Source organism: Streptosporangium longisporum, from assembly GCF_039534895.1.
Taxonomy (GTDB): Bacteria; Actinomycetota; Actinomycetes; order Streptosporangiales; family Streptosporangiaceae; genus Streptosporangium; species Streptosporangium longisporum.
This window is the reverse complement of sequence record NZ_BAAAWD010000015.1, coordinates 801,959-858,703: the sequence shown is the minus strand read 5'-3', so window position 1 is coordinate 858,703 and position 56,745 is coordinate 801,959. Positions and strand designations below refer to the sequence as shown.

Here is a 56,745-nt window from a genome sequence, read left to right as displayed (position 1 = left end):
GACGGCCCGCTCGACGTGGACGCGCTGCTCGCCGCCTGCGCGGCCGTCGTCGGGCGCCACCCCGTGCTCGCCGCGGTCCTGGCGGAGCGGGACGGCGAGATCCGGCTGCTCACCGGTGAGGCGCCGCCGCAGATCCGGTTCACCGACCTGTCCGGGCCCTCCGGCGAGGCCGCTCCGGAGGCCGCGATCGACCAGGCCCTCGAGGCCGAGGTGGCCCGCCCCTTCGACCTGGAGACCGGCCCGCCGTCCAGGTTCACCCTGTTCAGGCTCGCCCCCGGCCGTCACCTGCTGCAGGTCGTCGCCCACCACGCCGTCTTCGACGGCATGTCGAAGGAGGTCCTGCTCCGCGACCTCGCCGCCGCCTACGCGGGGTCCGCGCCGGCCCCCCTGCCGATCTCGTACGGGGAGGCGGTCCGTACCGAACAGGAGCGGGTGGCCGCCGCGCTGGAGGAGGCCGCGGAGTTCTGGCGCCCGCGCTGGCACGACGAGCAGGAGGTGGCGCTGCCCGGCCCGGCCCGTCCCTCGCTGCGCGCCGCCCCCGGCGACACCCTGGACCTGCACCTCGGCGACGAGGTCGCCGCGATCGCCGGGCCGCTGGGCCTGACCCGCTTCGAGACGGTGCTGGCCGTCCTGCACACGCTGCTGTACGGGTACGGCAACACCACGGTCGCGGTGGCCGTGGACCTGTCCACCAGGACCGAGGAGACGCGCGAGCACGTGGGGGCGTTCGTCAACGAGCTGCCCGTGGTGTCCCGCCCGGCGGGGACGTTCGCCGAGTTCGCCCGGTCGGTGCGGGAGGAGGTGCGGGCGATCTACCGCTTCCGGGAGGTCCCGCTGGCCAGGGCCCTGGGCGGGATCAGCCCGCGCGCCGCGCTCACCCCGGTCTCGCTCAGCTACCGGGGACGCTCGGGCGCCGACCCCTCCTTCGACGGCCTGGAGACCTCGGTCGACTGGTCGGCCTCCAACGGCGCGGTCCGCAACACCCTGCACCTGCAGATCGTCGACGGCCCGGACGGGATGCGGGCCCACCTGCGGTTCAACCCCGAGGCCATCGGCCGCGCCGCCTGCGAGCGGGTCGCCGAGGACCTGCGGGTCCTGCTGGAGGGCGTCGCCGCCCGTCCCGGCACTTCGATCGACGAGCTCCCCCTGCCCGCCCGGGTCGTCCGCGCCGTCCCCGCGGAAGCCGCTGGAGCCGCTGGAGCGGCGGAAGCGGCGGGCTCCGTCGCGGTCGCGTCCCCGGCGGTCGCGCCCGCCACGCAGGGGGCGGACGCGGAACTCGTGCGGGTGGTGACGGAGATCTGGTGCGAGGCGCTCGGGACGGACGAGGTCGGCCCGGAGGACGACCTGTTCGACCTCGGCGGGCACTCGCTGACCATCACCCAGATCATCGCCCGGGTCCGGGACCGGCTCGGCGTCGAGCTCTCCTTCGAGGTGTTCATCGACACCCCGACCGTCGCGGGCGTCGTCGAGGAGATCGGCAGGTCCCGATGACGGCGACGGCGGACGGTCTGGTTCCGCTGTCCTCCGAGACGGTGGAGTTCACGGGCGCGCGAGGCGGCGACTCGCCGTTCACCTGGGGTCAGCTGGCCTTCTGGCGGCTCACCCGGTGGCTGGACGACGACGACCCGTTCTACAACATGTCCTGGGTGCTGCCGGTCTACGGCAGGCGCGACCTCGACGCCGTCCTGTCCGCCCTGCGCGCGCTCGTCGAGCGGCACGAGGCGCTGAGGACGACGTTCGAGCAGACGCCCGAGGGGCCGGTGCAGCACGTGGCCGACCGGGGCCGGTTCACCGTCGAGGTGTTCGACACGAACGTCAAGCCGCTCGCCGCCGCCAGGGAACTGGCCGCCGGAATGGCCGCCAGGGCGTTCGAGTACGCCGCCGATCTGCCGTTCCGCTGCGCGGTGGTGACGGTCGACGGACGTCCCAGGATGGTCGCGTTCGCGCTGTGCCACCTGGCCGTGGACGGTGGCGCGCTGGACGTGCTGGCGCGCGACTGGCGGAGCCTGCTGGCCGGGGCCGAGCCGCCGGGGCCGGTGTGGCAGCCGATGGACCAGGCCGCCTTCGAGCAGGAGGGGGCGGGTGCGGCCCGTGGCGAGCGGGCGCTGCGGCACTGGCGCGCGCAGCTGGAGCGGGTGCCCATGACCATGTTCGACTTCCCCCCTGTGACGCCGGAGGAACCGCGGTTCATCCGGCTCGGCATGGAGTCGGTCGCCGCGGCGGCCGCGACCGAGACGCTGGCGGCGCGCTGGTCGGTCAGCGCGTCCACGGTGCTGACCACGGCGAGCGCGGTGCTGCTGAGCGCGCTCACCGGGCACCGCCAGGTGGTCATGCAGCTCATCGTGGCCAACCGGCACGACCCCCGGGTCGCGAGCATGGCGGGCACCGCAGCGCAGGACGGGCTCTTCGTCCTCGACCTGCCCGGCGGGACGTTCGCCGACGCCACCCGCGCCGGGCACCGGCAGGCGCTGACCGCCTACCGGAACGCCCAGTACGACGCGTACCGGATGATGGCGCTGCGCGAGGAGGTCGGCCGCGAGCGCGGCGGGCCGATCAACCTGTCGGCCTACTTCAACGACGCCAGGACCATCACCGACTGGCCGCACCTGCCCGCGGTGGACCCGCCGGGCGATCCGGCCGCGATCGCCGCCCTCACCGGGCGGACCAGGGTCTTCCACGTCGCCTCCTGGGCGCAGGTGGACGCCACGGCCATGTTCTCCACCGGCCCCGCCACCGACGTCTGCCAGCTCTACCTGATGGTCGACACAGCCTACGTGCCGCGCTCCACGACCCAGGCGCTGCTGCTCGGCATGGAGACGCTGCTCGTCGCCGCGGTGGCCGGGGACGTCCCGCTGGACGGGGTCGCGGAGCTGTGCGGCATCACGCCGGTGGAGCGCCCCGCCGCGACGCGGGAGCACCCGGAACCGGTGGACGCCGTTCCGATGGGCGCGAGCCCGATGGACGCCGCTCCGATCGACGCCGTTCCGATGGGCGTCGGTCCGGTGGACACAGGTCCGATGGAGGCCGGGCGGCTCGCCGGGCAGGGGATCGCCGTGCCCGCGACACCGGGAGGTGGCCGGTGACCGCGGAGGAGCAGGCGCCGCAGGGCTCGCGCGCGGCGCTGCTCGACCGGCTGCTGCGGCTGCCTCCCGAACGGCGCGAGGCGCTGCTGCGGGAGATCCGCGAGCGGGGCGGGAACGGCTCCGCGGGGACGACGGACCGGGACACGTCGGGGGGCACGTCCGGGGACACGGCCGGGAACACGCACGGGAGCGCGGCCGAGACCCCCGGGAACACGACCGGCCGGGACACGGGCGACGCGGGCGGCGCGGGCGACGTGGGCACGGACGACGGCCCGGCCGGGGAGGGCGAGGTCTGGCCGCTGTCGTTCGGGCAGGAACGCCTGTGGTTCCTCGGCAGGTTCGATCCCGAAGACACCACGTACCACACCCCCTGGTGCGTGCGGCTGCGCGGGCCGGTCGACGCCGGCGCGATCGCCGCGGCATTCACCCGCGTCGTCGAGCGGCACCACGTGCTGCGCACCCGCTACCGGCTGGACGGGGACCGTCCCGTCCAGATCGTCGTGCCCGCCGCGCCGGTGCCGGTGGAGTCGGTGGACGTCACCGGCGACCCCGACCCCGCCGTGGTGGAGTTCGTCGACCGGCCGTTCGACCTGGAGCACGGCCCGCCGCTGCGGGTCGCGCTGCTGCGGCTGGGCGAGGACGACGTCCTGCTCTGCATCGTCCTGCACCACATCGTCGTGGACGGCTGGTCGCTGGACGTGCTGATGCGGGAGGTGACCGAGTGCTACGCCGCCCACCGGGAGGGCAGGCCGCCGCGGCTGGAGGAGCTTCCCACCCAGTACCCGCGGATCGCCGAGGAGGACAGGCGCCGCGCCGAGAGCGACGAGGACGCCTCGCACCTGGAGTACTGGACCAGGACGCTCGCCGGGGCGCCCGCCCTCGACCTCCCCCCGGACCGTCCCCGCCCGGCCCGCTGGAGCGGACGCGGCGGGCAGGAGAGCCTGCTCGTGCCCGACGAGACGATCACCCGGCTGGAGGAGGTCGCCAGGGCGGCTCGCTGCACGCTCTTCACCGCGCTGCTCGCCGCCTACCAGGTCACCCTGGGCGGGGCCTCGGGGCAGGACGACTTCTGCGTCGGCGTGCCGGTCGCGGGCCGGGACCGCACCGAGATCGAGCCGCTCATCGGCTACTTCGCGACCACCATGGTGATGCGCGCGGACCTGTCCGGCGACCCCACCTTCCGCGAGCTGCTCAAGCGCACCCGGCTGACGCTCTTCCGGGGGCTGCAGCACGCCGGCACGCCGTTCGAGCGGATCCTGGGCGGGCTGCGCCTGCCCCGCGACCTGGGCAGGCCGCCGCTCTACCAGGCCATGTTCAACCTGCACAACCTTCCCAAGGGCCACCTGCTGAACACCACGATGGGCGACCTGTCGGCCGAGTTCCGTCCCGTCCCCACGGCCGGCCGTACCAAGGCCGAGGTGTCCGTGGACGCCTGGCGGGGGCCCGAGGGCCTCGGCGGCGTCCTCGACTACAGCAGTGACCTGTTCTCCGCCGAGACCGCGCGGCGCCTGACCCGGGCCTTCACCGGCGTGGTGGAGCGCGCCGGGGCCGACCCGGATCTCCGGCTGTCCGACCTGAGAGGTGCAACACCGTGGTGACGACCGTGCCGATGACGCCGAACCCGTCCCTGGACCCGTCCCCGGACCCGGCGTCCGAGCCGATGCCGGGATCCGGCGGAGGCGCCGGATCCGTGCGGGAGCCGGGAACGGGACGATCCCGGGCCGGATCCGCGCACCGCTCACCCGCCCCGGCACCGGACGCGGTCGCCGTCAGCGGCCCCGGGGGCGAGCTGACCTACCGGGAGCTGTCCCGGCGGGTCGGGGACCTCGCCGCCGTGCTGCGCGAGCGGGGGGTGGGCCCGGAGACGCCCGTCGGGCTGTGCATGGAACGGACCACGGGGATGGTCGTCGCGCTCCTGGCGGTCTGGGCCGCGGGCGGCGCCTACGTCCCCCTCGACCCGGCCTTCCCCGAGGACAGGCTGGCCCTGATGCGCGAGGACGCCGGGATCGGCCTGGTGCTGACCCAGCCCGGCGTGGACCGGCGGCTGCTGGCCGGCGTCCCCGACGTGCTCTCCCTCACGGCCGGTGGCGAGGTCCCGCCGGCGCCGGGCGGCACGTCCGCGTCCGGTGCCGCCCTTCCCTCCTCGGGCCTTCCCGTTTCCGATCTTTCCGCGCCGGGTCTTCCCGTTCCCGGGCTCTCCGGCCCGGCCGGGAGCGGGCTGGCGTACGTGCTCTACACCTCGGGTTCCACCGGGCGGCCCAAGGGCGTCGAGGTGCCCGGCCGGGCGGTGGCGAACCTGCTCGCGTCGTTCGCCGACCGGCTGGGGCTCCTGCCCGAGGACCGCTGGCTGGCCGTCACGACCCTGTCGTTCGACATCTCCGTGCTGGAACTGCTGCTGCCGCTGGCGTGCGGGGCTCGGGTCGTGGTGGCCTCCGCCGAGCAGGCCGCCGACGGCCCGGCACTGCGGGCGCTGGCCGTCGCCGAGCGGATCACGGTCATGCAGGCCACCCCGGCGACGTGGCGGATCCTGCTGGAGGCCGGGGGCGTACCGGAGACGGTCCGCCTGCGGCTCTGCGGGGGAGAGGCGCTGCCCCGCGACCTCGCCGACGCGCTCCTCGCGCCCGGCGCGGACCTGTGGAACGTCTACGGGCCGACCGAGACGACCGTGTGGTCCACGGCCGGGACCGTCGAGCCGTCCCCGGCCGGGATCGACCTGGGCGGGCCGATCGCCGAGACGTTCCTGTACGTCCTCGACGAGCGCGGCCTTCCGGTGCCGGACGGCGAGGCGGGAGAGCTGCACATCGGCGGCGACGGGCTGGCCCGCGGCTACCGGGGCATGCCCGGCCCGACCGCGGCCCGGTTCCTGCCCGACCCCTTCGCCGGCCGTCCCGGGGCCCGCATGTACGCCACAGGCGACCTGGTCCGGAACGCCCCTGACGGGCGCCTGGAGTACCTCGGCCGGGCGGACCGGCAGGTCAAGATCAGAGGATTCCGCGTCGAGCTCGGAGAGATCGAGACCGTGATGCACTCGGTGGAGCGGGTACGCCGGGCCGCCGCGGGCGTCTGCGACGGGCCGGACGGCCTGCCCAGACTGGTGGCGTACGTGGTCCCCGCGTGGCCACCGGCGCCGGAGGGTCTGTGGGAGACGCTGCGCGACCGGCTGCGGGCGAGCCTGCCCGAGTACATGGTCCCGGCGCACCTCGTCACGCTCGACGCCCTGCCGCTCACCCCCAACGGCAAGCTCGACCGCGCGGCGCTCCCCGCGCCCGACTGGACGGCGTCGCCGGCGACCCCCTACCGGGCACCCTCGACCCCCGCCGAGGACGAGCTCGCCACGATGTGGGCCGAGGTGCTGGGCGTGGACCGGCCGATCGGGGTCGACGACGACTTCTTCGAGCTCGGCGGGCACTCCCTGACCGCGGCCCAGATCATCGCCAGGGTCCAGTCGCGCTTCGGGGCCGCCGTGCCGATCGTGGCCCTCTTCGAGAACCCGACCGTCGCGGGGCTCGCCCGATGCCTGGACGACCTGGACGACGACGACCTGGACCTGTCCGAGATCGCCGCGCTGCGCGACCAGCTCGACGGGCTCGACGCCGACGAACTGGCCGCCATCTTCGACGAACTGGCGCCGGGCTCGTGAAGGCGCCCCTGTCCCCGGCGCAGGAGCGGCTCTGGCTCCTGCAGCGTCTCGACCCGGGCAACGCCTCCTACAACGTGTACCTGGTCCGCAGGCTCGAAGGCCCGCTGGACAGGTCCGCGCTGCTGCTCGCGCTCACCGACGTCCTGTCCCGGCACGAGAGCCCGCGCACCCGGTTCGCCGAGGAGGAGGGCGTGCCCTGGGCCGTGGTGGAGAACGATCCGCCCGCGGTCGAATGGCTGGACGCGGGCGATCGCGGTGACGCCGGACACCTGGTGGCCGAGCGGGTCAACGCCCCGTTCGACCTGGAGGCCGGGCCGCCGCTGCGCGTCGCGGTGATCCGGGTCGACGCGGGCGAGCACGTGCTCTGCCTCACGATGCACCACATCGTCGCGGACGGCTGGTCGCTCAACGTCCTCCTCGACGACCTGGCCGACTGCTACACCGCCCGGCTGTCCGGGACCGAGCCCCGGCTGCGCCCGCTGCCCGTGCAGGCGAGCGACTACGCCCGGTGGCAGCGCCGCAGGGCCGGGCGGGCCGTGCCGTACTGGCGCGAGAAGCTCGCCTCCCCGCCCGCGTCGGAGCTGCCGTTCCGGCGCGCGGGACAGGGGAGCGGACGCGGCGAGACGCAGCGCGTCCGGTTGCCCGCGGCCACGGCGCGCAGGCTGGAGTCGCTGGCCGCCGAGCACCGCACCACCCTGTTCACGGTGCTGGTCGCGGCCTACCAGACGCTGCTGCTGCGGCACACCGGGCAGGACGACGTCCTGGTCGGCACCGTCGTGGCGGGCCGTGACCGGGTCGAGCTGGAGCCGATGGTCGGGTACGTCTCCCAGACGCTGATCCTCCGCGGCGACCTGGCGGGCGACCCGCCGTTCACCGCGCTGATCGGCCGTACCCGCGGCGAGGTCCTGGGGGCGCTGGGCAATCCCGCGGTCCCCTTCGAGCAGCTCAGCCACCCGGCCGAGTCGCTGCTGCCCTCCATGCTCATCCTGCACACCCAGGACGCCGGTCCGCGACGGCCCTTCGGCGACCTGACCGTGACCGACGCCGACGCCGGTTTCCGGCAGGCCAAGGTGGACCTCCTGGTGGAGGCGTGGTCCGACCAGAACGGCCTGGAGCTGTCCTTCTGCCACGACACGGGCCTGTTCGAGACGGAGGAGGTCGGCCGCCTGGCCGCCAGGTTCGCCCTCCTGCTCGGATCCGTCGCGGCCCGCCCGGACACCCCGCTGTCGGCGCTGCCGGTCTGGACCGACGCCGACCACTCCGACATCCGCGCGCTGCCGGCCGGGCCGGTCCCGCCCGCCGGGCACGCGGCGCTGTCCGCCTCGGACGCCGCCTCGGACGCCGTCGCGGACACCGCCTCGGACGCCGTCGCGGACACCGCCTCGGACACCTTCACGGACACCTTCACGGACACCTTCACGGACACCGTCGCGGGTGCCGTCGCCGGCGACGGCGCGACCGGGGTCCCGGGCGTCGTCACGGTCCCCGGGATGATCGCCGAGGCGGCGCGGCGGGCGCCCGGGGCGGTCGCCGTGGTCTGCGGCCGGGAGAGCGTCACCTACGGTGAGCTGCTGGCCCGCACGCAGGCGCTCGCCGGGGTCCTGCGCGAGCGCGGCGTGCGGCGCGGCGACGTGGTCGGCGTCTGCCTGCCCCGCTCGGTGGAGGCGATCGTCGCGCTGCTCGCCATCTGGCAGGCCGGGGCCGCCTACCTGCCGTTCGATCCCGAGGTGCCGGACGAGCGGCTGGCCTTCTCGATGGCGGACGCCTCGGCCACCTGCCTGATCACCCTGCGCGAGCCGCCCCCGGGCCGTGTCGCCGTCGCCCCCTCCGCCGGGAACGGGACCTCCCCCGGAAGCGGTGCTGTCACCGGGAACGGTGCTTTCACCGGGAACGGGACGGCACGTGTCACTGCGGACGGTGACCCGGGCCGGATCGCGGTCGGACCGCTGGACGCCGCGTACGTCATCACCACCTCGGGCTCCACCGGCGTTCCCAAGGGGGTGCTGGTCGAGCACGGCGCGGTGGCGGCGCGGGTGCGCTGGATGCGCGCGGACTACGGCCTGACCCCGGCCGACGAGGTCGTGCAGTTCGCCTCGCTGGGCTTCGACACCCACGTCGAGGAGATCTTCCCCACGCTGGCCGCGGGGGCCAGGCTCGTCCTGCTCCCCGACGGTGCGACGTCCCTGCCCGCCCTGCTGTCCTCACCCGCGGGCGGGACGGTCACCGTGCTCGACCTGCCGACCGCGTACTGGCACTCGCTGACCGAGGAACCGGAGGAGACGGCCTGGCCGCCCGCCCTGCGCCTGGTCATCCTCGGCGGCGAGCAGGTCGCGGCACCGGCGGTGGAACGCTGGCGGGGCCTGCTCGGCGACCGCGTCCGGCTGGTCAACACCTACGGCCCCACCGAGGGGACGGTGATCGCCACCGCCGCCGACCTCGGGGCCGGGGACGTGACCGGCCGCCCGCCGATCGGGACACCGATCGGCCAGACCACCGTCCGCGTGCTCGACGGCCGGGGAGAGCCCCTGCCGCCCGGTGCGGCCGGGGAGCTGGTCATCGGCGGGGCCGGGGTGGCCCGCGGCTACCTCGGCAGGCCCGCGCTGACGGCTGGCGCGTTCGTCCCCGACCCGTACGGGGCACCGGGAGCGCGCCGCTACCGCACCGGCGACCGGGCGCGGTGGCGTCTCGACGGGCGGCTGGAGTTCCTGGGACGGTTCGACGCGCAGCTGAAGATCAGGGGGTTCCGGATCGAACCGGGGGAGGTGGAGAGCCGCCTGCTCGCCCACCCGGAGGTGCGGCAGGCCTTCGTGACCGGCCGGGGGGAGGAGCTCGTCGCCTACGTCACCGGCACCGCGGACCCGGCCGCGCTCAGGGTTCACCTGGAGCGGTCGCTGCCGCACCAGCTCGTCCCCACCTCCTGGGTGACGCTGGACGCGCTGCCGCTCACCACGAGCGGCAAGGTCGACCGGGCCGCGCTCCCCGAACCGGCCGCACCGGTCCCGTCCGCGGGACGCGTGGAGCCGCGGACGGACGCCGAGAGGCTGGTGGCCGGGATCTGGGACGAGCTGCTCGGCGCGGGTCCGGTCGGCGTCTTCGACGACTTCTTCGCGCTGGGCGGGCACTCCCTGCTGGCGACCCGGGTGGCGGCCCGGATCAGGCGGGCCACCGGGATCGAGGTGCCGATCCGCACGGTCTTCGCCCGGAGCACGGTGGCCGGCCTCGCCGAGGCGCTGGAGGAGCTGCTGATCGAGGAACTGGAGGCGCTGTCCGACGAGGAGGCCATGGAACTGCTCGCCGACTCCTGAACCATCGCCGGGTCGTCGGTGTGGACGTCTCTGACGACCCGGCCGGGGATGCGGGACGCCCTGATCATCCCCTCGTCGTCGCCGCACTCCCATCCGATTTTTCGTCCTAATTGTACGAAGAGTCCAATAAGACGCAAAGGTCGCCGAGGGTATGAGGTCCCGCGTGCCGGTGTGGCGTCCTTCACTCAGCGTTGTATTCGGGCCACTCCCGATCCGGTGAGTGACGGGGTCGTCGCGTTGGGTGATGTCACCCTTCCGGTATGGCAGTGGTAGCTCCCCGGCCCGTCGCGGGAATCATGCTCCTGATCTTCGTCAGCGCCGCCTGGGGATCGGCCTTCCCGCTGATGAAGGACCTCATCGTCCGCGTGCCCGTCGCGGACCTGCTCGCCGAGCGGTACGGCATCGCCGCGCTCGCGCTGGCCGCGCTCCGGCCCGGGCACCTGCGAGGGCTGCCGGAGGGCACCTGGCCGACCGGCATCCTGCTCGGCCTGCTGTTCGGCCTGGGCCAGACGGTCCAGGCGGTCGCGCTGCACGACCTGCCCTCGTCGGTCTCCGGGTTCACGGTCGGCTCGTACGTGGTGATCACCCCGGTCCTCGGGCTGGTCCTGCTGGGGGCCAGGACGTCGGCGCGGGTCTGGGCCGCGGCGGCGCTGGCGATGGCCGCGATGGCCGTCTTCACCGTGCTGCGCGGCACCGAGGGCGGCCACGTCTCGCCGCCCGCGCTGTTCGTCACCCTGCTGTCCGCGGTGCTGTACGCGGGCCACACGCTGGCGCTCGGCAACTCCCCGGCCGCCCGGCAGAACGCCTACGCGGTCACGGTGATCCAGCTCGGCACCATCGCGGTGATGACGGGCCTCCTCGCCGCGCCGGACGGCCTGACCCTGCCCGCGGCCCCGGGCGACTGGGCCGCCCTCGGCCACCTGTCGATCGTGGCGTGCGCGCTGGGCTTCCTGGCCCGTTCGTGGGGCCAGGTGCACGTCCCGCCGGTGTCCGCGGCGGTGATCCTGTCGTCCCAGCCGCTCTGGGTGACCGCCCTGGCCGTCGCGCTGTACGGCGAGCCGCTCACCGTGGGCGTCTTCCTCGGGGGAGGACTGATCGCCCTCGCCATGCTGCTGATCGTGCTGCCCGGCGGGCCGCTCAGCCCAGCTCGTCGGGTGACAGACCCAGCTCCGCCGCCGCGGCCGTCCGGATGAACCCGGTCAGCCGGGCCCGCGGCAGCACCCGGCGATGCACCGTCAACTGCGTGGACAGGCCGTCGATCAGCGAGATGATCCGCCAGGTCGCCCCCTCGGGATCGGGGCAGGTGAACACCCCCGCCCTGACGCCGTCCTCGATGATCGCGCGCAGGGACTGCCTCCAGCGCAGGTCGATCCTGCGGGACATCTCCTCCAGGTCGGGGTTGCGCATCGACTCGGCCCAGGCGTCGATCCACAGGGCCCACGACTTGGACTTGCCGATGGGGGAGTACAGCCTCAGCAGGGCCCGCAGCCGGTCGAGGGGGGAGCCGCCCGCCTCCTCCACCGCGGCGAGCGCGTCCAGGTCGAGCTGGGCGGCGTAGGAGAACGTCTGGGCGAACAGCTTCTCCTTGGTCTCGAAATGGTAGAAGAGCAGCGCCTGGCTCACCCCGGCCGCCTGGGCTATGTCAGCGGTTCGGGTGTGAGCGAACCCCTGGGTCGCGATGACATCACAGGCGGTCCGGAGCAGATCTTCACGACGTAATCGCCCAAATCCCCTTGCCACAAGGGAACACTAGCGGGTCAAGTCCGGCTGTCCGGGGCAGGGGTGAAGGTCAGGGGGGTGTGACCCCAGGTGAGGGGCACCCCTGGTACGGGCCCTGTGCGCACGGGACGCGGCTCCCGTGGCCCGGCCGGAGCCCCCGTGAGCCGTGACATGTCCGGCTCAGGGGGGATCGTCCTCCTGCTCGCGGGCGAGCGGGAGACGCAGCACGAAGCGCGCTCCCGCGGAGTCGTCCTCCAGCCTCAGGGTGCCGCCGTGCGCGAGGGCGATCTCCCGGGCGATGGGCAGTCCCAGCCCGGTGCCCCCGGCGTCCTTGTTACGGGAGGCGTCCAGCCGGGTGAACCGCTGGAAGACCAGTTCCCGCTGCTCGGGCGCGATCCCGGCGCCGTCGTCGAGCACCTCCACGACGGCGGTGCCCTTGTCGTCCCTCTCGTCCCGACCGCTCTCGGTGTTCCCGGTGTCCCCGGCCCGGGACACTCTCACCGAGACCCGGTGGGCGGCGTGCCGTTCGGCGTTGTCCACCAGGTTCGTCAGCAACCGGGCCAGCCGGAGCCGGTCGCCGACGACCGTCACCCCCGGTGACAGGTCCCTGTCGATCCGGATGCGTGCCCTGCGCCGGTCCAGCTCGTCACCGGTCAGCGCGCCCAGGTCGATCCGCTCACGGCGCGCGGAGATCCCGGAGTCGAGCCTGGCCAGCGTGAGCAGGTCCGAGACGATCGCCTGGAGCCGGTCCAGGCTGCAGAGCATCGCCCTGGCCTTGGAGTTCCAGTCCACGTCGTCGGGGTAGAGCAGCGCCTCCTCCACCTGGGCGCGCATGGCCGTGAGCGGGCTGCGCAGGTCGTGCGAGGCGTCCGAGGCGAACCTGCGCTGCTGCTCGGCCGCGGCCTCCAGCCGGTCCAGCGTCTGGTTGATCGTCTCGGCCAGCTGCCTGATCTCGTCCCGCACGGCCGGGACCGTCACCCGGCGGCCGATGTCGGTCGCGGTGATCTCCTCCAGTTCCCTCCTGATCTCCTTGACCGGTTCGAGCGCCTCGCCCACCGTCCGGTAGGCGCCCAGCCCCGACAGCAGCACGGTCAGCAGCGAGGCGCCGAGGATGACGGCGAACAACCCGGGATGGACGTACCAGGGGACCGGTTCGGCGACGGAGTAGACGACCAGGTCGCCGCCCTCGCGATGGACCCGGAAGGCCACCACCCGCACGCACTCCCCGGGGAAGGCGGGCAGGTCGCAGACCCTGCTCTCGTGCGTGGCCCCCGACCCCGGGGGGACGAAGTCCGTCACCGGAGGGGCTCCGGCCAGGTTGGGCGTGGCGGCGACGACCCGGCCCGTCGCGTCCAGCACCTGGATGCCGTCGCTCTTCCCCCTCGGCAGCACGGCCGGGACCGGCCCCGGCCAGGACAGCCGGGCCGTCTGCAGCGCGGCCCCGGCCACCTCCTCGGTCTTGAACGCTCCCGACAGGTCGTGCAGGGCGGCCGTCGCGACCGCGGTGATGGCGACGCCGGAGACCAGGGCCATCATGACCGCGGTCATCGTCAGTCGCAGACGTACCGACCACGCCCTCCCCTCGAACACGTCACCCCCCGGCGTATGGAAAACCCTGGGGGATTACTTGCCGTTTCATGGACATTCACGGCCAAGGCGGGGCAAATATCTCCAAAACTCCTTAGTAGAGCATTGCTCTGTACGACCCATCCGGCGCTGGCTAGAGTAAGTGAGCACTGATTGGAGCGGACATGAATCTTCAGGAGTACCGGCGCGAGGCCAGGGCCTGGCTGGAGGCCAACGCCGGGAACACCGAGGTCGAGGCCGCCCCGGACCCCGGTGGCGTCGCCGCGGCGAAGGGCTTCATGGCGCGCCTGTACGACGCGGGCTACTCGGGGATCACCTGGCCGCGCGAGTGGGGCGGGCAGGGGCTGACCCAGGCGGAGGAGCGGGCCTTCGCCGAGGAGGCCAAGGACTTCACGCTGCCGACCTACGTCTTCTCCATCGGGCTCGGCATGTGCGGTCCCACCCTGGTCGACCTCGGCACCCCCGAGCAGAAGGCCCGCCACCTGCGGCCGCTGCTGCGCGGCGAGGAGATCTGGTGCCAGCTCTTCTCCGAGCCCGGAGCCGGAAGCGACGTCGCCGCCCTGCAGACCCGGGCCGTCCGCACCGAGGACGGCTGGCGGGTCACCGGGCAGAAGGTGTGGACCTCCGTCGCCCAGCACGCCTCCTACGGCCTGCTGCTCACCCGCACCGATGTGGACGTGCCCAAGCACAAGGGCCTGACGATGTTCATCGTGGACATGCGCGCCCCCGGCGTCACCGTCCGCCCGCTGCGCGACATGACGGGCCGCGCGCACTTCAACGAGATCTTCTTCGACGACGTGCACATCCCCGGGGAGAACCTGGTCGGCCAGGTGAACGACGGCTGGAGCTGCGCCGTCACCACCCTGCTGCACGAGCGCCTGTCGATCTCCAGCGGGGTCGGCATGGGCGGCCAGAAGGACAACCCGGTCGCCTTCGACGCGCTGCGCCGCACCGCCGACACCTCCGACCCGGTGGTCAGGGACGCGCTCGTCGAGCTGTACGTCCGCTCCCGCGCGCTCGCCCTGTTCAACCAGAGGCTCTCCCAGGAGACCAGGGCCGGGATCTTCCCCGGCGCCCGGGGCAGCGCCGCCAAGCTGCTGCTGGCCGAGCTGACCATGTTCCAGGCAGACCTGGCCACCTCCCTGGCCGGGCCCGAGGCCGTCGCCTACGAGGAGGGCGGCGGCGGGCTGGCCGAGGCGCTCTCCCTGGCCCCGGCGATGGCCCTCGGCGGCGGCACCAACGAGATCATGCGGAACATCGTCGGGGACCGGGTGCTCGGCCTGCCGCCCGAGCCGCGCCTGGACAAGAACGTGCCGTTCAAGGACCTCACGGTGAACGGGTGACCCGCCGGCCGGTGCAGAAAGGGCGAAACACATGAGACTCGTGCTCACCGAGGAACAGCGGGAGCTGCGCGACGCGGTCCGTTCCTTCCTCGCCTCGGCCTCGCCGCTGCCCCGGGTCCGGCAGGCCGCCGAGTCCGGGACCGGTCACGACCCCGAGGTCTACCGCAGGCTCGACGGCGAGCTGGGCCTGAGCGGCCTCGTCGTCCCCGAGGAGCACGGCGGAGCCGGGGCCGGGTACGCCGAGCTCGCCGTCGTGCTGACCGAGACCGGCGCGGCACTGCTGCCCGGCCCCTTCCTGGCGGGCGCGCTGGCCACGATCCTGCTGACCGAGACCGGCGAGAAGGAACTGCTGCCCGGCATCGCCGCGGGCACCACGGTCGCGACCGTCGTCCTCGACGGCGACCGCGCGATCAACGGCGCCGAGGCCGACGTGGTGCTCGCGCTGGACGGCCCCCGCGTGCTGGCCGTGCGCGGCGGCACCCGTACCCCGCTGACCACCCTGGACATCACCCGCAGGCAGGCCCGGGTGGACCTGACCGGCGCCGAGGAGATCGTCTCCTCGGCGCAGGGCGTGGCGCGTGCCAGGGACCTGTTCGCGGTCGCGGTGGCCGCCGAGCAGCTCGGCGTGCTGCGCGCCTGCCTGGAGGCCATCGTCGGCTACGCGAAACTCCGGGTGACGTTCGGCCGCCTCATCGGCTCCTACCAGGGCGTCAAGCACAGGCTCGCCGACATGCACTGCAAGCTGGAACAGGCCGAGTCGATCGTCCGGTACGCCGCCTGGGCCGCCGACGAGGCGCCCGGCGAGCTGCCCTCGGCCGCCGCGCTCGCCCAGGCCTACGTCGGCCGGGCCTGCTTCGAGGTGGCCCGCGACAACCTGCTGCTGCACGGCGGCATCGGGTTCACCTGGGAGCACGACGCGCACCTGTACTACAAGCGGGCCAAGGCCGACGAGGTGCTGCTGGGGCCGCCCCGCGCGCACCGGGCCCGTCTCGCCGAGCTGCTGGAGCTCTGAGGAGGGGCATGGCCGACATCAGCGCCCTGCCCGGCTTCTACCGGATCGCCGAGGCCGACCCGCAACGCCGCGCCCTGATCGACACCGACGGCACCGTGACGACGTACGGCGAGCTGCTCGCCCTGGTGAACCGGGTCTCGCACGGACTGCGGGCACGCGGGCTCACGACGGGCGACGTGGTCGCCGGGGTGCTGCCCAACGGCATCGACGCGGTGGTCATGCTGATGGCCACCGGGCAGACGGGGCTGTACTACGTACCGGTCAACTGGCACCTCACCCCCGCCGAGATCGGCTACATCCTGGACGACTGCGACGCCCGCGTCGTGGTGACCGGCCCCGCCGGCGGCGCGGCCCTCCCGGTCGGCGGCGCCCTGGACGGCGTCGCCGCCCTGGCCGGGGGGCAGCCGGAGACCGCCCCGGCGGACCGCACCTCGGGCGCGGTCATGTGGTACACCTCGGGCACCACCGGGTTCCCCAAGGGCGTGCAGCGCCCGCTGTCCGGGAAGGAGCCCGAGGAGACCGTCCCGCTCTACACCTGGTTCATGGGGGAGGTCTGCGACCTGCGGCCCGGCGACGAGGTCCACCTGGTGACCTCGCCGATGTACCACTCGGCGCCGTGCGCGCACACCATGTTCGCCCTGCACCTCGGGCACACCGTGGTGATCGCGGCCAGGTTCGAGCCGGAGACCGTCCTGGAGCTCGTCGGCCGCCACCGGGTGAGCAACGCCATGATGGTCCCGACCATGTTCCACCGGATGCTGCAGCTCCCGGCGGAGGTCAGGGAGCGCTACGACGTCTCCTCGCTCCGGCAGGTGGTCCACACCGGCGCGGCCTGCCCGGTCGCGGTCAAGAAGGGCGTCATGGACTGGTGGGGGCCGGTCCTGTACGAGTACTACGGCTCCACCGAGTCCTCCGTCGCCTTCGCGGTCAAGCCGCTCGACTGGCTGGCGCGTCCCGGCACGGTCGGCCGCCCCGTCCCGGGCGTCGAGGCGAGGATCCTCGACGCCGACGGGAAGGAGCTCCCCCCGGGGGAGGCGGGCATGATCCACGTCAGGTCGGCCACCGGCGGGTTCGAGTACCGCAAGGACCCGGCCAAGACCGCCGCCAGCATGCGCGGCGCCTGGTACGCGCCGGGCGACATCGGCTTCATGGACGAGGACGGCTTCCTGTTCATCTGCGACCGGCGCACCGACCTGATCATCTCCGGCGGGGTCAACATCTACCCGGCCGAGATCGAGGCGGCGCTGCTGGAGCACCCCTCGGTCGCCGACGTCGCGGTGATCGGCGTGCCCGACGAGGAGTGGGGCCACACCGTGGTCGCGCTGGTGCAGCCGGTGCCCGGCTCCGCCCCCGGCCCGCAGGATCTCCTCGACCACCTCGGCCCGCGCATCGCCCGCTTCAAGCACCCCAGGGTGGTGGAGTTCCGCGACGAGCTGCCCCGGACCCCGACCGGGAAGCTCTCCCGCTCCCGGGTCAGGGAGGAGTACCTGGCCCGCTAGGCGCTCCCACCGGGCCCGGCGGTCCCCGGCCCGGGCGGGCGACGGCGACCGGAACAGGCCGGAACAGGCCGGAACGGACCGGGCCCGGCCGGTCGCGCGGGCCGCGACGGTCCGTCACCGGTCGCCGGGCCGGCCCAGCTCGGCGCGGAAGAACCGGTGCACGTTCCCGCCGATGATCTTCGTGATCTCCTCGTCGGCGAAGCCGTGCTTGAGCAGGGCCTCGGTGACCAGCGGCAGCCCGCCCGGGCCGGCGAGCCCCGGCACGGCCGCGAACGCGTCGATGCCGTAGTCGTCCTCGCAGCACGGCGGCTTCACGTCGTGCATGACCTCGCGGATGAAGTCCGGCCCCAGGCCGACGTGGTCGATCCCGGCGACGCCCGCCACGTGCTCGATGTGGTCCACCAGCCGGTCCAGGGTGTACTCGGCGGGATCGGCGGACAGCAGGGCGGCCAGGAAGTTCACGCACACCACGCCCCCGGTCGCGGCCACCCCGCGCAACTGCTCGTCGGTGAGGTTGCGGTGGTGGTCGCGCAGCGCGCGGGCCGACGAGTGGGTCGCCATCACCGGCCGGGCCGCCAGCTCCAGCACGTGCTCCACCCCGCTGGCGCCCAGGTGGGAGACGTCGAAGACGATGCCGAGCCGTTCCATCTCCCGCAGCGTCTCCACCCCGGCCGCGGTGAGCCTGCTGCCGGTGGCGTCCTCCCCGCTGCCGTCGGCCAGTGCCGTGCGTCCCCAGTGCGCGATCGAGGCGACGCGCACGCCCAGCCGGTGCAGCGTCGGCACCAGCTCGACGGCGGAGTCCAGCCCCGGCATGCTCTCCATCGCCAGGACGAGGGCGATCCTGCCCTCGGCGAGCGCCTCGTCGACCTGCGTCCCGTCCAGGCAGAGCCGTACGGCGTCGGCGTTCCCCTCGGCCAGCACGTGGGCGCACTCGATCATGCGCAGGGTCTGCCGGAGCGCGCCCTCGGGCCGGTAGGCGTCGTCGACGAAGACGGGCAGCACCTGCACGTTCACCCCGCCCTCGACGAGCTGGGGCAGCCACCGCTCCCGGAAGAACGACGCCCACCGCCGCGGCGGCCTGGCGGTGACGGCCATCAGCAGGTCGTTGTGGGCGTCGGCGACCACGGAGTCGCGGTGCAGGTCGGCGGCCGGGGGGCCGAGGTGCAGGTCGGCGGACACGGGCGGGCCCTTCTGGGTGGACGGCTCTCGTCCGTCCCGACGCTACCGGCATCGTCGCGTCCCCGGCCGTCCGGCGGGCCGGGGCGGAGGATCGGCGGACCGGTGGACTGTGGGCCGATGGCCGGTGGGCCGGTGGGCCGGTGGGCCGCGGGATCGGGGGCCGGGGTGGGGGTGGGGGTGGGGGTCAGCGGGCGAAGCGGAAGGCGTCCGGGCGCGGGGCCCTGGTGATGCGGCGGTAGAGCATCGTCGTCCCCGGCCAGTTACCGGTCACCCGGCCGGCCTCGTTCTTGTACCAGCTCCTGCAGCCCGCCTGCCAGACCATGCGGCTCATGGCCCGGTCCAGGCTCCGCCGCCAGGTGGCCATCGCCTCCGGCCTGACCTCCATCGGCCCGCGCTCGGCCAGGTGCGGCAGGCACCCCATGATGTAGCGGACCTGGCACTCGATCATGAAGACGATCGAGTTGTGACCCAGGTTGGTGTTGGGCCCGTACAGCAGGAACAGGTTGGGGAAACGCGGGACGGCGATGCCGAGGTAGGCCTCGGCGCCATCCCTCCACTCCTCGGCCAGCACCCGCCCGCCGCGCCCGGTGATCCGGACCGGGGCCAGGAACTCGGTGGTCCGGAAGCCGGTCGCGTAGACGATCACGTCGGCCTCGCGGAGCCCGGCGACGGTCCGCACGCCCTCCGGGACGATCCGGACGATCGGGTCGGTGACGACGTCCACGTCGGGGCGGGCCAGCGCGGGGTAGAACCCGTTGTCGATGACGACCCGCTTGCAGCCGACCGGGTAGTCCGGGGTCAGCCTGGCGCGCAGCTCCGGGTCAGGGACCTGCGCGCGCAGGTGATCCAGGGCGCGCCTGCGCACCAGGTCGGCGCTCCACCCCCCGGCCAGGGCCGGGTACAGGGTGTGCTCGCCGTAGCGGTACACCCATTCGCGGTAGGCGCGCTGCAGGAACGGCACGCGGTGCAGGGCCGCCCGCATACGGGGACCGAAGACGGCGTCCGGTTTGGGGATGACCCAGCTCGGGGTCCGCTGGAAGACGTCCAGGTGAGCGGCGACCTCGGCCACCTTCGGGACGAACTGCGCGGCCGAGGAGCCGTTCCCGATCACGGCCACCCGGCGGCCCGTCAGGTCCTGGGAGTGGTCCCAGCGGGCCGAGTGGAAGGCCGCCCCGGCGAACGCCGACATTCCCGGGATGTCGGGCAGGTGGGGCCGGTTGAGCTGCCCCATGGCCGACACCACCACGTCGAACACCTCCTCCCCGTCCCCGGCATCGTCCCCGGCGCCGCTCACGGTGCGCACCCGCCACCGGCCCGACGGCTCGTCGAAGGTGGCCGAGACGACCTCGGTGTTCAGCCGGATGCGCGGGCGCAGGCCGTGGGCGTCGGCACATCGTCGCAGGTAGTCCAGGATCTCCGGCTGCCCGGGATAGCGGCGCGTCCAGCTGGAGTACTTCTCGAACGAGAAGGAGTACAGGTGTGAGGGGATGTCGCAGCCCGCCCCCGGATAGGTGTTGTCCCGCCAGGTGCCCCCGACGTCCGGCCCCTTCTCGAAGATCGTGTACGAGCGGATGCCGGCCTTCTCCAGCCGGATGGCCATGCACAGCCCGCCGAATCCGGCACCGATGATCGCGATGTTCGGGCTCACAGGCGCCCTCCGGGGGTCAGCATCCACTTACATTAGGCGCTCGGCCGGGATCGGGGAATAGGCCGGTAGTCTGCGCAGGTGCCTACGCTTGCCGAGATCGTCACGGAGCTCGAGACCCGCTATGACCCGCGCTGGGCGGAGTCGTGGGACGCGGTCGGGCTCGTCTGCGGGGACCCCTCCGCCGAGGTGCGCCGCATCCTGTTCGCGGTCGACCCGACGGCCGCCGTCGCCGAGGAGGCCCTCGACTGGGGTGCCGGCCTCATCGTCACCCACCACCCGCTCTACCTGCGCGGCACCACCAGCGTCGCGGCCACCACCCCCAAGGGCCGCCTGGTCCACACCCTGGTCAGGAACGACGTCGCGCTCTTCGCCGCGCACACCAACGCCGACGTCGCCGACCCCGGGGTCTCCGACGCGCTGGCCCGCGCCGTCGGCCTGACCGGCCCGCTCGTGCCGCTCAGGCCCGCCGACGACGACCCCCGCCGCGGCCTGGGCCGGATCGGCTCGCTGCCCGCCCCCGTACCGCTCGCCGAGTTCGCCCGGCAGGCCGCCCGCGGGCTCCCCGCCACCGCCGGCGGCCTGCGGGTCGCCGGCGACCCGGCCCGCCCCGTACGGAGGGTCGCGGTCAGCGGGGGAGCCGGGGACTCGCTGCTCGGCACGGCCCGCGCCGCCGGTGTGGACGTGTTCCTCACCGCCGACCTGCGCCACCACCCGGCGAGCGAGTTCGTCGAGGACCCCGGTGCCCCCGCGCTGATCGACGCGGCCCACTGGGCCACCGAGTGGCCCTGGCTCGCCGACGCGGCGGGCCATCTCACGTCCGCGATGGCCGCCCGGGGGATTAATGTTGAGACGCGCGTATCCGAGACGGTCACGGACGCCTGGAACACAACAGCAAAGTGCGAGGATTTCACGTGAAAGCAGCCCCTGCGGCCCAGAAGCGTCTGCTTGACCTGGCCGAACTCGACTCCGCCCTCGACCGGCTGGCCCACCGCCGCCGCACCCTGCCGGAGCTGGCGCAGATCGACGAACTCTCCGCCCGTATCGCCCGCATCGCGACACAGGTGATCGCCGCCGAGACCGAGTCCGGGGACCTCGCCCGCGAGCAGACCAAGGCCGAGGCCGACGTCGACTCGGTCCGCAGCCGCGCCATGCGCGACCAGAAGCGCCTCGACTCCGGCCAGGTCTCCTCCCCCAAGGACCTGGCCAGCCTCCAGTCCGAGATCGCCTCCCTGAGCCGCAGGCAGAGCGACCTCGAGGAGGTGGTCCTGGAGATCATGGAGCGCCGCGAGACGGCCGACGAGCAGGCCGCCAGGCTCGTGGCCGAGCGAGACGAGCTCGCCGGCACCCGCGGCACCGCCGAGGACCGCAGGGACGCCGCGTTCGCCGAGATCGACAAGGAGAGGGGCGAACTCCAGGCCAGGCGCGAGGAGGTCGCCGGCGACATCCCGGCCGACCTGCTCACCCTCTACGGCAAGCTCCGCGAGCAGTTCGGGGTGGGCGCCGCCATGCTGCAGGGGGCCCGCTGCCAGGGCTGCCGCACGAGCCTGTCCATCGCCGAGATCAACCGCATCAAGGCCGCCTCGCAGGAGGAGGTCATCCGCTGCGAGGAGTGCCGCCGGATCCTGGTCCGCACCGCGGAGTCCGGCCTGTGACCTCGCCCGTGACCTCGTACGTCATCGAGGCCGACGGCGGCTCCCGGGGCAACCCCGGACCGGCCGGGTACGGGGCCGTCGTCAAGGACGCCGCCGACGGCCAGATCCTGGTCGAGACGGCCGAGGCGATCGGTACCCAGACCAACAACGTCGCCGAGTACCGGGGGCTCATCGCGGGCCTGGCCTGCCTGCTCTCCCTGGCCGGGGACGGCGCCAGGGTCGAGGTGCGGATGGACTCCAAGCTGGTCGTCGAGCAGATGGCCGGCCGCTGGAAGATCAAGAACGAGGGCCTGCGCCCGCTCGCCCTGGAGGCCGGTGCCCTGGCCAGGCGCCTGAAGGTGACCTGGCGCTGGATCCCGAGGGAGAAGAACAAGGACGCCGACCGCCTGGCCAACGAGGCCATGGACGCCGCCGCCAAGGGACGTCCCTGGTCCCTGTCGGCGTCGTCGGCGTCCTCGGGCGCGGTGGCGGGGACGTCGGCCGCCCCGGCCGCGAGGTCGGCCGAGGGCGCGAGGGGAGCGTCCGGCTCGTCCGGCTCTTCCGCGGGGACGTCGGCGGCCTCGTCCGCGCCACGGGCGTCCGGGGCCGGAACGTCCGGTGGCCGGTCCTCCAAGAAGAGCGCCCCCGCCACCGTCACCGGCGCAGGGCCCGCCGAGAACCTGCTCCTCTTCGACACCGACACCGACACCGAGGTCGCGGAGGCACCCGCGAGGGCGGAGCGGAAGGCCACGTCGACGAGCCCGGGCACCGGCTGGCGCCCGCCCACCTCCGTCGCGACCTCGATGTACCTGCTGCGGCACGGCGAGACGCCGTTCTCGGTCGAGCGCAGGTTCTCCGGGCTCGGCGACCCCGAGCTCACTCCCAACGGCGTGGCCCAGGCCGACGCCGCCGCCGCGAAGCTGGCGAAGGAGTCGTACGGCCTCCAGGTGATCGTCAGTTCCCCGCTCAGGCGCGCCCGCGCCACCGCGGAGGCCGTCGCGACCAGGGCCGGCCTGGACGTCGTCGTCGAGGAGGGGCTCAGGGAGACCGACTTCGGCGACTGGGAGGGTCACACCTTCACCGAGATCCAGCGCCGCTGGCCCGACGAGCTCGCCACCTGGCTGGCGGACCCGTCCGCCGCGCCGCCGGGTGGGGAGAGCTTCGGGGTGGCGGCGCGGCGGATCGAGGCGACCAGGGACCTGCTGATCGAGCGCTACGAGGGCAAGACGATCCTCGTCGTCTCCCACGTCACGCCGATCAAGATGCTGGTGCGGTTCGCGCTGCTGGCCCCCCTCGCCGCGCTGTACCGCATGCACCTCGACCTGTCGGCCCTGTCCCTGATCGAGTACTACGCCGACGGCCCGGCGGTGGTGAAGACGTTCAACGACACCTCGCACCTGCGCTGAACCGGCGGTCCCGGGTCCTGCTCGCGTGCCCCCGTCCCGCTCGATCCCCGTTCCGGCGCGGGCCTCTTGCCGCCCGGTTGGAGCCCACGTGGGAGCCGATAGGCTTGGATCACGGCGGACGAGCCGGCCGGGCGGCCGCGTCGGGCCTCTCCGGAGGCCCGCCGAGGAAGGTCCGGGCTCCACAGGGCAGGGTGGTCGGTAACGCCGACCCGGGGTGACCCGCGGGAAAGTGCCACAGAGAACAGACCGCCTCGTCGCGAGACGGGGTAAGGGTGAAACGGTGGTGTAAGAGACCACCAGCGCCCACGGTGACGTGGGCGGCTCGGTAAACCCCACCCGGAGCAAGGTCAAGAAGGGGCGCTCCCCGGAGCGTCCCGCGCGCGACGTTCGAGGGCTGCCCGCCCGAGCCGCGCGGGTAGACCGCTTGAGGCCGCCGGCAACGACGGCCCTAGATGGATGGTCGCCCCTTCACGCGAGTGAAGGACAGAACCCGGCCTACAGGCCGACTCGTCCGCCTCTAAGGCCCTGACCTGCGACGGAGCATTCACTTCGTGCCCGTGTTCCGCTGCTGTTCCGTCAGCGCCGGAATGGTCATGCTTTCGATGGCGCCGCGCCCAAGATCCTCATCGTCGGGGAACAGATGTCCATACGTGTCCATGGTCTCGCTGATCGTCGCGTGACCAAGCCTGGATTGGATCACCTTCGGGTCGAGGTTCGCCCGGATCAGACTCGATGCGTAGAAGTGTCGGAGATCGTGAAACCGGGTCCCTTTCGGTAGGTCGGCGCCCTCGACTGCTGCGGACCAACATGTCCAGAACGAAGACCTCTTGACCGGCCGCCGACACCGGTTAGTGATCGGCACATCGTTGGCGCCCGGCTCGAACCTTTGCATGTGTGCAGTGATCTCGGCGAGGACCAAGTCGTCCGCCGGGACAAACCGCTTCGATGCCTTGGTCTTCAACGGCGACAGTTGACCGCGCTGCATCTGCTGGTGAACGTGAGCCCGACGTCGGAGAAAGTCCACCTTCCCCGTTGTGAGACCGAGGGCTTCCCCCTCTCGCAGGCCGAGACCCGCCCCAAGTCACACAGCCAGCCTGTACCGGGGCGTGATCGTCTCCGTCAACGCCAAGACCGCAGCTACAGGAAGCGGCTCGACCACACGCGGCTCAATCCGGGGGAGTGGCACCCGTGAGCAGGGATTCGCCGGAACTACGCCGTCATCTACTGCGGACTGCATCAACGCCCGCACCACGGCGAAGCCGCTGCGGAGCGTTTGGCATGAACGAGCTTGGCGTCCGCTTCCGAACCTCAAGTCGTGATCGTTCCGCCAATGATGCGCTGCACCTCGGCCAACCTCGCTCCGTCGTCACAGATCACCGCCTACGTATCGCCGAAGACGATGAGCGGAACGAACCCAAGCTCTCGGGATGAGTCCGTTACTGAGGTTGAACTCGTGATGTCGTAGGGGCTGATGGCTCGTCGTCCGTGCGGTATCACCGGGGCGTGCGGTATGCACAAGGAGGCGGACTGACTGCCGAACGGCGGCAGTTCCGCGAGGAGTTACGACTCAAGGCGGCCGAGCGGTTCGCCCAGGGCGAGGCGACCTCGGTCATCGCCAAGGCCCTGCGCGTCAACGTCCGCTCGGTACAACGGTGGCGGCAGAAGTGGGAGGAGGGCGGTCCGCGGGCCCTGCGGTCTCAGGGGCCGGCATCGCTTCCTGAGGTTCCCCTCGTAGCCAGGAGCAGTTCGCGCAGTTGGAGGCGGAGCTGGCCAAGGGGCTGGCTGCGCACGGCTGGGAGGACCAGCGCTGGACACTGGCGCGGATCAAGACGGTGATCGGTCGATGCTTCCACATGGCCTGCACGATCCAGGGCGTGCGGAAACTGCTGGCGCGTAACGGCTGGTCCTGGCAGGTCCCGGCCCGACGGGCCATGGAGCGGGACGACGAGGCGGTGGCCGGGTGGGGCAAGGAGGTGTGGCCCTGCGCGGAAGGCTGGCGGCGGCCCGTGGAGCCTGGCTCGTCTTCGAGGACGAAGCCGGATTCTCCATGACGCCGCCGCACGCGAAGACCTGGTCACAGCGCGGCCGGACCCCGCTGGTGCGGGTCCGCGGCCGCTCCCGCAGGCGGATTTCCATCGCCGCGCTGACCTGCTGTAAAACCGGTCACCGCTCCAGGCTCATCTACCGGCCCCGCCATGACGACGGCCGTCGCGATGGGCGCAAGAGCTTCTCCTGGCGCGGCTACCGGGACCTGTTGATCGCAGCACACCAGCAGCTCGGTGGCCCGATCGTGCTCGTCTGGGACAACCTCAACGTCCACAAGGCTGCCGACCTGCAAAAATTCGCCGAGGCCCGGGACTGGCCGACCATCTACTATCTGCCGCCCTACGCACCCGACCTCAACCCCGTCGAGGGGATCTGGTCCCTCCTGCGACGCGGCTGGCTCTCCAATGTCGCCTTCAGCACCCCCGAACACCTCGTCCAGCGCATCCGGCGGGGCCTACGGCACATCCAGTACCGCAGCGAACTCATAGACGGCTGCCTTGCCGAGACCGGCCTGACGATCAGACCCACCTGAGCAACCCGGCCACATGACGAGTTCAACCTCATTAACGCAGGGCGACCGCGAGGGCTTCGGCCAGGGGCACGGGCGGGCGGCCGATCAGGCGGTGCAAGTCGCCGGAGTCGGTGTACATCTCGCCGCGGTTCATACCGCGGTCAGCGTCAGCGAGGACCTCTGCCAGCTCGGCGGGCAGGCCTGCGGCGGCCAGTACCTGGGCGAAGTCGGCCACCGGGAGGTCAGAGTAGGTAACCTGCTTTCCGGCCGCATCGGTGATCGCAGCAGCGAGCTCGGTCAGGGTGAAGGATTCGTCGCCGCCGAGCTCGTACACGGCGCCGGTGTGGCCTTCAGCGGTGAGGACGACCGCTGCGGCCTCGGCGTAGTCGGCGCGAGACGCGGCGCTGATCCGCCCCTCGCCCGCGGCGCCTACGACCACGCCGTTCTGCAGGATCTGCGGCAGTTGGCTGGTGTAGTTCTCCAGGTACCAGCCGTTGCGCAGCAGCACGCTGGGGATTCCGCGGTCCCGCAGATCCTTTTCGGTCTCGCCGTGCGTGGCACCGATGACGGTGGTGGCCGTGTCCGCGTGCGTCGTGCTCGTGTACGCCACCAGCGACACGCCTGCGGACGCCGCCGCGTCGATCACGCGGCGGTGGTTGGCGACCCGCTCGCCCACGGGGACCGAGGCCGAGATCAGCAGCAGCCTGTCCGCCCCCGCGAATGCCTCGGCCAGGCCGTCGGTGTCCGAGAAGTCGGCGCGGCGTACCGTGATGCCGCGGTCGGCCAGGTCCTTGATCCTGGCGATGTCTCGGCCGGTCGCGATGATGTCCGCGGCCGGGATCCCGCGCCGCAGCAGTGCCTCGATGGTGAGCCTGCCCAGATGGCCGGTGGCTCCGGTGACGACGATCGACATGTTGGTCAATCCTTCCTTCCACGCGTGCCTCGCGCGCTTGCTGCGGTCCGTCCGCAGCGGGTGGAACACAGAATGACCTGGACACTCCCTGTTGGGGAGTAGCCACTTCTTAGTACGGTACTTACCAGACCGAAAGCATTGAGGTGAGCCGCATGGCTGCTGTCGAGAACGTGACCGGGCCCGTACCGTCGTTCGATCCGTACGAGCGCGGCTGCCCGTCGCGGGACCTGCTCGACCAGATCGGCAGCAAGTGGGCGGTGCTCGTGCTGGGCGAACTCGGCCGGAACGGGACCTCCCGGTTCGGCCAGCTCCGGCAGGCGCTGGCGGGCGTGAGCGAGAAGATGCTCACCCAGACGCTGCGCACCCTCGAACGCGACGGGCTGGTCAGCCGGACCGTCTACCCAGAGGTGCCGCCGCACGTGGAGTATGAGCTGACCGCGCTCGGCCAGACGCTGCGGGAACCGCTGAAGGTGCTCACGGAGTGGTCCGTGCTGCACATCGAAGAAGTCATCACCGCCCGCGAAAAGTACGACGACCGCACGGAGCGCACCCGGTGATCGGCGGCGGCCGACGGTCTGGTCACAAACGGCTGCCGCGCCGAGACCGGCCCGACAATCAGACCCACCTGAGCAACCCGGCGACATCACGAGTTCAACCTCAGTATTCAATACTCCATTTAGCTTTCCGACGGGTAGTGCCTCCCACGTGGACGATCCCGCGGAAGACGTCCCAGACCAGCTCGGTTCCCGCGCAACGGTCGCTGTCGATTCTCAGCAGGGGTATCCCCGCCGCCGCCAGGCGCAGGGAGATGTGGTCGGCCTCACGGTCGTCGGCACGCGTGAGGATCAGGACGCACGGAATGCAGTCGTCGTCGTACCGCGCGGGCCGGCCCACGAGCGACTGGAAATCGAGGGACTGCGCGGACAGTGCGGCCCTGAACATCTGCCTTCTCAGCAGAAGGGGGAGATGGTCTCCGCCATCAACGGCTCCGTTCACGAAGCGCGTGCGGGCCGGCGGGAGTCCCGCCGGCCCGCACGTCCGGACTCAGGTGTGGTCGGATTCCGCTACGACCTCAGCAGTGCGTCTTCGAGCACGGCCGCATGAAGGTGGTGAGGTCCCTGCTCGCGTAGGCCGTGAACGTGGCGTTCTCCACGGTGGCCCACTCCTCGAGCAGCTCCCGCCCCTCGCTGTCGGAGATCTCCAGCACCTGCTTGGCCATGTCCTGCACCGTCATCTCGACACCTCCTCCCGATGGGACCGACTCTTACGTCCCTCAGCATCGGTATTCGGTGACCCGTGCAGGTAGAGCAGTCACTACTCATCCGGCCGACCTGGTAATACTCATGAGGACGCGACTTCAGCCGACCCGGTACTCCTTGCGAGGACGCGGCTTTCTGGTCACGACCGGACGGCCGCGGGTCCGGCGGTGATGGCCCTGGTTCAGGAGGCGCGTCTGTCCTCGATGTGGACGACGGTCAGGTCGTGGCCGTCCCGGTCGCGCTTGCCGCGGCCGAAGAGGCCGACCGTGAGGTCGTCGTGGTTCTCCAGCTCACCGGGATCGACATAGGTGAGGATGTCCGGGTGATGACCGGTCACGGCCCAGCCGGATGCGTCGTCCAGGTCGACGGTGGTGAAGTCTCCGGCCGGTGTGCCCGCGCGGACGGGGCCGTACTCCCTCAGGAGGGAGGTCGCCTGCTGCGCGAGGTCCCCGGCCGGTTCCATCAGGATCACGCAGGTTCCGTGGGCGAACAGTACCCAGGACTTGGCGGGGTCCAGCAGACGACGCCAGGTCTCGATCACGGCCGTCGGGTTCATGCGGGGCAGCGTAGCGGCCGGCGACGACAAGTCCGGGAGAACGACGACCCACGACCAGGCCACCGAACACCGATGTCGCTCACAGGGGGAACGCTTCGGCGGCGTCTCGAGGACCGGCCTGCTCATCGTGCTCCCTTCGCCGGCTTTCATTGAACGCCGTGGGACACCTGGTCCTCTGCCGCGCCCAGCCATCGCCGGTACCAGCGGGCGAACCCGAGCGGCTTTCCGTCTTCGTCGAAGAGCGGGCGGAACCCATCGTCGTCGGCGGTGTTGTCCACCCACATCCGGCCCCGTGCCGGACCGTTGACCACCAGGACCTCCCGCAGTGCGCAACCGAGGTGGCACAGGTACAGCAGCCCGATCGAATGCCGAGGGTGATGGACGACCGCGGCGTGCTGCTCCCAGTACGCGTCCTCGGCCGCGGTGAACTCCTCGGCGGAATCGAAAGCCTCCTCGTCAGGCGGCGGGGGTAAGGCGTCGGCCGGGTTGAACGCCTCGATGTGAGGAAACGGCTGGTCCAGCGTGTCCACATCCGTGAGGTCGGCGCCGTCACCCTCCCACTTCCACCGGCCGTCCACGCGCCGCACGGGGAAGAGCCCGTAGGCGGGTCCTGCTCCGCCGCGTCCTGCCTGCAGCAGGAACGACCGGTACTCACCGGGGAGCTCTGTCCGGAGTTGTGCCTCCACCTCGGCCAGCTCATCGATTCCCAACGGCGGCTCAAGGGTCCAGCCGTGGCTCACAGAGCCGAACACCACACCGGCACCAGGGGCGGCCGCCAGTTGTGCAAGCCGTTCGCGTACGTTCGACCAGTCCGAATGCGTCACGGTCGGCACGATACAAGCGTGGGCGATCCGGCCCCCACCCGTGCGCTGATCGCGAAAGTTCCGGTGGTAGGCAAGGTGGGATACTCACCGAATGCCGCTCTACGTTCGTCGTGAGAACACCGGTCACCTCGGTGGGGCCGTGCCGACGCTGGTTGCCGCCAGATGTCGCTCCACGTTCCCCGCTTGATTGGTGTGCCGCGCGATGTTGTGAACACCAACTCGGCCTCCCGCAGGAACGGTTACCGGGGATTGGTCCGATCGATGATCTCGACTGCCTTCGGGGAACTCCTCGAGATGGGTTGTGAGAATGGTCGTGATGCTGTCGGACAGGAGGATCGTGCGATGGCTCTTGGGTGTTATGGGCGGCCCGAGGTAGACCTCATTGCCCTTTGCCGTGCTGGTGACGTGGCAGGGGCGGTAGCCGCAACCACCGGCTGGGCGACGAGGACGGGCAACTGCCGATGTTGACCGTGGCCGGTGACGAGGAGACCGTCACCGTGATCGGCGCGACCGACCTGTTGAACCGCTGAGGTCTGCCGGGTGGTGCGGGCTGGGACCGGCCGAAGAGCCGCAGCCCGGCCCGCGAACGTTCTACTGTGTCCCCGTGACGGCCATCCGGGTGGAGGGCCGTCAGGCCTCGCAGCCGCTCTCGGTCTCGGCGTTGCAGACGTCGAATCCGCCGACGCCGTTGGCGACGTCGATGCCGCCGTTGCCGATCAGGGTGTCGTCGTCGGAGCCGCCGTTGAGGCCGTCCCGGTTTGAGCCGCCGTTCAGGGTGTCCAGACCCGCGCCGCCCAGGATCGACGACTGCAGCGACGTGGAGTTGGTGACGGTGTCGTTGCCCCCAAGCAGCGACGCGTCGATGAACTGGATTCCGCTCCCGGTTCCCAGGCACTGGGCCACGTTGGCGCCGACCTGCGTGCAGCCGGTTCCCGTGCTCACTCCGGACGTGGAGTCAACGGTGATCTTGCCCTGGAGCACCCTGATGTTGACCGTCTCACTGCTGGGCGTACCGACGATGAACAGCGTGCGCCCGCTGACGTGCACGGACGTACCGGCCGCCGCCTGCGCGGGAATCGTGAGCGCGACGGCTGCCATGAGACCGGCCGAGACGACCGCCAAGGCGGTGACAGTGCGGTGTGCGAACGACATCTGGATTTCCCCGTCCAGTGGTTGAATACTTGACGGAACAAATGGAACCGGTCATCTCTCTCCCTGTCCGCGGCTTTTTACCGGTTGAGTGCACCGCTTGGAAGCCCGTTCACCGACATCGGAACGGCGGGTGGTGGCAGCTCCGCTCGCGTCGGCTCGCCAACCCCGCTGACCGTTCGTTGTTGCTTGAGTTCCTCTTCGTCGACGGGGTGTTCGATTCTTTCGGCAACCGCGTTCGGGTCCGTGGCGTCGTGGGCCAGGACCGGCCGAAGAGAAGCTCCGTCGGCTCGATCGGGGCCCCGGGCAGCATACGGCCGTGGACCTTGGCATCCCCACCACGCGCAGTGATCGATGAACCCCACGAAAGTGGGCTGCCGCATGGCCTGCAAACAGGTTCGAGAACAAGTTCAAAGAAGCGTGCTCAAACACCCTTCAGAACACGATCGAGTGCCGCCTGGCCTGCAGGTCCCCAGTTCGGCTTCCCGCCGGGAAGGCCCCGATCTCCGTTCTGCCCCATGAGCATCAGGAAGAGGCTCTTCAGAGCGGCCAGCCCGCGGGCACGCCGGATCGCCGCCTCGTCCGCCTGCGCGTACATGTCGAAGAACCGTGAGGCCGCGTCCGCAGGTAGCAGCACCCATGCGGCGGCGAGGTCCCACGCCGGATCGCCGGCGAACATGTCACCGAAATCGATGATGCCCGAGAGCGTTCCGTCCGAGACGACGACGTTCGCGGGATGGAGGTCGCCGTGCACCCACACCGGCGGGCCCTCCCACGCGTGGGCCGCAACGGCGTCGTCCCAGACGGCCCGGACGTCGGCCGCGATGTCGCCAGGGTCAACGGCCTGCAAGAAGTGCTCGAAGCCGTCCGTGCAGTTCCTGGGATGGGCACCGCGGTCCGTGGCGATCGGTGCCTCGGCGGGCGCCTCCACATGGAGCGCCCGGAGAAAGCCCGCCAGCGTGTCGGCCGCGTGGGCGCCGCGACTGATCGAGCCGTGGTCCAGCGGCTCGCCGGGAACCCACGTCACCACGGTCCAGTGCTTGGGGAAGCGCTCGCACGGTTCGCCGAACCGCACCGGAACCGGCACCGGGAGCGGCAGGCGCGGGGCCAGCACAGGTAGCCACCGCCGCTCCTTGAGCTGAATCTCCGGGGTGAGGTCCATGCGCTGCATGCGCACGGCCAACTCGTCCCCGAGGCGCCACATCTGGTTGCCCCAGCCGCCCTCCACCTCGTGGATGGTCAGCCCTGCAAGGTCTGGATGTTGCTCCTGCAGCAGGTCACGGACCAGGTCTGCGGTGATCTCGATCTCGGTGCCGGTCATGCGAAGTCACAGTACTGAGACGGCAGGCGGAGCGGCTCTCGCTCTCATTATCTCGCTGTGATTCCTCTGGCATCACCGATTCGGTTTCAGCGAGCTGCAGATCAGAGGCTATGAGACGGAACAGCCTCATGGTTACCTGAGATTTCTCGTGAGGTGGCTGGCCGAGTTGTACCTGACCGCAAGACCGACAAGCTCGACATCCGCCTGGGCGGCATCTACGCGCTGGAGCGCATCGTCCGAGACTCGGCTCGCGACTGAGATGTCGTCGACCGCCGGACAGGCCGACGTGGTCCCCTCCGTAGGTACGCGTCGACACGTCGGCCTGCGCGGGTGGTGCTGTGTCCGCAGGGGAGGAGCGAATCTGCAGCGCCAGGGCGGTGCCGGCGATGAGCAGGCCGACCAGGCCGATGAACATGCTGATCACACTGGCGCGCTGGTCCAGCACCTCCAGCACCTCGTTCGGCAGGTCCAGCGGATCGGTGAAGAACCCGACCAGCCCTACGCCCAGCAATCCCAGTGACACGACCACCACCACGACGGCCACGGCGCGGCGAGGGCGAGAGCGGCCGGGGGGCGGGGGCGGGGGCGTGGTCGGCGAGCTCGACGACGGCGGGGGAGAGGGTGGCACCCTTCCAGCTTGGTACCGGTCGACGGCGGACGGGGCGGGGTCGCCGACCTGTTACCGATTCCCCGCCAGATCAGACGTCACTTTCCCTCCCGTCCGAAATATTAGAAATTCGAGTATCTCGGACAGAGGTGGAAGGGGTCCGTCCAACTCACGGGAATAGGGATCTCCACCGACGTCTTCGAGCTCAACCTCTACCGGATGCAGCTCTGGCCGCCCCAGACGGTGTAGCGCCGCACGGGCCTGCTCAGCGGGCTCGGTCGTAGACCATGGCGATCTCGCCCAGCTCGCCGGTCTCCTGGTGTGTGAGCGTCCACTTCGAAGCCGGCAGGCCATCGTCGAACAGTCGCTGCCCGCCCCCGGCGATCTCAGGGAAGATCATGAGGTACAGCCGGTCGAGCAGGTCTGCCGAGAGGAGCGCCTTGATGACGCTCGCGCTGCTGTTGACGAGGATGTCGCCCTCACCGGTGGCCTTGAGTTCGGTGACGACGTCCGCGGCGGGGGCGTTCACCACGCGGGTGCGTTCCCACGGCGCTTCGGTCAAGGTGGTCGAGAAGACCACCTTTTCCGTGTCGACCAGCCACTTCGCGTATCCACGATCACGCGGATCGGCGTTGTCGTCTTCGGCGACCGGCGGCCAGTACGTCATGAATCCCTCGGCATTGAGTCGGCCGAGCAGTGCCGTCGTCCCACCTTCCCAGATGCGGGTCATGTGGTCACGCGCGACTTCGGTGGTCACATACGGGGCGAACGGCCCGAAGTCGCTGGGCCCACCGGGACCGTTGTAACGCCCGTCGAGGGTGAGGCTCAGGTTCGCGGTCACCCTGCGGCCGGTTGAGTCGGTCATGTAGTGCTCCTTGTATCGGTGTCGTGCCCGGTGTCGCCGGTGCTGTCGGAATCCGCGGCGAGGATCGCCGCGAGTTTGTCGAGGCTCTGGCCGAAGCCGATCTCGATGCCTGCGACGAAGTCCGCGGAGTCCGCGGAGTCGACTGTGCTGTCGGTGATCTGGAAGTGGACGTCGAGGTCCGTGCCGGTGTCGGTGCGCTGGAGGCCGAGATCGAGGTGGGCGGTGAAGGCGAGAGCGCCGTCGGGAAGCAGCGGGGAGAGCCGGTAGACGAGGCGCTCACCGGGGCGTACGTCGTCGACGACTCCCTGTGCGCGCCCGGCTGGCAGGTCGGAGCCGTCGACGTCCTCGGCATCGCGGTACTCATGGACGATCCGCCCACCCGGTCGCGCTTCGAAGACAAGCTCGGAGACGCGCAGGTCGTCCGGCGTCCACCATCGGGCGAGCAGGGAGGCCTCGGTCAGGTGGCGCCAGACCAGCTCGGGGCGCCCCGCGAGCGACCGAAGGAACCTGAACGAGCGGCCGTCGGCCCACCCCGGCTCTTTCGCGGCGAGCCGCTCCGCGTGGAGGCTGAGCCCGTAGCGGTCGTAGGTCTCGCGCGCGCCACCGGCATGGTCCGCGGTGTCGGCGAGCCGGCTGAGCGCAGCCGCCAACTCCCGCAGAGGACCGGGTCGGAGCGCGTAGATGCGGCGCTGACCGATGCGCTGGGAGGTGACGACGCCGGCACGTTCAAGGGCTTGCAGGTGCTTGGTCGTCTGCGGCTGGCGAGCCTCGGCGAGCCGGGCAAGGACGCCGACCGGCCGGGGCCGCTCGGCCAGCAGGGTCACGAGCCTCCAGCGGGCCGGGTCGGCCAGTGCGCTGAGGAGTGCGTCCATGGAAAAAAGTATTCACCATCAAGAATATTCGTGTCAAGGAATATATAGGGATCGGCTGGACGGTTTCGGCTCGGCTGAGCCGGGTCCGGCTGAAAGGTCTCCAACCGGAACCGCACGAGCAGCAGGCGAGGGCGCATCACCCGCGACCCGGCCCGCGACCACCCCACCGACATGGAGGTGTCGGCCGCCTTCGTCCGCGAGCACTCCCGCGATGCTGAGACCGACGAAGCAAGGGAGGTGAAACCTCGCGGTCCGGAGTTGAGGACCGGCCTCGATCGCGTCGTACCTGGCTGCACGACTCTTACCGGTACTCCGAGTCGACCCTGACCCGAGTCGAGCGCGTGTGCGGTGCCGGCCGATGCTCGCGCGCGCTGCACGCGAGCATCCCGGCCTGGCCGGCAGCCGTGAGCGCGAGCGCAGGCTCAGCGAGCACCTGAGCGCGCTGGGCCTGACTGTTCGGACACCGCGTAGCACCGGCGGGACCATCGCCTGTGGTCCAGGAGGTCGAGCAGGTGGCTCAGCGGTGTGAAACTTCCACGAATCCGCGTACGCGCCGAAAATACGGATCAGTGGATCCGTCCTGATCAAAGGCACCGCGAATGGTCGCCGTTCTGCTCGTGGGGCCTATGTGTCCTGTGGTTTTCCGTGCCGGGACGCCACATTAGACAGCCTTGTCGCCCGCCCATACTGTCCCGGTGCGGCCCGTTCCCGAATTCCGCAGCATGCAGCACACGACGTGCGGCGTTTCGCCGCCGTCAAATCAAAGGAGGTTGCGAATTGCAAACACGTACGCGGCGGCTTCGCCCGATGAGGTCCCTGGTCATCGTTCTGCTGATGGCCGTTTCGGCCCTCCTGCCGCTCACGCCGGCACACGCGGCATACGGCACCCCGATCCCCGTGTCGATGGCCGTGTACGGCGGTTGGAACGGAACCCAGCTCCTCGCCAGGGTGGACGGAACGATCCAGTTCGACGACGCGAACCAGAAGTACCAGTACCACCTCTCGTTGTGCCGCGTCTCCAGTTTCGTCGGGCCGAACGTCAGAGTTCTGGTGAACAACGTCTACAAGTCCACCCTGTATTGGAACGGCGGCTCCCCAACAGCCCAGTGCCCGGCCTCCTACATCGCGACTGCGCATTCCGCTGAAGTGGACAACGGAAGCACGGTTCACAATGTGACGCTCACCTTGGTGGGCTCGGACTTCAACGCCAACGTCTTCCGCGAGCGCACCGAGACCTGGACCTACGACAACCCCTTCAACTGAGCGAACCCGCGCTGACGACCCCGCCGGACCATTTCCGCCGGGGTCGTACCTTCTGCGGATCAACGCCCGCGATCATTCTGATCACCGAGCGCGGAACCCTGATTCCCAACGTCGGGATGCCGTGAACGAACGTGCCACCCGGGCCGGGCGGGGTGATGACCGACGAGGCCGGGGTCATCACCGGTGACCTCACCGCAGCCATCACCATCGTCGGTGACCAGGTGCAGGTGCAGGTTCAATACACCGGCGCCGAGGAGTGGTACGCCCTCACCGGCACCCCCGTCACGCTCGCCGGCCGCACCGGACGAGAGGTGGAGACCGTCGGCTTGCGCGCCATCCGTGCCGGGCTTCCCGAAGGACTCTGTGACAAGCTCGGTGAGGAGCGGCTCGGTTGAGGGCGACGACATCGATGCCACTGCAGCGCTGGAGTGGCGTCGACACGGTGAGTACCGGCACACTGTGACCCCCTTGAGGAGGTCGGGATGCAAGTCGTACACATCAAGGCGTGGGATCCAGATGACTTCGCGCCTGGCCGCGTCAGCCGCAGCCGCTGTACCTGCGGTGGAAACGGCCCCGACGACCCGTGCACCGAAGAGATCGAATACACCGTCACCGACCGCATCAACCGTCGTTGGTCCAGCTGCGAACACCACCTGAACGCCTACAACAACTCCCGGCCAACCCCCTGAACAGCAACAGCACCCGCCTGGCTCGGTGACAGCCCCTTCCTGCGATCCGCAGTGACCCGGGCGGCTCTGCTGTCGACAGTCCCACTCGGGAGGTGTTCGCCGGTGGCGGCGGTGATCCGGCGGACCTGCCCGCAGTGGTCGCTCCCGTCGAGGCCGGTGCGGAGCAGATGATGCACTCGGCCGGCGCCGGGACGGTGGGATCGCTCATCGGGTTAGGCCCCCATACTCTTCGCGGCTTTGGCTGAGACGTCCAGCCAGGCCGAGTGAGTGAGTCTCGCCTGGGCGGTCGCTGCCCGCCTCGGCCCCCGTCCGGTCCGGCTACCAGAACGTTCCTTCGCGCCGGCGTGGCTACACCAGGGCCGGGGCGGCGTGCGGTGTCGATCCGCGCAGGCGGGCGGCGTCCTCGCTCGGTGGCGCGCCGAACTGGCGGCGGTACTCGCGGCTGAACTGTGACGGGCTGTCGTAGCCGACACGGTGGCCGACCCCGGTGACGTCGTGGGGATGGGTGGCGAGCAGCAGTCGGGCCTCCTGCAGCCGGATCTGCTTTTGGAACTGGATGGGGCTCATCGCGGTGACCGCCTGGAAGTTGCGGTAGAAGGCGGACACGCTCATGCCGGACAGTTGTGCCACGTCCTCCACCCGGAAGGACTGCGTGTAGTGGTCGCGGATCCACCGGACCGCCCGCGCGACGTGGGTGAGGTTGCTGTCGGCGAGGCCGAGCTGGCGTACGACGGCGCCCTGCTCGCCGGTGACGAGCCGCCAGAGGATCTCCCGCTTGATCAGCGGCGCGAGCACCGCCACGTCGCGTGGCCGGTCGAGCAGGCGCAGCAGCCGGACCACCGCGTCGACGAGCGCGTCGGGCGCGTCGCTGACGGCCATGCCGGATGGCGTGCCGCCACCGGGCGGGAGGTCCCCGGGGGCCGCCTGCAGCAACAGCTCGGCGATGGTGGCCGGGTGCAGGATCAGGCCGAAGCCCATCGCCGGCCGCTCGGGACTGGCCTCGGTGAAGTGGCCGGTGATCGGCATGTCGACCGAGGCGACGAGGTACTGCCCGGCCCGGTACTCGTACACGCGGTCGCCCAGCGCGATCCGTTTCGCGCCCTGCGCGATGAGTGCCAGCACCGTGCCCGACATCGACGGCGACGGCGGATACGGCTCCTCGACCTTCGAGACCAGGACGCCGTCGATGTCGGTGGTCATGTCGGGCCGGGCATGGCGAGCGAGCAGGGAACGCAGCTCGGCGAGGTCCATGACCCGATTGAACCACAAGCCTGATAATTCTTACAGCGATAGGATCAGGCAAGAGATCAGGAGCATCATTCTAATATTTCCCCTGGTAGCGATGATTGCATGGGCTTATCGAAATCCCCGGAGCAAGAGAATGCTCCACGAACGAGGAGATACCCCATGGCCGTCGGCCACGGTTTCCACGCCACCATGACCGCGCAGCCCGGCAAGGGTGACGAGCTGGTCGCGTTCCTGCTCGACGCGCCGTCCCTGTCGAACGAGGACTGTGTCGTCTTCCTGGTCAGCCGCTCGGCCGGCGACCCGGACGTCGTCTCCGTCACCGAGGGCTGGACCAGCGAGGAGGCCCACGGCAGGTTCTTCGCGACCGAGGAGGCGCAGGCACTGGTCGCGAAGCTCCAGCCGCTGCTCACCGGCGAGTCCCGGTACACCGACGAGGTGCCGGTCGGCGGCAAGGCCGCCTTCTGACACCCCGGCCAACCCTGAGCGACCCTGAACGACCTTTGGTCGACCCCGGCCGGCATCAACGAACCCCAGCCGACCCCGTTGAACCCCGGCGGCCCCAGGTGACCTCGCTGGATCTCAGCGAACCCTGGCCAACCCCGGCGAGAGGAACCCAACCATGGCGAAGGACCCCAGCACGACATCGGCACGCCCCGGCCTCGACCCTGAGCTGCACGCCCTCCTCGCGGAGATGCCGCTCATGTCCGAGCTCAACCCCGAGGTGCTCGCCCAGCTGCGTCAGTACCCGTCGACGCCGATCGACACCCTTCTCGACGGCCGCGCCGTCGACCGCAGGGAGATCACCGTTCCCGCCCCGGACGGCACGCCGATTCCGCTGTCGATCCTCAGTCCCGCCGGTACCGATCGCGCCACGGCGGCGCCGTGCGTCTACTGGATCCACGGGGGCGGGATGGTCATGGGAGACCGCTTCTCGCAGATCGACATCCCCCTCGACTGGCTCGACCTGCTCGGTGCCGTCGTGATCTCCGTGGACCACCGGCTGGCACCTGAGGCCGGCGGCACGACGCTGGTCGAGGACTGCTACCACGGTCTGCTCTGGGTCGCCGAGCACGCCGACGAGCTGGGCATCGATCCCGCCCGCATCGTCGTCGCGGGGGTCAGCGCCGGCGGTGGCCTCGCCGCCGGGGTCACGCTGATGGCACGCGATCTCGGCACCCCGGCGATCGCCGCCCAGGTGCTGGTCTGCCCCATGCTCGACCACCGCAACATCACCACCTCCAGCCGGCAGTACTCCGGCGGGGAAGGCGTCTGGACCCGTGAGATGAACGAGTTCGGATGGCGGTCGGTCCTCGGTGACCTCGCCGGCCGGGACGTGCCCGGTTACGTCTCTCCCGCGGTGGCCGGTGACCTGTCGGGCCTGCCGACCACCTACATCGACGCCGGTACGGCCGAGGTCTTCCGCGATGAGGACGTCGACTACGCCACCAGGATCTGGGCGGCAGGCGGCCAGGCGGAACTCCACGTCTGGGCGGGAGGCTTCCACGGATTCGACGCGCTGTACCCGCAGGCGCGCGTCTCGGCCACGGCCCGCCGGACGCGCGACGCCTGGCTCGCCCGGGTCCTGAACCCGGCGACCCGGACACCCCACGAGCCCTGAACCCGGCGTCTTGAACACCACGAGCCCTGAACCCGACGGCCTGAACACACGAAAGCCGGCACCGCCGAAACGGTGCCATCTCACTGACGAACAGGAGAGTCCAATCATGCAGGTCGCCATCGTCACCGGTGCCAGCTCCGGCATCGGGCAGAGCGCCGCCATCCAGATCGCCAGGCGCGGAACGGGAGTGATCCTGACCTATCACGGCAACGAGCCCGGAGCCCTGGACACGGTGGCCACGATCGAGAAGGACGGCGGCACGGCCGTCGCGCTGCCACTGGCCGTCGGCCGCTCGGAGACGTTTCCGGCCTTTCGCGAGTCCGTCGCCGGGGCGCTGCGCGACACCTGGCGGCGGGACACGTTCGACTTCCTGGTCAACAACGCCGGCTTCGGCCATATGGCGATGTTCGAGGACACGACCGAGGAGACGTTCGACACGCTCATGCGAGTGCTGCTCAAAGGCCCGTACTTCCTGACCCAGACCTTGCTGCCGTTGCTGGCCGACGGCGGCGCGATCGTCAACACCGCGAGCAGCGCGGCCACGTTCTCCGGCATGGAGCCCGGCTACTCCGCCTACGGCACCATGAAAGGCGGCCTGGTCGTGCTGAGCCGCTATCTGGCCAAGGAGTTCAGCGCGCGCGGTATCCGCGTCAACTCCGTCTCCCCTGGTTCCACCCGCACCCGCATCGCCGACAACGCGTTCGAACGCCACCCCGAGGTGATCCCCTCGATCGCGGCCAAGACCGCCCTCGGACGGCTCGGCGAACCCGACGACATCGGCATGGTGATCGCGACGCTGCTGACCGAGGAATGCCGCTGGATAACCGCCCAGGACATCGAGGTCTCCGGCGGCTACAACCTCTGACCGCCTCGCCCCGCGACCGGCCGGGTTCGCCGGTGCCTTCCTCTTCCACTTGGCGGTCATCGCTGCGGCGGTGCCGGATCTGCTGCTGTTTCAAGCAGTTCCGGCTTCCGCCTCAGCTGCGGTGCAGCCGGTCGTGCTCGTTAACGGCCAACCGGTCCCCCCTGAGCAGTTGACGGTTTCAGCCGCGGGCGTTCCGTCGCTGGTCGATTCAGCGGCCACGGCGATAACGGTGCAAGTATCCGAGGATTACCTACCCGGCGGCGGCAAGGATGGGAAGAGGCCTGCGGGGCGTTGTCGGTTGACGCCAAAGACGCTGTGCCGGAGAAAAAGTTCACCCGCTCCTCCCCGAACAAGCCCGGCTCGGGGATGTTGCCCCCACAGGCTCGTAACAGCGCGTCGTTGATGGGCATGACGATCGAGAGCTACTACCCCGACGATCGATCCCTGGTGGACACTCTCACTTCGGAGTTGCGTGCTGATGGCTATGGCGGCCTGGGGGCGTATTACGAGTATCGATACAAGGTTTGCGTGCTGGAGAACGGCACCCTCGACGCATGCACACTGTCGGAACGGCGGAACATGTTCGACGCGGGGTGTCGGCGGGGGTGCTGAAGTGGGGCAAGAGGTATGTGTGGGAGGTGACGATCCGCGACACCAGCACCCAGGAGACGGGCATCCTGTCGAATCTGAGCTTCCTGACCGTGGTGCGCCGGCCCGTGGGGGGATCCCAGTTGGCCACTCGCGGTGCCAACGGCCAGGAGTTTCACCGGCTCGCGGGCAACTGGTATAACGGTCGAACTGGATGTAGCTTCAAACTTTCACCAAAAATTATAAAGGTATGATGTCACCTCGAAAAAGCAAGGATGGCCTTGTAAGTGAAATGGGTGGTTCTAATACTCGCCGTCGCCTCGGTGACAACAATAGCAATAGCTCTCGTATTGAGAGGCGACGGAGATCCTGAGGTGCTATATTGGAGCAGGATGCTCACTTCGATGGGTCTCATGGCCTTCGCCGGCGCTGCCGTCCTCTTCTCCACTCACCTGTTCCTCAAAAAGGAAAAGGATCGAAAAAAACTTTAATGCTGACCGTATTCCGATGGCGGCCGTCTCCCGGATACGTGTCCGGGAGGCAGTTGTTGTCGAAATACGGGGCATCGAATACCGGACCTGAAAGCCAACTTCACGGTCCCCTGATTTTCTCCAGGGACCGTTGTTTCTGCTCAGCGTCGGCCTGTTCGTCGGCGCCCTGTGGATCCCCGGCTTCCCTGCCCTCACCCCGGTCGGGAAGCCGGGCCTGCCGCTGAGCCGGCTGCTGGACCTTCTGAAGCTCTCTTTCGCGGTGGTTCCGGAATCGGCGGCGTCATCCCCTGATCGTGGCCTACCGCAAGCAGAAGATCACCGAAGCCGCCGAACACCGCCAGCAGGCCGCCGAACTACGCGCCGATGAGGCCCACCGGCGCGAGGCGACCAAACTGTTCACTGCTCTGTTCCGCCGCTGTTCTGTGGGAGAACCAAAACCAGTGATAGGTGACGCGAAGCGTCCGCAAGCGTAATCCCTGATCAGAGTCGTGATCGAGTCGTTTCTGCAGGTAGCTGGCTCTAGGATCGGGGATCACCCAGATCTACGAGGGGCGAAGGTTGCTGGTCCTTCGTCGCTGAAGCCGTGCTGGGGCAGCGCGAGGATGATGGAGTGGTGGATTTTCCAAGCTTGGAGCGTCAGCGCCTGATGGCGGTCACTGCGGCCTTGTTCACCCATGGCGCCGACACTCCCGAGCTTCTGCACCTGTGGCTCCACCTGGAGACGGTGACCGTCGTGGTCCGTGTCGCCGCTGATTGGACGTTTCACATCACGCCGGATGAGCCGGGGGAGAGCTATGCGATGCAGGAACTCGACAGTCGCGTCGACATGGTCCCTGCCTCGGCAGAGGTTTTCTTCGTGCGGCATGTCGGGGATCGGCTTGTACACGTGGTTGAGAAGTTCGATACCGAGGTTCCCGCCCAATGCGTGGGGGCGGAGTTCATCTTCGAGACGGGAAGCGTGGTCGCGCAGAGTTTCGAAGGTGATCTCCACCTGGCCGGCCGGTGATTCGGTAAAGCCGCCGGAGTGGACGCTCGCCGTGGAGGCCCATCCCTCTCGGGAAGGAAGATCGCAGGGCATATCCAGGGCATATGAGGGCGACAAACCCTGGAAACCAGCAGAAGGCGTCGAGAGAAGAAAACGTGTCCTGACCAGGCCTGACATACGGATGCCCTGGTCAGGACGCTGGTGGTAGCGCCACATCAACAAGCGCGGGAAGCCGGATCGGGTGCGTGTTCTGCAGGCCGGGAGCGGAAAACGGTTCGATTCTTCCCGTGATGGACGGGTACCTTCCTGACCCGGGCAGGCCGATCCCGCAGGAGGGGTGTTGAGGCGTAAGAGTCCGCAGGAGAAGAAGCGCCTGAGCTACACCAAAGACCGCCGCAACGCCTACGGGGAGAACGACAAGAGCTCCCGCAAGAGCATCCGGCGCAACAAACGCGCTCCTCATCGGGCGAACAGGCACCGGGTGAACCAGGTCCTCGAAGCGGCCGTCGGCGTTGTCGACGAGGGCGCCGAGGAGGAGGTCGAGCGGCGGCTGCTGCTGAAGCGGCCGAAGTCCTGGGAGAAGTCGCCGGACGCGCCTCTGGAAGAGATCGTTCAGTACACCCTGCGGCGGCGGATGACGCTGGGGACCGGTGATTCGAAGCGGGACGCCGCCCGTCTGGAGCGTGTCCGCCGACGGACCCGGCAATCGGCCGGCTGAGCGTGCCTCGTCCGGGCACGGCGGCTCGTCTCCCAAGAGGTCCCACCGAGGGCACATCGGGGGCACACCGCGTCTGCGGACGGCGGCGGGCAACGGCAGACGACGAAGACGTTCCCACAGCTCCATGACGTGGTCGCGGATTCCGTCGCAGGTCATGGGCAGGCCGGATCACAATCCGACCTGCAGGCCGGCTCGTCCGCCTTCCCCCTCGCCGGGTTGCGGTGCAGCCGTGATCGGGCAAGACCGAAGCGGCCGGAGGGCACGATCGGCCGATCGCGCGACACCGGACGGTGATCGAGCACGCCCCCGCCCCGGTCAGGGGAGCGCACTCTCGGGGGCGGCGCCCTCCCCTGTGGAATAAGCCCTTCGCTCAGCCGTGCGTCCCGCGCCGGCCGCCCTCTCCCGCATCAACCGATCGGTTGATGCGGGAATCCACCGTTCCGCTCCCCGCACGGGCGATCCGTCACCCCCGCTCCCGCGCGACGCTCAAGGCATGCCGACACACCAGGAGCCTGCGCTCCGCACCACCGGACTCCGCAAAGCCTTCGGCGACCACCTGGCCGTCGACGACATCCACCTCACCGTCCCGGCCGGATCCTTCTACGGCCTGGTCGGCCCCAACGGCGCCGGCAAGACCACCACCCTGGCCATGGCCGTCGGCCTGCTCCGCCCCGACGCCGGCAGCGCCGAGATCTTCGGCGTGGACGTCTGGCACGACACCGTCCGGGCCAAGGGGCTGATCGGCGTGCTGCCCGACGGCAACGCCATGCCGGAACGGCTCACCGGCCGCGAGGTCCTCACCTACCTCGGCCTGCTGCGCGGCCTGCCCCCAGCCGTCGTCGCCGAGCGCGCCGACGAACTCCTGCGGGTCCTCGAACTCGACTCCGCGGAGCGGACCCTGGTCATCGAGTACTCCACCGGTATGCGCAAGAAGATCGGCCTGGCCGTCGCCCTCCTGCACGCGCCCCGCCTGCTCGTCCTGGACGAGCCCTTCGAGGCCGTCGACCCCGTCTCCTCGGCCACGATCAGGGCCATCCTGCGCAGGTTCACGGGCGGCGGCGGCTCCGTGATCATCTCCAGTCACGTCATGGCCCTCGTGGAGCAGCTCTGCGACCAGGTGGGCGTCATCTCCGGCGGCCGCGTCGTGGCCGCCGGGCCGCTGGCCGACGTACGCGGCGCCGCGACCCTGGAGGACGCCTTCGTCGACCTCGTCGGCGCCCGCACCGGAGGAACGGAGGGGCTGGCATGGCTGACGTCCTGACCCCTGGCCTGCCCGCGCTGGCGCGGCACATGGTCCGCATGCGGCTGGCGCTCATGCGCCACTCCCTGCGCGGCGACAACGCCTCCAACCTCTACACCGCCGTCCTGTTCGGGCTGGTCATGGCGTTCGGGACGATCGCCGTGGCCGTCCTGTGGCCCGCCCACCTGCCCCTCGTCCTGGCCGTGTGGCTCTGCGGCTGGGTCTTCGGCCCCATCTTCGCCGGGGGCGGCAGCGAGGCCCTCCGCCCCGAGTACTTCTCCATGCTCCCGGTCACGCCGGGCCGGATCGCGGCGGCACTGCTCGCCGGAGCCTTCGCGGGCCCCGCGCCCGCGGTCAACCTCGTCGCCCTGCTGTCCCTGCCCGTGTACGGCTGGCGCTTCGGACCGGCCGGAGTGCTCATCGGCCTGGCGGCGGCCCTGACCACGCTCGTCACCATGGTGATGATCTCCCGCGTCGTCGTGGCGCTCATCGGCCTGTTCGTCAGATCCCGGGTCACGGCGGCCACCGTCGGCATCGTCACCGGCACCGCCATCGCCCTGTGCGGCAACGGCTGGGCGCCCGCCGTGGCCCTGGGCGGCGCCGACGCAGCCTCCTGGTCCCAGGTCCTCGTCCGCGTCCTGCCCTCCGGATGGGGCGTGGCCGCCGTCGAGGCCCCCTGGCCCCTCGCCCTCGCCGTCCTCGTCGCCGGCGCCGGCGTGATCGCCCTCCTCCTGGCCGTCTGGGCGAGCCTGCTGTCGCGGCGCGTCGTCTCGGCCGCACGCGGAGGTGTGCCACCCCGCCGCGGCACGCCCCGCCCTTTCCCCGCGACCGGCGGTGCCCGCGTCGTCGCCGCCAAGGAACTGCGCGCCTGGTGGCGCGACCTCGTCCGCATCCAGCTCCTCGCCACCGCCTTCTCCTACGCCGTTGTCACCCCCCTCCTGCTCGTCACCGTCGACGTCTGGATCCTGGTCCCCTTCACGGGACTCATCACGATCGTGATCGCCGCCGCGTCCTCGGCGAACCTCTACGGCGCCGACGGGACCGCCCTGTGGCTCACCCTCATGACCCCCGGCGCGGAACGCGCCGACGTACGCGGTCGTCAGCTGGCCTGGCTCCTCATCGTCGGCCCGGCCGCCGTCGTCCTCTCCCTGGGCGGCACCCTCGTCAGCGGCCAGACCTGGGCATGGCCGTGGACGCTGGGCCTGCTCCCCGCCCTCCTCGGCGGCGGCGCCGGAATCATCGTCCTGCTCGCCGTCACCTCGCTCGTCCCCGGCACCGACCCCCACAGGCGCGGCGGCAACCCGCTCAGCACCGGCGCCGACGAGACCGCGGAAACCGGCCTCGCCTGGCTCGTGCTCCTCGCGGTCCCCGCCACCGCCCTTCCCGCGGCCGGCGCCGTCCTCCTTCACCCCTGGGCCGGCGTCGCCACCGGTGTGCTGACCGGCGCCCTCGGCGCCTGGGGATTCGGCAGGATCGCCTACCGCAGACTGGAGAACCACGGGACCGACCTGCTCAACCTCATGAAGCACGGACCGCCCCTCAAGGCCGACAAACCCACCGTCGCGGACCTCCCCGTCCGGCACCGCATCGGCGTCACGATCTGTTACGCCATCGCCTGGCTGCCCTTGTTCCCCCAGGGGCTCGTGCCCATGGTCATGAAGATCTTCGGCGTCGAGGAGCGCGTATGGTTCCTCGCCCTTCATCTCCCGCCGCTCTGGCAATGGCCCACCATCATCTTCATGATCGCTACAGGGCTGCTCATGTACGGCTACGCCATTCTGATTCCCATGCGCCTAGGCTCGTCCTCGTCGGCCATCAGGTGAAACCCATCCGTACCCGGCAGGAGGGCCGCGCCCCGGATGAACGATCCCTTTCCGCTCTCCGTCTGGGAACGACGTTTCGATCACGCCGTCGAGATCGTCCCCTACATCACCCTCGCCGCCTCCCTCGTCATCAGTCTGTTCTCACCGCAGCAGCCCGAGGGCGGGATCCCCCGCACCCTCGTGCTCACCGCCCTGGCCCTCGCCTGGATTCTCGGCGCCCGCGCCTTTCTTCCCGCCGCCGTGCGCCGACGGAGGGCCGCGGTCACCGTTCACTTCGCCGGCGTCATGGCCACCGCCGCGCTGCTGGCGGTCCACGACCCCATCTTCGTCATCTACTGCATCTCCGGCTTCTTCCTCGCCGCCAACTTCGCTCCCTCCAGGTGGACCTTCCCCGCCGTCGCCGCCACCTCCGTCGTCCTGTACGGATCGGTGCTCGACTGGTCCCAGGCCACCGTCCAGCTCGTCGCCTTCTACCTGGTGATCGTCGTCGTGCAGACCCTCGCCATCGGCGGTGGCCACATCGCCGGCATCAGGCTCGAGGACCGGCAGCGCAAATACCGCAAGGCGGTCAGCGACCTTCAGGCCGCCCTGGAGGAGAACGCCGACCTCCACGCCCAGCTCCTCACCCAGGCCCACCAGGCCGGCATCCTCGACGAACGCGGGCGCATGGCACGCGAGATCCACGACACCCTCGCCCAGGGCCTCACCGGCATCATCACCCAGCTACGCGCCGCCCAGCGCGTCGAGGACTCCGCCCCCCACGTCGAACTCGCGCTCGGCCTCGCCCGGGACAGCCTCACCGAAGCCCGCCGATCCGTCGCCGCCCTCCAGCCCCACCAGCTCGAGAACGCCCATCTCCCCGAGGCCATGACCACCCTGGCCCGCAACTGGACCCAGACCACCGGTGTCGACCTCCACGTCGAGGTGACCGGCGACCGCGTCCCCCTCAGCCCCGCCATCGAGGTCACCCTCTTCCGCGTCGCACAGGAGGCCCTCGCCAACGTCGCCAAACACGCGGGCGCCACTCGCGTGGGCCTCACCCTCTCCTACACCGGCACCGTCGTCCTGCTCGACATCCGCGATGACGGCACCGGCATCCACGCCTCCGACGGCAAAGGGTTCGGCCTGAGCAGCATGAGACAACGTCTGCGCGGCGTGGGCGGCTCCCTCGAGATCGAGAGCACGCCCGGCGAGGGCACCGCCGTCAGCGCCACCGTCCCCGCGCTTCAAGGAACCCCCCGATGATCCGCCTCCTCATCGTCGACGACCACCCCATCGTTCGTGACGGCCTGCGCGCCGCCTTCGAAGCCGAACCCGACATCCAGGTCGCCGGCGAAGCCGCCAACGGCCGCGAGGGAATCGACCGCGCCGCCGCACTGGAGGTCGACATCGTCCTGATGGACCTGCGCATGCCCGAAATGGACGGCGTCACCGCCATCACCGCCCTGCGTCACTCCCACCCTCACATCAAGACCCTCGTCCTGACCACCTTCGACGGCGACTCCGACGTCCTGCCCGCCATCGAGGCGGGCGCCACCGGCTACCTCCTCAAGGACGCCCCCACCGACGAACTCCTGCGTGCCGTCCGCGCCGCGGCCGCCGGCGAGCCGGTCCTGTCCCCTTCCGTCGCCGGCCGTCTGATGGGCCAGGTACGCAGACCGGTCAAGGCCGCCCTCACCGACCGCGAACTCCAGGTCCTCACCCTCGTCGCCGACGGCGCCTCCAATCGCCAGGCGGCCGCCAAGCTCTTCATCAGCGAGGCCAGTATCAAGACTCACCTGCTGCACATCTACGACAAACTCGGCGTCCGCGACCGTGCCGCCGCTGTCGGCGAGGGTTACCGACGAGGTCTGCTCCGTTAGTACGACAACGACAGGTCGTGATCTGGGGTCGTGTGGTAGACGACGCCGGGCGGATCGGCAACTGCCAGATCGGGGGGTTCCTCTCCCGTCCCCTCTGAGCAGGGACCACGGGGCCGCGCGGCGCCGGTTCACGGGGCCGCGCAGCGCCGGTTCGAACTCCAGGCCGGCCGTCCGAGCGGCGTCCTCATCGGCAGCGTCCGGATCGCCGCCGGATCCCCGGGGCGACGGTGGCCGAGGTGACGACCCCTGCCGCATCGACATAGGCCGACCGTCCGGTGCGAATACCAATGCCTTCGCCTTGAGCAGGCGATGAACGGCCACGACCGATGCGGGATTCCGCGAGACGGTGGGCCCGCCCGGGTGGGCCCACCGCACGCCTGCCCGGCGAAGGGCCGCCCCGCCATCGGGTACCGCCGCCCTCCCCGGCGGTGACTCAGCGGTCCGGCCTCGACGAGGTGCTTCGGACTCCTCCGGCCGGACGGTCGCCGAGGAATCCCTCGACCGCCTCGGCGAAGGCCTCCGGAGCGGTGACCCAGGGGTAGTGGGCCCCGGGCAGCACGACGCTGGTCCCGTGCGGGAAGATCCCGGCCAGTTCGGCCGCGTGCGCGGGCGACGGTCCCGGGTCCTGCTCTCCGGCGATCACCAGGACCGGGGCGGTGACCTTCGCCAGGCCCGCCCGGGTCTGTTCGGCGGCGGGCATGCCGGTGTGGAAGCGCTTCGCCGCCTCGGGCGAGCGGTCGGCGAACCGGGTGGCGTGCGCCTCGGCGGTCTCGTCCCAGGGACTGTAGAAGAACGGCTGCGCCCTCAGGCGCCGGCTCTCGTCTCCCGCGTCCCATGCCTCGAGGTCCGGCAGCCTGCTCTCGTACCAGCTCTCGTCGGCTCGGCGCTCGATCCCGGCGTACCACTGCTCGTCGGTGATCTCGATCCCCGCCGGGTGCACGCTCGGTGTGACCAGCACCAGGTGCGCTATCCGTTCGGGATGCCGGGCCGCGTATAGCAGCGCCAGCCCTCCGGCCGCCGAATGCCCGAGCAGGTCCATCCGCTCGAACCCCAGGCGCACCCGCAGCGTCTCGACGTCCGCGACCATGCGGTCCATCGCGTACGTGTCCGGGTCACGGGGCGCCGCGGATTCACCGGTTCCCCGGTTGTCCAGCAGGAAGAGCCGGCGCCGGGCCGACAGACCGCCGAGATCTCCCAGGTATCCCGAGGACCGTCCCGGCCCGCCCGGCAGGCAGACCAGCGCCGGCCCTTCTCCCCGCTCATGACAGACGAGCACGGTCCCGTCGTACGACGTGAAAGTGATCATTTCCTCATCCTCGCATCGCGGCCTCCGGCGCCGTCACGCCACGGTCTCGATCTCCGGCCCGGAGCGACCGGACGCCCGCCCGCGTGCCCCGTCACCGTCGCGCACCCGCTCGTGACATCGGACGCCGAGGGCCACGATGACGGTCCCGGGGCATCGCCGGCCTCGGCCTGCGTCAGCGGGACGTGCAGGCGGCACGGCTTCCTCGTACAGGTCGGCAGGCCGGTGTGACGAGCCCGCGGTGAGCGCGGGCTCGTGCTCGATGAAGGTGATCGCGGGACCGTCGCGGGCGGCGTCCCGTGCATGGCGGATCCGATGCGGGACGTTGTACGCTGATCACGATGAACACCTACCTCAGCAGAATGGGGGTCCCGTTCCGTCAAGGTGAGTGCTGATGCGCTCCTTGACCGTGAACGAGGATTCCCGGCTCTCCCTCTGGCTGCATGTGCGCGAGTTCGCCGTGCCGCCCCCCATGATCGAGTCTGCGACCGCCCGTCGTACCGCCGGGGACTGGGCTGGGGCGTGTGCCGCGGCACACGTCGACGTCGATCTCGACCTGCGCTCCGCGGCTCGTGCCCACGGCAGGGAGCTCGCGGCCCGCGTCCGCGCCGACCTCCGTCATCTGGCTCCCGACCTGCTGCGCTGGCACATGCCGAGGATCGCCCCCGACGGCCTGCTACGCCCGGGCCTGACCGTCTCTCTCGCCCGGTACCACCCGGCGTCGCACGGGGGAGGTGGCACGGTGCACCTCGTGGTCCGGACCCCACCGGCCTGGGCGGACGCCGGTCAGCGGATCGGCCTGGCCCTGTGGGACGGGTCCCGGTCCGGGGTCGGCGCGCATCCGCATCCCCGTCCGCACCGGTGCTTCCGCCTCGACCTGCACCGCCACCTGTGGGACGCCCGCAGGGCCGGTGAGCTGCGGGCCCGTTCCGGCGCGGACCGGCCTTCCGACGACGGCCGTCCCGTTCCGGACCCGGACGTACCGCCGGAGCGCGGCTGCGCCGTGGACCGGTGGGCGGCCGAGGCGCGGATCCTCCTCCGCGAGGAGGGGCGGGCGGGCGGTGCCGTCGTCGTGCGCCTCGGGGGGCGGCGCCGGCTGGTGCTGGAACCGGAGACCGACGGCACACCCGGGCTCCCGGCGATGCGGATCACCACGGCCCCCGCGAGGGGTGGCGGGCCCGCGCTGCCGGTGCTGCCCGACGCGGCGACATGGGTGCTCCCCGACCTGGCGCTGCTCCGCGCCGGCCTGATCGAGGCCGACCGGCTGCACCCGCTCGTCGCGTCGGCGCTCGTGCCGGGCCGTTCCCCGTCGGACGCTCCTCGGGTGCCCGGCGGCGGAACCGGGCAACGGCTGGTCGAGTGCCGTGGCGCCCGGCACCGGATCGGTCTCGTGAACGGCGTGCTCGTCGCGCTGGACCACGATCCGGCGGAGATCCACCGCGAGAAGCTGCTGGCCGCGCTGACCGGCACCCCGCTGCCCTGCCTGCGGGTGATCGACGAGGAGCACCGCGACCCGGAGTGCCTCGCCGACGTCCGTGCGCGCCTGGACCACGGCGACGCCACCGGTGCTCTGACCGCCGTCGAGGATCTCCTCGGCTCCGGCGCGCCGCTGCCCGAGGGCACCCTGCGGGACGAGCTGGAGACGGCGGTACTGCGGCGGATCGCGTACGGCCTGTTCCGGACCGGACTGGCCGGGGTCGGCCAAGGCCCGGCACCCCGGCCCGACCGCCGTCCCAGCGGCAGCCGCGCACGTCCGCGTCACACGATGTTCCGCTGATCCGCGGGTTCCGTCCTCCCTCGCGTCCCGTGACCGCGTTTCCGCCGATCCGCAGGTCGTCCTCCTCGCGTCCTCCCACCGCGTTCCCGTCCCGGCCCGCCCCGCTCGACCAGACCTCGAAGGTGATCTCATGCCCGCATCCGTCCTGCCCGCATCTCCGGCCACCGTCCCCCTGCCCGCGTCTGCGGACCTCCCGACCCCGCCCGCCCCCGCCGCCACGTCCTGCGACCCGGGTCACGCCTCCAGGCTGGACGTCGCCGCCGACCTGCTCGCCCTGCTCCACGACACGGCCACGGAGCCGCGCGCCGACACGCAGCTGGAGGCGCTGACCCTGGCCGTGGCGGCCGACCTGCCGGTGCTGCTGTGGGGAGAACCGGGGATCGGCAAGACCGCCGCCCTGGAGCAGCTCGCCGTGGCCCTCGACCTGCCGCTGACCACGGTGATCGCCAGCGTGCACGAACCGTCCGACTTCTCGGGTCTGCCGGTGGTCGGTGACGACCCCGCGGTACAGGGTGTCCCGATGGCCCCGCCGGACTGGGCCGTACGCCTGGCCCGGACGGGCCGGGGACTGCTCTTCCTGGACGAGCTGTCCACGGCGCCGCCCGCCGTCCAGGCCGCCCTGCTCCGCCTGGTGCTGGAGCGGCGGGTCGGCGCCCTGCGGCTGCCGCCCGGGGTCCGGATCGTGGCGGCCGCCAATCCGCGCTCCTCCGCGGCCGACGGCTGGGAGCTGAGCGCGCCCCTGGCCAACCGGTTCGTCCACCTGCGGTGGGTTCACGACCACGACGTCGTGGTACGCGGCCTCGGCGGGACCTGGCCGCGGGCATCGCTGCCACGGCTCGACCCGGAACACCTTCCGGAGGCCGTGACGTTCGCCCGGCGCGCGGTGTGCGGGCTTCTGGCCGCCCGCCCCGCCCTCGTGCACCGGTTGCCGGGCGACGAGACCCGCCGGGGCGGCCCGTGGCCCTCGCCCCGCAGCTGGGAGATGGCACTGCGCCTGACGGCCTTCGCTACCGCGGCGAACACGTCCCGGGAGGTGCTGTCCATGCTGGTCCGGGGCACCGTGGGGGACGGGCCCGGGCTGGAACTGCTGGCCGGCCTGGACCGGATGGACCTTCCCGACCCCGAGACGCTGCTGGCCGACCCGTCGGCCGCCGACCTGCCGGAGCGGGGCGACCTGCGCCAGGCCGTGCTCGACGGCGTGGTGGAGGCGGTCCGGAAGCGGCCGGAGAGGGACCGCTGGGACGCGGCGTGGGCACTGCTGGCCCGGGCGCTGGAGACCGGAGCCCCGGACCTGGTGGTCGTACCCGCGTCGACCCTCGCCGCGCTGCGCCGCGAGGACTGGGACGTCCCGGCGTCGATCGAGAGGCTCGCCGGGGTGGTGTCCCTGGGCGGGAGGGCGGACAGGGCCGCGGCGCGGATCGCCGCGGGGCCGAAGCGATGACGCCCGGCGCGGTGGGGGACCTGGACGTCGAGAAGCTCTTCGCCGCCCGGCTGCTCGCCGCCCGGGCCCGGCCCTACCTGGCGACGGCGCTGTTCGCGCTCCACGTGGTGGAGTCACGACGCGTGCCGACGATGGCCGTGGACCGGCACTGGCGATGCTACGTCTCGCCGGTGTTCGTCGGCCGGGCCCCGGTGGAGGAGCTGGCGGCGGTGTGGGTCCACGAGGTCTCCCACCTGCTGCGCGACCACCACGGGCGGAGCGACCGGGTCGCGGCCGAGCGGGAACTGACCGGGCCGGGAGAGCGGCTGCGGATGAACATCGCCGCGGACTTCGAGATCAACGACGACGCGTTCGGGGACGGGCTGGCCCGGCCCGGGGACGCCGTCGAACCGAAAGCCTTCGGACTGCCCGAGGGGGAGCTCATGGAGGACTACCTGCGCCGGTTCCGGCTCGGGCCGTACACGCAGGAGCTGGTGTGGCTGGACTGCGGCAGCGGCGCAGACGGGCTGGAACGGGAGTGGGAGCTCGGACCGGACGGCGCGAACGGGCTCAGCCCGCAGGAGAGGGACGCGGTCCGGTTCCGGGTGGCGGAGGGCATCAACGCCCGCCCCGGGAACACCCCGAGGGGGTGGCGGCGGTGGGCGGAGGAGGCGTTCCACCCGCCACAGCCGTGGCGGGAACTGCTCGGCGCGGCGGTCCGCTCGGCGGCCTCCGGCCCGGGCGCGGGGGAGGACTACGTCTACGGCCGGCCGTCGCGGCGGTCCGCCTGCCTGCCCGGCGTCGTCCTGCCGAGCCTGCGGCGCAGACCGCCCCGGGTCTCGGTGGTCATCGACACGTCGGGGTCGGTCAGCGACGCCGAACTGGGCAGCGCGCTTCTCGAGGTCGCCGCGATCGTCCGGGCCGTGGGCGGCCGGCGCGACCTGGTCAGGGTGCTGTCGTGCGACGCGGCGGCCCAGGTCGTGGGCCCGCTGTGCCGCGCCGAGGGAATCTGTCTGGTGGGCGGTGGCGGGACGGACCTGCGGACGGGGTTCGCCGCGGCACTGCGCGCGAGACCGCGGCCGGACGTCGTCGTGGTCCTGACCGACGGCCAGACCCCCTGGCCGGACGAGCGGCCCCCCTGCCGGACGGTGGTGGGGCTGTTCCGCGGGAGGGACCTGTCCGGGTCGTGGGACGAGGACGATCCCGACCACGTGCCGGACGTACCGCCCGAATGGGCGCGGGTGGTCGTCATCGGCTAGCCGTCCCGTCCGTCCGGCCACCGGACGCGGAGTGGGACGTGTACCGGCAGAGGCCGGTCGGCGGTCCCGGCATGTCCCGGGGCATGCGTCCCGCTCGCCGTCGGATCGCCTGTCAGGCGGCGTGTACGCCTGTACGGGCCCCCGTCGAACAGGCTGACAACACGATCTTCTTGTGGACAGGGGGTGCGATCCGGAACCGTGGACCCCGCCGCGGGAGCCGGACTGGTGACCGTCACCCGGGCCGGAACGGGCTCGCCGGCCGTGGCCCGGACGACGGCCCCGAGGTGACCGGCCGCACCCGAAAGGAGCATCGGCGTCGCCGACTCTCCGGGACCCGGACCGCACAGACACCAGACCGCACGGACACAGGGAGAACACCATGAGAACGCGCAACAGGATCCTCACCGCGGTGGCCGCCGCGGTGGTGCTCGGCGGGACGGCGATGACCACCGTTCCGTCGGCTTCGGCGGCCGGTCGTAACGGTGTGTGCGAGGCCGGTGAGTTCTGCTACTACTTCAACAGCAACAACCAGGGATCGGTCTCGGACTTTCCCGGATCGGTCGGTGACTACGGCACCAGGCAGCCCTCCTGCTTCGACTACAAGGGGCCGGGCAACGGCAAGGGCAAGTGCGTCAAGAACGCCGCCGCCTCGGTGTGGAACCGCACCCCCGCCACCGTCCGTGTCCATTTCAACAGCAACTACGCCGGCAGCGTCCACCAGGACTTCCCAGCCGGGGCCCGAGGCAACCTCAAACCGGGCCTGAAGAACCAGAACGCCTCCCACCGCCTCCTGAGCTCCGCACCGCCGCCGACCTCGACGCGCGTCGACATGACGTACGCCCTGTACAAGGCCGGTGGTGGCCGCATCAGCTGTGGCTTCGACGGTTACCGGAACACGAAGGGCAAGCACGAGGGCATCGACTTCACCCGCAGGGTCGGCGCGCCCGTCCACGCCCTGGTGAGTGGTCAGGTCATCAACGTCGCGCGCGGAGGCAACGGCCGCTCGGGGCTCTCCACGATCGCCGTCTACAACGCCTCGTTGAAGAAGACGATCGTCTACCTGCACGTCGCTCCGCAGTCGTCCCTGCGCGTGGGCCGGCAGATCGCGCGCGGCCAGCTCATCGGCACCGAGGCATGGCGCGGGGTGTCGTCCAGCGGAGCGGCCCACACCCACGTCGAGATGCGTCCCGGATGGCACAAGCGCGCCACCAGGAGCGTCGGCGACTACACGCTGCTCAACCCGAACCCGAACTCGTTCTGGGTCTCCCAGGGCTACAACCTCCGCTAGCGTACGCGGCCCGTGACGAGAAGGAAGGCGACCATGTCCCCACGAACCGCACGGCCGGTCCGGCGGCTCACCGCGGTGGCCGCCGCGGTGGTGCTCGGCGGGACGGCGATGACCACCGTTCCGTCGGCTTCGGCGGCCGGTCGTAACGGTGTGTGCGAGGCCGGTGAGTTCTGCTACTACTTCAACAGCAACAACCAGGGATCGGTCTCGGACTTTCCCGGATCGGTCGGTGACTACGGCACCAGGAAGCCCTCCTGCTTCGACTACAAGGGGCCGGGCAACGGCAAGGGCAAGTGCGTCAAGAACGCCGCCGCCTCGGTGTGGAACCGCACCCCCGCCACCGTTCGCGTCCACTTCAACAGCAACTACGCCGGCAGCGTCCACCAGGACTTCCCGGCCGGGGCCCGAGGCAACCTCAAACCGGGCCTGAAGAACCAGAACGCCTCCCACCGCCTCCTGAGCTCCGCACCGCCGACCGGGTGCAAGACCGACGGCACGCACGGCAGGCCGCCCACGACGATCCTTGTCTACCGCACCTCCCTCGACCGCGTGGACCGGGTGGCGTTCAAGACCTACATCAAGAACGTCCTGCCGAACGAGTGGCCGTCGTACTGGCCGAGGGAGTCCCTGAAGGCCGGGGCGATCGCCGTCAAGAACTTCGGCTGGTACTGGGCGTTGAGGTCGGCGAGCAAGACGCCAAGCGGCCGGTGCTACGACGTCGCCGACACCACGGCCAGCCAGGTGTACAGGCCGGGCTCGGCGACGGCGGCGACGAACGCCGCGGTGGACGCGACGTGGGGCACCCGGATGACGCGCGGCGGGAAGATCTTCAAGGCCCAGTACTGCTCCACGACGACGTCGTGCCGCCACTGGGTCACCGGTGACTGGATGTCGCAGAACGGCTCTCGCGACAAGGCCGGGGCGGGGTGGAGCTTCTCCAGGATCCTCAAGGCCTACTACAGGGGGATCGCCCTGACCCGCTGACCCCCGGACCGCTTGATCCCCGTGGGCCGTCCGCCCCTGGTTCCCCGCCGTGCGTCGCGCGGCGGGGGACAGGCGTCACTCGACGACGACCTGGAAGTTGAGCGGCCGGCCTCCGGGGAACGCGACCCGTCCCGAACCGTCCATCATCTTGAACCGCACGTAGCAGAAGCCCCGGTTCCCCGGCGCGGTGACGTCGGTCCGGACGTCGACCATCTTCCCGGGACGTGTGTCCTTGATCGGTACGTCCGAGGCGGTCCGGCACTGGTCGGGGTGCTGCGGGTCGAGGCGGTGCAGCGAGTACCCCTTCCACGGCACGGTCCCGGCGTTCTTGAGCCGCCACACCTTGGTCCTGGTCTGGCCGGGGTCGACGCGCGTGCAGTCGGGGAGCGTGATGTCCCCGATGAACACCGCCGAGTCCCCCTTGTGCGCGGGCGGGCCCCACGGCGGGTTGGTCGCGCGCACCGGGCAGTCGGCCGCCGACAACGAGGTCTTCGACGGGTCCGCGGACGGGCTCGGGCCGTGCCCGCCGGTCCCGGGGTCGCGGTCGACGACGGTCGTGATCAGGACCGCCGTCCCCATGCCGACGACCGCCGCCGCGAGCGCGGCCGCGGCCAGGTGGGCCGTCCGGAACCGCCCCCGGCCGCCCGGCGCGGGAGGGGCCGGCCGGACGTCGCCCGGACCCTCGCCGGGCGGTGACGGCGGTGCGGTCGGTACGGGCGCGGGTGCCGGGGGCTCACCGGCGAGCCGTGGCGCCTGCGACCCCACGGCGGTGCGCGCGGTACGACCTTCCTCGACGCCCGGAACGACGCCTGGAACGACGCCCGGAACGACGCCTGGAACGACGCCCGGAACGACGCCTGGAACGACGCCCGGAACGACGCCCGGAGGGACGCCTGGAGCGACGCCCGGAGCGGTGCCCGGGGCGGCGGCTGCGGGCTCACCGGGATCGGCCGCGGGGGTGTCCGCGCGGACCGCAGGATCTCCGGCGCCCGCCGATCTGACCGCGAGGTTCGCCCTCTCCCAGCGTTTGCGGTACGCGGCCGGGTCCGCCCCGCAGGCCCTGACGAACTCGACGGTGGTCTCCCAGCTCGGGAGCCGGTTGCCCTTCGTGGCCTCGTGCAATGTCGTGTGCGAGATAGCCCCCGACCTGCCGGACATTTCCCGGAAAGGTGGGTTGCCGACGGATTTGCGAAGTTCGCGCAGCGTCGCCGCGAAGTCCTCGATGGTCTCCGTCCGTACAGGCATGTCGTCCACCGGGTGAAGCTAACAGCGCCCGCGGTGTTTACTCAACCTCGAACCCGCGGTGGCGAGCGGAGTAAGGCGATCCGGTATCGGTAAGGCATACCTTG

At 71.1% G+C, this 56,745-nt stretch carries 53 protein-coding genes and 1 other RNA gene (1 of these 54 running past the window's edge); 37 read left to right on the top strand and 17 right to left on the bottom strand.

The window, feature by feature from the left end; genetic code table 11:
* The 6 genes from ABD832_RS30095 to ABD832_RS30070 all read left to right on the top strand — a co-directional run.
* Positions 1 to 1,491 carry the 3' portion of a condensation domain-containing protein gene (locus tag ABD832_RS30095; protein ID WP_344901671.1) on the top strand. It extends 120 nt beyond the left edge of the window, so 1,491 of the gene's 1,611 nt are visible here — the last part of the coding sequence; the start codon falls outside the window, past its left edge; its stop codon occupies positions 1,489 to 1,491.
* Positions 1,488 to 3,083, top strand: a complete 1,596-nt coding sequence (locus ABD832_RS30090) for a condensation domain-containing protein (protein WP_344901668.1) — start codon at positions 1,488 to 1,490, stop codon at positions 3,081 to 3,083. The genes ABD832_RS30095 and ABD832_RS30090 overlap by 4 nt, the downstream gene beginning before the upstream one ends.
* Entirely contained in the window at positions 3,080 to 4,681 is a 1,602-nt protein-coding gene (locus ABD832_RS30085) for a condensation domain-containing protein (protein WP_344901665.1), read from the top strand. Before ABD832_RS30090 ends, ABD832_RS30085 begins: the two co-directional genes overlap by 4 nt.
* Complete coding sequence (locus tag ABD832_RS30080; protein ID WP_344901662.1) at positions 4,675 to 6,723, top strand: non-ribosomal peptide synthetase; 2,049 nt, start codon at positions 4,675 to 4,677, stop codon at positions 6,721 to 6,723. Before ABD832_RS30085 ends, ABD832_RS30080 begins: the two co-directional genes overlap by 7 nt.
* Entirely contained in the window at positions 6,720 to 10,028 is a 3,309-nt protein-coding gene (locus ABD832_RS30075) for an amino acid adenylation domain-containing protein (RefSeq protein WP_344901659.1), read from the top strand. The genes ABD832_RS30080 and ABD832_RS30075 overlap by 4 nt, the downstream gene beginning before the upstream one ends.
* Positions 10,029 to 10,288: 260 nt before the next feature.
* Entirely contained in the window at positions 10,289 to 11,221 is a 933-nt protein-coding gene (locus ABD832_RS30070) for a DMT family transporter (protein WP_344901656.1), read from the top strand.
* On the opposite strand, the gene ABD832_RS30065 is transcribed toward ABD832_RS30070, so the two are convergent.
* Positions 11,166 to 11,768: a TetR/AcrR family transcriptional regulator gene (locus ABD832_RS30065; RefSeq protein ID WP_344901653.1), complete on the bottom strand. Its 603-nt coding sequence runs from the start codon at positions 11,766 to 11,768 to the stop codon at positions 11,166 to 11,168. The genes ABD832_RS30070 and ABD832_RS30065 overlap by 56 nt on opposite strands.
* Positions 11,769 to 11,927: 159 nt before the next feature.
* Positions 11,928 to 13,295 (bottom strand): sensor histidine kinase, encoded by a 1,368-nt coding sequence (locus ABD832_RS30060; RefSeq protein ID WP_344901650.1) that lies wholly within the window; start codon positions 13,293 to 13,295, stop codon positions 11,928 to 11,930.
* Positions 13,296 to 13,498: 203 nt separating this feature from the next.
* Between ABD832_RS30060 and ABD832_RS30055 the strand changes: the two genes are divergently transcribed.
* From ABD832_RS30055 to ABD832_RS30045, 3 genes are read left to right on the top strand one after another with little or no spacing between them, the layout of a single operon-like run.
* Positions 13,499 to 14,677, top strand: a complete 1,179-nt coding sequence (locus ABD832_RS30055; protein WP_344901648.1) for an acyl-CoA dehydrogenase family protein — start codon at positions 13,499 to 13,501, stop codon at positions 14,675 to 14,677.
* A gap of 31 nt (positions 14,678 to 14,708) precedes the next feature.
* Entirely contained in the window at positions 14,709 to 15,689 is a 981-nt protein-coding gene (locus tag ABD832_RS30050; RefSeq protein WP_344901645.1) for an acyl-CoA dehydrogenase family protein, read from the top strand.
* An 8-nt stretch (positions 15,690 to 15,697) separates the two neighbouring features.
* Entirely contained in the window at positions 15,698 to 17,188 is a 1,491-nt protein-coding gene (locus ABD832_RS30045) for an AMP-binding protein (RefSeq protein ID WP_344901642.1), read from the top strand.
* Positions 17,189 to 17,302: 114 nt separating this feature from the next.
* Here the strand turns inward: ABD832_RS30045 and ABD832_RS30040 are convergent, their stop codons facing one another.
* Positions 17,303 to 18,367 carry a dipeptidase gene (locus ABD832_RS30040; protein WP_344901639.1) on the bottom strand — a complete coding sequence of 355 codons (1,065 nt, stop codon included), beginning with the start codon at positions 18,365 to 18,367 and terminating at the stop codon, positions 17,303 to 17,305.
* Between the two features lie 184 nt (positions 18,368 to 18,551).
* The gene (locus ABD832_RS30035) at positions 18,552 to 20,015 is read right to left on the bottom strand and encodes a flavin-containing monooxygenase (RefSeq protein WP_344901636.1); all 1,464 of its coding nucleotides are present in this window, start codon (positions 20,013 to 20,015) and stop codon (positions 18,552 to 18,554) included.
* Positions 20,016 to 20,093: 78 nt separating this feature from the next.
* Here ABD832_RS30035 and ABD832_RS30030 point away from each other — a divergent pair, with 78 nt between their 5' ends.
* From ABD832_RS30030 to rnpB, 4 genes are all read left to right on the top strand, one after another.
* On the top strand, positions 20,094 to 20,930 hold the full coding sequence (locus ABD832_RS30030) for a Nif3-like dinuclear metal center hexameric protein (RefSeq protein WP_344901633.1): 837 nt from the start codon (positions 20,094 to 20,096) through the stop codon (positions 20,928 to 20,930).
* The gene (locus ABD832_RS30025; protein ID WP_344901631.1) at positions 20,927 to 21,667 is read left to right on the top strand and encodes a zinc ribbon domain-containing protein; all 741 of its coding nucleotides are present in this window, start codon (positions 20,927 to 20,929) and stop codon (positions 21,665 to 21,667) included. The genes ABD832_RS30030 and ABD832_RS30025 overlap by 4 nt, the downstream gene beginning before the upstream one ends.
* On the top strand, positions 21,664 to 23,052 hold the full coding sequence (locus ABD832_RS30020; protein WP_344901629.1) for a bifunctional RNase H/acid phosphatase: 1,389 nt from the start codon (positions 21,664 to 21,666) through the stop codon (positions 23,050 to 23,052). The genes ABD832_RS30025 and ABD832_RS30020 overlap by 4 nt, the downstream gene beginning before the upstream one ends.
* Before the next feature lie 119 nt (positions 23,053 to 23,171).
* Positions 23,172 to 23,566: RNase P RNA component class A (rnpB, locus tag ABD832_RS30015), an RNA gene on the top strand.
* A 30-nt stretch (positions 23,567 to 23,596) separates the two neighbouring features.
* On the opposite strand, the gene ABD832_RS30010 is transcribed toward rnpB, so the two are convergent.
* A complete protein-coding gene (locus ABD832_RS30010; protein ID WP_344901813.1) occupies positions 23,597 to 24,115 on the bottom strand; it encodes a site-specific integrase in 519 nt (172 codons plus the stop codon).
* A 422-nt stretch (positions 24,116 to 24,537) separates the two neighbouring features.
* Between ABD832_RS30010 and ABD832_RS42350 the strand changes: the two genes are divergently transcribed.
* The 3 genes from ABD832_RS42350 to ABD832_RS30005 are packed head-to-tail and all read left to right on the top strand — an operon-like array spanning position 24,538 to position 25,630.
* Positions 24,538 to 24,888 carry a helix-turn-helix domain-containing protein gene (locus tag ABD832_RS42350; protein WP_413224424.1) on the top strand — a complete coding sequence of 117 codons (351 nt, stop codon included), beginning with the start codon at positions 24,538 to 24,540 and terminating at the stop codon, positions 24,886 to 24,888.
* Between the two features lie 17 nt (positions 24,889 to 24,905).
* Entirely contained in the window at positions 24,906 to 25,103 is a 198-nt protein-coding gene (locus tag ABD832_RS42345; protein WP_413224458.1) for a helix-turn-helix domain-containing protein, read from the top strand.
* Positions 25,028 to 25,630, top strand: coding sequence for an IS630 family transposase (locus tag ABD832_RS30005; RefSeq protein WP_344901626.1), 603 nt, complete (start codon positions 25,028 to 25,030; stop codon positions 25,628 to 25,630). Before ABD832_RS42345 ends, ABD832_RS30005 begins: the two co-directional genes overlap by 76 nt.
* Before the next feature lie 31 nt (positions 25,631 to 25,661).
* On the opposite strand, the gene ABD832_RS30000 is transcribed toward ABD832_RS30005, so the two are convergent.
* Entirely contained in the window at positions 25,662 to 26,522 is an 861-nt protein-coding gene (locus tag ABD832_RS30000; protein ID WP_344901623.1) for an SDR family oxidoreductase, read from the bottom strand.
* Between the two features lie 152 nt (positions 26,523 to 26,674).
* Between ABD832_RS30000 and ABD832_RS29995 the strand changes: the two genes are divergently transcribed.
* Positions 26,675 to 27,079 (top strand): winged helix-turn-helix transcriptional regulator, encoded by a 405-nt coding sequence (locus ABD832_RS29995; protein WP_344901620.1) that lies wholly within the window; start codon positions 26,675 to 26,677, stop codon positions 27,077 to 27,079.
* Between the two features lie 100 nt (positions 27,080 to 27,179).
* Here ABD832_RS29995 and ABD832_RS29990 read toward each other — a convergent pair whose 3' ends face one another.
* The 8 genes from ABD832_RS29990 to ABD832_RS29955 all read right to left on the bottom strand — a co-directional run bounded on the left by ABD832_RS29990 (position 27,180) and on the right by ABD832_RS29955 (position 33,975).
* A complete protein-coding gene (locus ABD832_RS29990) occupies positions 27,180 to 27,464 on the bottom strand; it encodes a hypothetical protein (protein ID WP_344901617.1) in 285 nt (94 codons plus the stop codon).
* Positions 27,465 to 27,594: 130 nt separating this feature from the next.
* Positions 27,595 to 27,756, bottom strand: coding sequence for a hypothetical protein (locus ABD832_RS29985; RefSeq protein WP_344901614.1), 162 nt, complete (start codon positions 27,754 to 27,756; stop codon positions 27,595 to 27,597).
* A gap of 206 nt (positions 27,757 to 27,962) precedes the next feature.
* Positions 27,963 to 28,337, bottom strand: a complete 375-nt coding sequence (locus ABD832_RS29980) for a hypothetical protein (protein WP_344901612.1) — start codon at positions 28,335 to 28,337, stop codon at positions 27,963 to 27,965.
* 146 nt (positions 28,338 to 28,483) lie between these two features.
* On the bottom strand, positions 28,484 to 29,161 hold the full coding sequence (locus ABD832_RS29975) for an SMI1/KNR4 family protein (RefSeq protein ID WP_344901609.1): 678 nt from the start codon (positions 29,159 to 29,161) through the stop codon (positions 28,484 to 28,486).
* Between the two features lie 630 nt (positions 29,162 to 29,791).
* Positions 29,792 to 30,313: a hypothetical protein gene (locus ABD832_RS29970; RefSeq protein ID WP_344901606.1), complete on the bottom strand. Its 522-nt coding sequence runs from the start codon at positions 30,311 to 30,313 to the stop codon at positions 29,792 to 29,794.
* Between the two features lie 421 nt (positions 30,314 to 30,734).
* Positions 30,735 to 31,631, bottom strand: a complete 897-nt coding sequence (locus tag ABD832_RS29965) for an aminoglycoside phosphotransferase family protein (protein WP_344901603.1) — start codon at positions 31,629 to 31,631, stop codon at positions 30,735 to 30,737.
* A gap of 872 nt (positions 31,632 to 32,503) precedes the next feature.
* Positions 32,504 to 33,103 (bottom strand): dihydrofolate reductase family protein, encoded by a 600-nt coding sequence (locus ABD832_RS29960; protein ID WP_344901600.1) that lies wholly within the window; start codon positions 33,101 to 33,103, stop codon positions 32,504 to 32,506.
* Complete coding sequence (locus ABD832_RS29955; protein ID WP_344901597.1) at positions 33,100 to 33,975, bottom strand: metalloregulator ArsR/SmtB family transcription factor; 876 nt, start codon at positions 33,973 to 33,975, stop codon at positions 33,100 to 33,102. The genes ABD832_RS29960 and ABD832_RS29955 overlap by 4 nt, the downstream gene beginning before the upstream one ends.
* Before the next feature lie 834 nt (positions 33,976 to 34,809).
* On the opposite strand from ABD832_RS29955, the gene ABD832_RS29950 reads away from it, so the two are divergent.
* The 3 genes from ABD832_RS29950 to ABD832_RS29940 all read left to right on the top strand — a co-directional run bounded on the left by ABD832_RS29950 (position 34,810) and on the right by ABD832_RS29940 (position 35,927).
* Entirely contained in the window at positions 34,810 to 35,238 is a 429-nt protein-coding gene (locus ABD832_RS29950; protein ID WP_344901595.1) for a hypothetical protein, read from the top strand.
* A 155-nt stretch (positions 35,239 to 35,393) separates the two neighbouring features.
* A complete protein-coding gene (locus tag ABD832_RS29945) occupies positions 35,394 to 35,633 on the top strand; it encodes a hypothetical protein (protein ID WP_344901592.1) in 240 nt (79 codons plus the stop codon).
* A gap of 87 nt (positions 35,634 to 35,720) precedes the next feature.
* Positions 35,721 to 35,927 (top strand): hypothetical protein, encoded by a 207-nt coding sequence (locus ABD832_RS29940; RefSeq protein WP_344901589.1) that lies wholly within the window; start codon positions 35,721 to 35,723, stop codon positions 35,925 to 35,927.
* 348 nt (positions 35,928 to 36,275) lie between these two features.
* Here ABD832_RS29940 and ABD832_RS29935 read toward each other — a convergent pair whose 3' ends face one another.
* Complete coding sequence (locus tag ABD832_RS29935) at positions 36,276 to 37,178, bottom strand: AraC family transcriptional regulator (protein ID WP_344901586.1); 903 nt, start codon at positions 37,176 to 37,178, stop codon at positions 36,276 to 36,278.
* Between the two features lie 156 nt (positions 37,179 to 37,334).
* On the opposite strand from ABD832_RS29935, the gene ABD832_RS29930 reads away from it, so the two are divergent.
* From ABD832_RS29930 to ABD832_RS29875, 12 genes are all read left to right on the top strand, one after another.
* Positions 37,335 to 37,640: a putative quinol monooxygenase gene (locus ABD832_RS29930; RefSeq protein ID WP_344901583.1), complete on the top strand. Its 306-nt coding sequence runs from the start codon at positions 37,335 to 37,337 to the stop codon at positions 37,638 to 37,640.
* Between the two features lie 154 nt (positions 37,641 to 37,794).
* Entirely contained in the window at positions 37,795 to 38,793 is a 999-nt protein-coding gene (locus ABD832_RS29925; RefSeq protein WP_344901580.1) for an alpha/beta hydrolase, read from the top strand.
* Between the two features lie 106 nt (positions 38,794 to 38,899).
* Entirely contained in the window at positions 38,900 to 39,658 is a 759-nt protein-coding gene (locus ABD832_RS29920; RefSeq protein WP_344901577.1) for an SDR family NAD(P)-dependent oxidoreductase, read from the top strand.
* Between the two features lie 554 nt (positions 39,659 to 40,212).
* On the top strand, positions 40,213 to 40,500 hold the full coding sequence (locus tag ABD832_RS29915) for a hypothetical protein (protein WP_344901574.1): 288 nt from the start codon (positions 40,213 to 40,215) through the stop codon (positions 40,498 to 40,500).
* A gap of 33 nt (positions 40,501 to 40,533) precedes the next feature.
* Positions 40,534 to 40,737: a hypothetical protein gene (locus ABD832_RS29910; RefSeq protein WP_344901571.1), complete on the top strand. Its 204-nt coding sequence runs from the start codon at positions 40,534 to 40,536 to the stop codon at positions 40,735 to 40,737.
* A gap of 293 nt (positions 40,738 to 41,030) precedes the next feature.
* A complete protein-coding gene (locus ABD832_RS29905) occupies positions 41,031 to 41,210 on the top strand; it encodes a hypothetical protein (RefSeq protein ID WP_344901568.1) in 180 nt (59 codons plus the stop codon).
* A 110-nt stretch (positions 41,211 to 41,320) separates the two neighbouring features.
* Positions 41,321 to 41,743: a hypothetical protein gene (locus tag ABD832_RS29900; RefSeq protein WP_344901565.1), complete on the top strand. Its 423-nt coding sequence runs from the start codon at positions 41,321 to 41,323 to the stop codon at positions 41,741 to 41,743.
* Positions 41,744 to 42,062: 319 nt separating this feature from the next.
* Positions 42,063 to 42,440 carry a hypothetical protein gene (locus ABD832_RS29895; protein ID WP_344901562.1) on the top strand — a complete coding sequence of 126 codons (378 nt, stop codon included), beginning with the start codon at positions 42,063 to 42,065 and terminating at the stop codon, positions 42,438 to 42,440.
* 493 nt (positions 42,441 to 42,933) lie between these two features.
* Entirely contained in the window at positions 42,934 to 43,701 is a 768-nt protein-coding gene (locus ABD832_RS29890) for an ABC transporter ATP-binding protein (RefSeq protein ID WP_344901559.1), read from the top strand.
* Positions 43,686 to 45,503, top strand: coding sequence for a hypothetical protein (locus ABD832_RS29885; protein WP_344901556.1), 1,818 nt, complete (start codon positions 43,686 to 43,688; stop codon positions 45,501 to 45,503). Before ABD832_RS29890 ends, ABD832_RS29885 begins: the two co-directional genes overlap by 16 nt.
* Positions 45,504 to 45,539: 36 nt before the next feature.
* A complete protein-coding gene (locus tag ABD832_RS29880) occupies positions 45,540 to 46,748 on the top strand; it encodes a sensor histidine kinase (protein ID WP_344901553.1) in 1,209 nt (402 codons plus the stop codon).
* Positions 46,745 to 47,365, top strand: a complete 621-nt coding sequence (locus tag ABD832_RS29875; protein WP_344901550.1) for a response regulator — start codon at positions 46,745 to 46,747, stop codon at positions 47,363 to 47,365. Before ABD832_RS29880 ends, ABD832_RS29875 begins: the two co-directional genes overlap by 4 nt.
* Before the next feature lie 433 nt (positions 47,366 to 47,798).
* On the opposite strand, the gene ABD832_RS29870 is transcribed toward ABD832_RS29875, so the two are convergent.
* Complete coding sequence (locus ABD832_RS29870) at positions 47,799 to 48,671, bottom strand: alpha/beta fold hydrolase (protein WP_344901547.1); 873 nt, start codon at positions 48,669 to 48,671, stop codon at positions 47,799 to 47,801.
* Positions 48,672 to 49,062: 391 nt separating this feature from the next.
* Between ABD832_RS29870 and ABD832_RS29865 the strand changes: the two genes are divergently transcribed.
* The 5 genes from ABD832_RS29865 to ABD832_RS29845 all read left to right on the top strand — a co-directional run bounded on the left by ABD832_RS29865 (position 49,063) and on the right by ABD832_RS29845 (position 55,396).
* Entirely contained in the window at positions 49,063 to 50,445 is a 1,383-nt protein-coding gene (locus ABD832_RS29865; protein ID WP_344901544.1) for a hypothetical protein, read from the top strand.
* Between the two features lie 130 nt (positions 50,446 to 50,575).
* Positions 50,576 to 51,886 (top strand): AAA family ATPase, encoded by a 1,311-nt coding sequence (locus ABD832_RS29860; protein WP_344901541.1) that lies wholly within the window; start codon positions 50,576 to 50,578, stop codon positions 51,884 to 51,886.
* Complete coding sequence (locus ABD832_RS29855; RefSeq protein ID WP_344901538.1) at positions 51,883 to 53,124, top strand: vWA domain-containing protein; 1,242 nt, start codon at positions 51,883 to 51,885, stop codon at positions 53,122 to 53,124. The genes ABD832_RS29860 and ABD832_RS29855 overlap by 4 nt, the downstream gene beginning before the upstream one ends.
* A gap of 379 nt (positions 53,125 to 53,503) precedes the next feature.
* Positions 53,504 to 54,412 carry a peptidase inhibitor family I36 protein gene (locus ABD832_RS29850; RefSeq protein WP_344901535.1) on the top strand — a complete coding sequence of 303 codons (909 nt, stop codon included), beginning with the start codon at positions 53,504 to 53,506 and terminating at the stop codon, positions 54,410 to 54,412.
* Between the two features lie 33 nt (positions 54,413 to 54,445).
* Entirely contained in the window at positions 54,446 to 55,396 is a 951-nt protein-coding gene (locus ABD832_RS29845; protein ID WP_344901532.1) for a SpoIID/LytB domain-containing protein, read from the top strand.
* Positions 55,397 to 55,471: 75 nt separating this feature from the next.
* Here ABD832_RS29845 and ABD832_RS29840 read toward each other — a convergent pair whose 3' ends face one another.
* A complete protein-coding gene (locus ABD832_RS29840) occupies positions 55,472 to 56,641 on the bottom strand; it encodes an NBR1-Ig-like domain-containing protein (RefSeq protein ID WP_344901810.1) in 1,170 nt (389 codons plus the stop codon).
* Positions 56,642 to 56,745: the final 104 nt, after the last annotated feature.

What these genes read in the sequence shown, in the direction of transcription:
- ABD832_RS30045 (WP_344901642.1), top strand. Translation starts at nt 15,698, where the DNA reads ATGGCCGACATCAGCGCCCTGCCCGGCTTCTACCGGATCGCCGAGGCC.
- ABD832_RS29990 (WP_344901617.1), bottom strand. Translation starts at nt 27,464, where the DNA reads ATGTTCAGGGCCGCACTGTCCGCGCAGTCCCTCGATTTCCAGTCGCTC.
- ABD832_RS29970 (WP_344901606.1), bottom strand. Translation starts at nt 30,313, where the DNA reads ATGTCGTTCGCACACCGCACTGTCACCGCCTTGGCGGTCGTCTCGGCC.
- ABD832_RS29985 (WP_344901614.1), bottom strand. Translation starts at nt 27,756, where the DNA reads ATGACGGTGCAGGACATGGCCAAGCAGGTGCTGGAGATCTCCGACAGC.
- ABD832_RS29945 (WP_344901592.1), top strand. Translation starts at nt 35,394, where the DNA reads ATGACCGACGAGGCCGGGGTCATCACCGGTGACCTCACCGCAGCCATC.
- ABD832_RS29920 (WP_344901577.1), top strand. Translation starts at nt 38,900, where the DNA reads ATGCAGGTCGCCATCGTCACCGGTGCCAGCTCCGGCATCGGGCAGAGC.
- ABD832_RS29995 (WP_344901620.1), top strand. Translation starts at nt 26,675, where the DNA reads ATGGCTGCTGTCGAGAACGTGACCGGGCCCGTACCGTCGTTCGATCCG.
- ABD832_RS29855 (WP_344901538.1), top strand. Translation starts at nt 51,883, where the DNA reads ATGACGCCCGGCGCGGTGGGGGACCTGGACGTCGAGAAGCTCTTCGCC.
- ABD832_RS29925 (WP_344901580.1), top strand. Translation starts at nt 37,795, where the DNA reads ATGGCGAAGGACCCCAGCACGACATCGGCACGCCCCGGCCTCGACCCT.
- ABD832_RS29885 (WP_344901556.1), top strand. Translation starts at nt 43,686, where the DNA reads ATGGCTGACGTCCTGACCCCTGGCCTGCCCGCGCTGGCGCGGCACATG.
- ABD832_RS29965 (WP_344901603.1), bottom strand. Translation starts at nt 31,631, where the DNA reads ATGACCGGCACCGAGATCGAGATCACCGCAGACCTGGTCCGTGACCTG.
- ABD832_RS29890 (WP_344901559.1), top strand. Translation starts at nt 42,934, where the DNA reads ATGCCGACACACCAGGAGCCTGCGCTCCGCACCACCGGACTCCGCAAA.
- ABD832_RS29915 (WP_344901574.1), top strand. Translation starts at nt 40,213, where the DNA reads ATGCACACTGTCGGAACGGCGGAACATGTTCGACGCGGGGTGTCGGCG.
- ABD832_RS29950 (WP_344901595.1), top strand. Translation starts at nt 34,810, where the DNA reads ATGGCCGTTTCGGCCCTCCTGCCGCTCACGCCGGCACACGCGGCATAC.
- ABD832_RS29870 (WP_344901547.1), bottom strand. Translation starts at nt 48,671, where the DNA reads ATGATCACTTTCACGTCGTACGACGGGACCGTGCTCGTCTGTCATGAG.
- ABD832_RS30055 (WP_344901648.1), top strand. Translation starts at nt 13,499, where the DNA reads ATGAATCTTCAGGAGTACCGGCGCGAGGCCAGGGCCTGGCTGGAGGCC.
- ABD832_RS29980 (WP_344901612.1), bottom strand. Translation starts at nt 28,337, where the DNA reads ATGAACCCGACGGCCGTGATCGAGACCTGGCGTCGTCTGCTGGACCCC.
- ABD832_RS30050 (WP_344901645.1), top strand. Translation starts at nt 14,709, where the DNA reads ATGAGACTCGTGCTCACCGAGGAACAGCGGGAGCTGCGCGACGCGGTC.
- ABD832_RS29960 (WP_344901600.1), bottom strand. Translation starts at nt 33,103, where the DNA reads ATGACCGACTCAACCGGCCGCAGGGTGACCGCGAACCTGAGCCTCACC.
- ABD832_RS30000 (WP_344901623.1), bottom strand. Translation starts at nt 26,522, where the DNA reads ATGTCGATCGTCGTCACCGGAGCCACCGGCCATCTGGGCAGGCTCACC.
- ABD832_RS29865 (WP_344901544.1), top strand. Translation starts at nt 49,063, where the DNA reads ATGCGCTCCTTGACCGTGAACGAGGATTCCCGGCTCTCCCTCTGGCTG.
- ABD832_RS29935 (WP_344901586.1), bottom strand. Translation starts at nt 37,178, where the DNA reads ATGGACCTCGCCGAGCTGCGTTCCCTGCTCGCTCGCCATGCCCGGCCC.
- ABD832_RS29845 (WP_344901532.1), top strand. Translation starts at nt 54,446, where the DNA reads ATGTCCCCACGAACCGCACGGCCGGTCCGGCGGCTCACCGCGGTGGCC.
- ABD832_RS30090 (WP_344901668.1), top strand. Translation starts at nt 1,488, where the DNA reads ATGACGGCGACGGCGGACGGTCTGGTTCCGCTGTCCTCCGAGACGGTG.
- ABD832_RS30060 (WP_344901650.1), bottom strand. Translation starts at nt 13,295, where the DNA reads ATGACCGCGGTCATGATGGCCCTGGTCTCCGGCGTCGCCATCACCGCG.
- ABD832_RS30070 (WP_344901656.1), top strand. Translation starts at nt 10,289, where the DNA reads ATGGCAGTGGTAGCTCCCCGGCCCGTCGCGGGAATCATGCTCCTGATC.
- ABD832_RS29880 (WP_344901553.1), top strand. Translation starts at nt 45,540, where the DNA reads ATGAACGATCCCTTTCCGCTCTCCGTCTGGGAACGACGTTTCGATCAC.
- ABD832_RS29840 (WP_344901810.1), bottom strand. Translation starts at nt 56,641, where the DNA reads ATGCCTGTACGGACGGAGACCATCGAGGACTTCGCGGCGACGCTGCGC.
- ABD832_RS29850 (WP_344901535.1), top strand. Translation starts at nt 53,504, where the DNA reads ATGAGAACGCGCAACAGGATCCTCACCGCGGTGGCCGCCGCGGTGGTG.
- ABD832_RS29875 (WP_344901550.1), top strand. Translation starts at nt 46,745, where the DNA reads ATGATCCGCCTCCTCATCGTCGACGACCACCCCATCGTTCGTGACGGC.
- ABD832_RS29860 (WP_344901541.1), top strand. Translation starts at nt 50,576, where the DNA reads ATGCCCGCATCCGTCCTGCCCGCATCTCCGGCCACCGTCCCCCTGCCC.
- ABD832_RS29930 (WP_344901583.1), top strand. Translation starts at nt 37,335, where the DNA reads ATGGCCGTCGGCCACGGTTTCCACGCCACCATGACCGCGCAGCCCGGC.
- ABD832_RS29955 (WP_344901597.1), bottom strand. Translation starts at nt 33,975, where the DNA reads ATGGACGCACTCCTCAGCGCACTGGCCGACCCGGCCCGCTGGAGGCTC.
- ABD832_RS29940 (WP_344901589.1), top strand. Translation starts at nt 35,721, where the DNA reads ATGCAAGTCGTACACATCAAGGCGTGGGATCCAGATGACTTCGCGCCT.
- ABD832_RS42345 (WP_413224458.1), top strand. Translation starts at nt 24,906, where the DNA reads ATGGCCTGCACGATCCAGGGCGTGCGGAAACTGCTGGCGCGTAACGGC.